General features: G+C 29.2%; 49 protein-coding genes and 2 other annotated features (2 of these 51 running past the window's edge). Of the genes, 9 read left to right on the forward strand and 40 right to left on the reverse strand.

From position 1 onward, the window contains the following. The 12 genes from C1715_RS17525 to yedE form a co-directional block, all read right to left on the reverse strand. A protein-coding gene (locus tag C1715_RS17525) for a hypothetical protein (protein ID WP_102401633.1) crosses the window boundary here: on the reverse strand, positions 1 to 466 show its 5' portion. The gene continues 140 nt to the left of window position 1, outside the view; 466 of the gene's 606 nt are visible here — the first part of the coding sequence; it begins with the start codon at positions 464 to 466; its stop codon lies off the left edge, out of view. Positions 467 to 525: 59 nt separating this feature from the next. Beyond that, positions 526 to 1899, reverse strand: a complete 1374-nt coding sequence (locus C1715_RS17530; protein ID WP_102401634.1) for a hypothetical protein — start codon at positions 1897 to 1899, stop codon at positions 526 to 528. Between the two features lie 73 nt (positions 1900 to 1972). Then, positions 1973 to 2812, reverse strand: a complete 840-nt coding sequence (gene rsmA, locus C1715_RS17535) for a 16S rRNA (adenine(1518)-N(6)/adenine(1519)-N(6))-dimethyltransferase RsmA (protein WP_102401635.1) — start codon at positions 2810 to 2812, stop codon at positions 1973 to 1975. Further along, complete coding sequence (rnmV, locus tag C1715_RS17540) at positions 2799 to 3356, reverse strand: ribonuclease M5 (protein ID WP_102401636.1); 558 nt, start codon at positions 3354 to 3356, stop codon at positions 2799 to 2801. The genes rsmA and rnmV overlap by 14 nt, the downstream gene beginning before the upstream one ends. Before the next feature lie 94 nt (positions 3357 to 3450). Continuing rightward, complete coding sequence (locus tag C1715_RS17545; protein ID WP_102401637.1) at positions 3451 to 4506, reverse strand: 3D domain-containing protein; 1056 nt, start codon at positions 4504 to 4506, stop codon at positions 3451 to 3453. A gap of 204 nt (positions 4507 to 4710) precedes the next feature. Continuing rightward, positions 4711 to 5472 (reverse strand): TatD family hydrolase, encoded by a 762-nt coding sequence (locus C1715_RS17550; RefSeq protein ID WP_102401638.1) that lies wholly within the window; start codon positions 5470 to 5472, stop codon positions 4711 to 4713. Positions 5473 to 5634: 162 nt separating this feature from the next. Beyond that, on the reverse strand, positions 5635 to 6747 hold the full coding sequence (locus C1715_RS17555; protein ID WP_102401639.1) for a DUF362 domain-containing protein: 1113 nt from the start codon (positions 6745 to 6747) through the stop codon (positions 5635 to 5637). 314 nt (positions 6748 to 7061) lie between these two features. Next, positions 7062 to 9053: a methionine--tRNA ligase gene (locus C1715_RS17560; RefSeq protein WP_102401640.1), complete on the reverse strand. Its 1992-nt coding sequence runs from the start codon at positions 9051 to 9053 to the stop codon at positions 7062 to 7064. 75 nt (positions 9054 to 9128) lie between these two features. Then, positions 9129 to 9373: a binding site (T-box leader), on the reverse strand. A 702-nt stretch (positions 9374 to 10075) separates the two neighbouring features. Beyond that, on the reverse strand, positions 10076 to 11593 hold the full coding sequence (locus tag C1715_RS17570; RefSeq protein WP_102401642.1) for a DUF445 family protein: 1518 nt from the start codon (positions 11591 to 11593) through the stop codon (positions 10076 to 10078). 544 nt (positions 11594 to 12137) lie between these two features. Then, positions 12138 to 12374 carry a putative Se/S carrier protein gene (locus C1715_RS17575; protein WP_102401643.1) on the reverse strand — a complete coding sequence of 79 codons (237 nt, stop codon included), beginning with the start codon at positions 12372 to 12374 and terminating at the stop codon, positions 12138 to 12140. A 3-nt stretch (positions 12375 to 12377) separates the two neighbouring features. Then, positions 12378 to 12581, reverse strand: a complete 204-nt coding sequence (locus C1715_RS17580) for a sulfurtransferase TusA family protein (protein ID WP_102401644.1) — start codon at positions 12579 to 12581, stop codon at positions 12378 to 12380. Beyond that, positions 12571 to 13659: a YedE family putative selenium transporter gene (gene yedE / locus C1715_RS17585; RefSeq protein ID WP_102401645.1), complete on the reverse strand. Its 1089-nt coding sequence runs from the start codon at positions 13657 to 13659 to the stop codon at positions 12571 to 12573. The genes C1715_RS17580 and yedE overlap by 11 nt, the downstream gene beginning before the upstream one ends. Positions 13660 to 13984: 325 nt before the next feature. Here yedE and C1715_RS17590 point away from each other — a divergent pair, with 325 nt between their 5' ends. Then, complete coding sequence (locus C1715_RS17590; RefSeq protein WP_102401646.1) at positions 13985 to 15139, forward strand: aminotransferase class V-fold PLP-dependent enzyme; 1155 nt, start codon at positions 13985 to 13987, stop codon at positions 15137 to 15139. Between the two features lie 387 nt (positions 15140 to 15526). Here C1715_RS17590 and metG read toward each other — a convergent pair whose 3' ends face one another. The 4 genes from metG to C1715_RS17610 form a co-directional block, all read right to left on the reverse strand. Continuing rightward, entirely contained in the window at positions 15527 to 17476 is a 1950-nt protein-coding gene (gene metG, locus C1715_RS17595) for a methionine--tRNA ligase (RefSeq protein WP_102401647.1), read from the reverse strand. 91 nt (positions 17477 to 17567) lie between these two features. Continuing rightward, positions 17568 to 17804, reverse strand: a binding site (T-box leader). Positions 17805 to 18055: 251 nt separating this feature from the next. Continuing rightward, on the reverse strand, positions 18056 to 18673 hold the full coding sequence (locus C1715_RS17600) for a hypothetical protein (protein ID WP_102401648.1): 618 nt from the start codon (positions 18671 to 18673) through the stop codon (positions 18056 to 18058). A gap of 16 nt (positions 18674 to 18689) precedes the next feature. After that, a complete protein-coding gene (locus C1715_RS17605) occupies positions 18690 to 19145 on the reverse strand; it encodes a MarR family winged helix-turn-helix transcriptional regulator (RefSeq protein ID WP_102401649.1) in 456 nt (151 codons plus the stop codon). Next, on the reverse strand, positions 19135 to 20490 hold the full coding sequence (locus C1715_RS17610) for an MATE family efflux transporter (RefSeq protein WP_102401650.1): 1356 nt from the start codon (positions 20488 to 20490) through the stop codon (positions 19135 to 19137). The genes C1715_RS17605 and C1715_RS17610 overlap by 11 nt, the downstream gene beginning before the upstream one ends. Before the next feature lie 371 nt (positions 20491 to 20861). On the opposite strand from C1715_RS17610, the gene C1715_RS17615 reads away from it, so the two are divergent. Next, positions 20862 to 22214, forward strand: a complete 1353-nt coding sequence (locus C1715_RS17615) for an MATE family efflux transporter (protein WP_278320141.1) — start codon at positions 20862 to 20864, stop codon at positions 22212 to 22214. Positions 22215 to 22292: 78 nt separating this feature from the next. Here C1715_RS17615 and C1715_RS17620 read toward each other — a convergent pair whose 3' ends face one another. Continuing rightward, a complete protein-coding gene (locus C1715_RS17620) occupies positions 22293 to 22796 on the reverse strand; it encodes an XRE family transcriptional regulator (RefSeq protein WP_102401652.1) in 504 nt (167 codons plus the stop codon). A 61-nt stretch (positions 22797 to 22857) separates the two neighbouring features. Between C1715_RS17620 and C1715_RS17625 the strand changes: the two genes are divergently transcribed. Then, complete coding sequence (locus C1715_RS17625) at positions 22858 to 24084, forward strand: IS701 family transposase (protein ID WP_102399121.1); 1227 nt, start codon at positions 22858 to 22860, stop codon at positions 24082 to 24084. An 89-nt stretch (positions 24085 to 24173) separates the two neighbouring features. On the opposite strand, the gene C1715_RS17630 is transcribed toward C1715_RS17625, so the two are convergent. The 10 genes from C1715_RS17630 to C1715_RS17670 all read right to left on the reverse strand — a co-directional run bounded on the left by C1715_RS17630 (position 24174) and on the right by C1715_RS17670 (position 34196). Next, the gene (locus tag C1715_RS17630) at positions 24174 to 24347 is read right to left on the reverse strand and encodes a helix-turn-helix domain-containing protein (protein ID WP_102401653.1); all 174 of its coding nucleotides are present in this window, start codon (positions 24345 to 24347) and stop codon (positions 24174 to 24176) included. Between the two features lie 663 nt (positions 24348 to 25010). Further along, entirely contained in the window at positions 25011 to 25658 is a 648-nt protein-coding gene (locus tag C1715_RS17635) for a lactate utilization protein (protein WP_102401654.1), read from the reverse strand. Between the two features lie 138 nt (positions 25659 to 25796). Further along, positions 25797 to 27473, reverse strand: a complete 1677-nt coding sequence (locus C1715_RS17640) for a putative ABC transporter permease subunit (protein WP_102401655.1) — start codon at positions 27471 to 27473, stop codon at positions 25797 to 25799. Then, a complete protein-coding gene (locus C1715_RS17645; RefSeq protein WP_102401656.1) occupies positions 27466 to 28191 on the reverse strand; it encodes an ABC transporter ATP-binding protein in 726 nt (241 codons plus the stop codon). The genes C1715_RS17640 and C1715_RS17645 overlap by 8 nt, the downstream gene beginning before the upstream one ends. A gap of 211 nt (positions 28192 to 28402) precedes the next feature. After that, entirely contained in the window at positions 28403 to 28921 is a 519-nt protein-coding gene (locus tag C1715_RS17650) for a spore maturation protein (protein WP_102401657.1), read from the reverse strand. A gap of 88 nt (positions 28922 to 29009) precedes the next feature. Continuing rightward, complete coding sequence (locus tag C1715_RS17655; RefSeq protein WP_102401658.1) at positions 29010 to 29585, reverse strand: nucleoside recognition domain-containing protein; 576 nt, start codon at positions 29583 to 29585, stop codon at positions 29010 to 29012. A 159-nt stretch (positions 29586 to 29744) separates the two neighbouring features. Then, positions 29745 to 30974, reverse strand: coding sequence for an ABC transporter permease subunit (locus C1715_RS17660; protein WP_102401659.1), 1230 nt, complete (start codon positions 30972 to 30974; stop codon positions 29745 to 29747). 264 nt (positions 30975 to 31238) lie between these two features. Then, complete coding sequence (locus C1715_RS19570) at positions 31239 to 31388, reverse strand: P-loop NTPase family protein (protein ID WP_180964132.1); 150 nt, start codon at positions 31386 to 31388, stop codon at positions 31239 to 31241. 84 nt (positions 31389 to 31472) lie between these two features. After that, positions 31473 to 31874, reverse strand: a complete 402-nt coding sequence (locus C1715_RS17665; protein ID WP_180964133.1) for an ABC transporter transmembrane domain-containing protein — start codon at positions 31872 to 31874, stop codon at positions 31473 to 31475. A gap of 1224 nt (positions 31875 to 33098) precedes the next feature. Beyond that, a complete protein-coding gene (locus C1715_RS17670; protein WP_102401661.1) occupies positions 33099 to 34196 on the reverse strand; it encodes an iron-containing alcohol dehydrogenase family protein in 1098 nt (365 codons plus the stop codon). A 209-nt stretch (positions 34197 to 34405) separates the two neighbouring features. On the opposite strand from C1715_RS17670, the gene C1715_RS17675 reads away from it, so the two are divergent. Beyond that, the gene (locus C1715_RS17675; protein ID WP_102401662.1) at positions 34406 to 34591 is read left to right on the forward strand and encodes an H-type small acid-soluble spore protein; all 186 of its coding nucleotides are present in this window, start codon (positions 34406 to 34408) and stop codon (positions 34589 to 34591) included. Positions 34592 to 34738: 147 nt separating this feature from the next. Here C1715_RS17675 and C1715_RS17680 read toward each other — a convergent pair whose 3' ends face one another. From C1715_RS17680 to gap, 7 genes are all read right to left on the reverse strand, one after another. Beyond that, positions 34739 to 35416, reverse strand: a complete 678-nt coding sequence (locus C1715_RS17680) for an HAD family hydrolase (protein WP_102401663.1) — start codon at positions 35414 to 35416, stop codon at positions 34739 to 34741. A gap of 298 nt (positions 35417 to 35714) precedes the next feature. Further along, entirely contained in the window at positions 35715 to 36257 is a 543-nt protein-coding gene (locus C1715_RS17685; RefSeq protein WP_102401664.1) for an NADH peroxidase, read from the reverse strand. 199 nt (positions 36258 to 36456) lie between these two features. After that, on the reverse strand, positions 36457 to 37386 hold the full coding sequence (locus tag C1715_RS17690) for an ArsA family ATPase (RefSeq protein WP_102401665.1): 930 nt from the start codon (positions 37384 to 37386) through the stop codon (positions 36457 to 36459). A gap of 353 nt (positions 37387 to 37739) precedes the next feature. Then, complete coding sequence (locus tag C1715_RS17695; RefSeq protein ID WP_102401666.1) at positions 37740 to 38033, reverse strand: DUF7990 family protein; 294 nt, start codon at positions 38031 to 38033, stop codon at positions 37740 to 37742. Between the two features lie 439 nt (positions 38034 to 38472). Beyond that, positions 38473 to 40122: a carbon starvation CstA family protein gene (locus tag C1715_RS17700; RefSeq protein ID WP_102401667.1), complete on the reverse strand. Its 1650-nt coding sequence runs from the start codon at positions 40120 to 40122 to the stop codon at positions 38473 to 38475. Between the two features lie 21 nt (positions 40123 to 40143). Further along, the gene (locus tag C1715_RS17705; protein WP_102401668.1) at positions 40144 to 40650 is read right to left on the reverse strand and encodes a DUF8052 family protein; all 507 of its coding nucleotides are present in this window, start codon (positions 40648 to 40650) and stop codon (positions 40144 to 40146) included. A gap of 326 nt (positions 40651 to 40976) precedes the next feature. Then, on the reverse strand, positions 40977 to 42029 hold the full coding sequence (gene gap / locus C1715_RS17710; protein ID WP_102401669.1) for a type I glyceraldehyde-3-phosphate dehydrogenase: 1053 nt from the start codon (positions 42027 to 42029) through the stop codon (positions 40977 to 40979). A gap of 644 nt (positions 42030 to 42673) precedes the next feature. Between gap and C1715_RS17715 the strand changes: the two genes are divergently transcribed. Further along, positions 42674 to 42922 carry a metal-binding protein gene (locus C1715_RS17715; RefSeq protein ID WP_102401670.1) on the forward strand — a complete coding sequence of 83 codons (249 nt, stop codon included), beginning with the start codon at positions 42674 to 42676 and terminating at the stop codon, positions 42920 to 42922. A gap of 6 nt (positions 42923 to 42928) precedes the next feature. Here C1715_RS17715 and C1715_RS17720 read toward each other — a convergent pair whose 3' ends face one another. Further along, entirely contained in the window at positions 42929 to 43438 is a 510-nt protein-coding gene (locus C1715_RS17720) for a hypothetical protein (protein ID WP_102401671.1), read from the reverse strand. A gap of 5 nt (positions 43439 to 43443) precedes the next feature. Next, positions 43444 to 44424 (reverse strand): LiaI-LiaF-like domain-containing protein, encoded by a 981-nt coding sequence (locus C1715_RS17725; protein WP_102401672.1) that lies wholly within the window; start codon positions 44422 to 44424, stop codon positions 43444 to 43446. 1201 nt (positions 44425 to 45625) lie between these two features. Here C1715_RS17725 and C1715_RS17730 point away from each other — a divergent pair. Further along, a complete protein-coding gene (locus tag C1715_RS17730; protein WP_102401673.1) occupies positions 45626 to 46300 on the forward strand; it encodes a response regulator transcription factor in 675 nt (224 codons plus the stop codon). Between the two features lie 60 nt (positions 46301 to 46360). Beyond that, positions 46361 to 47662: a sensor histidine kinase gene (locus tag C1715_RS17735; protein ID WP_102401674.1), complete on the forward strand. Its 1302-nt coding sequence runs from the start codon at positions 46361 to 46363 to the stop codon at positions 47660 to 47662. 299 nt (positions 47663 to 47961) lie between these two features. Here C1715_RS17735 and C1715_RS17740 read toward each other — a convergent pair whose 3' ends face one another. Then, on the reverse strand, positions 47962 to 48765 hold the full coding sequence (locus tag C1715_RS17740) for a polysaccharide deacetylase family protein (protein WP_180964134.1): 804 nt from the start codon (positions 48763 to 48765) through the stop codon (positions 47962 to 47964). A 942-nt stretch (positions 48766 to 49707) separates the two neighbouring features. On the opposite strand from C1715_RS17740, the gene ispF reads away from it, so the two are divergent. Next, the gene (ispF, locus tag C1715_RS17745) at positions 49708 to 50175 is read left to right on the forward strand and encodes a 2-C-methyl-D-erythritol 2,4-cyclodiphosphate synthase (protein ID WP_102401676.1); all 468 of its coding nucleotides are present in this window, start codon (positions 49708 to 49710) and stop codon (positions 50173 to 50175) included. 151 nt (positions 50176 to 50326) lie between these two features. On the opposite strand, the gene C1715_RS17750 is transcribed toward ispF, so the two are convergent. Then, positions 50327 to 53143 (reverse strand): VWA domain-containing protein, encoded by a 2817-nt coding sequence (locus C1715_RS17750; RefSeq protein WP_102401677.1) that lies wholly within the window; start codon positions 53141 to 53143, stop codon positions 50327 to 50329. A 386-nt stretch (positions 53144 to 53529) separates the two neighbouring features. After that, positions 53530 to 53730, reverse strand: coding sequence for a cold-shock protein (locus C1715_RS17755; protein WP_035294394.1), 201 nt, complete (start codon positions 53728 to 53730; stop codon positions 53530 to 53532). Positions 53731 to 54375: 645 nt separating this feature from the next. On the opposite strand from C1715_RS17755, the gene C1715_RS17760 reads away from it, so the two are divergent. Next, positions 54376 to 55524 carry a double-cubane-cluster-containing anaerobic reductase gene (locus C1715_RS17760; protein ID WP_102401678.1) on the forward strand — a complete coding sequence of 383 codons (1149 nt, stop codon included), beginning with the start codon at positions 54376 to 54378 and terminating at the stop codon, positions 55522 to 55524. Positions 55525 to 56337: 813 nt separating this feature from the next. Here the strand turns inward: C1715_RS17760 and C1715_RS17765 are convergent. Next, positions 56338 to 57671 carry the 3' portion of a glycosyl hydrolase family 18 protein gene (locus tag C1715_RS17765; RefSeq protein WP_102401679.1) on the reverse strand. It continues 175 nt past the right edge of the window, so the window shows 1334 of its 1509 coding nt (coding positions 176-1509); its start codon lies beyond the right edge, outside the window — the gene reads right to left on this strand; it ends in the stop codon at positions 56338 to 56340.

The following is a 57671-nucleotide window of genomic DNA, read 5'->3' on the forward strand; positions in this document are numbered from 1 at the left end:
CAAAGGACCTATATATATTCTTATCTTTATCTACTATGGAATATGTTACTTCGTATCCCTTATTTCCACCTAAATCTATAGCATTCATCTTGTAGTTTTCTATGACATTTTGTTTTAAGGATATTTTCTCACTACTTTTTAAAAATTTCTCTAAACTCATATTTATATTCCAAACTTGAACTACTCCACGTATAACATTATCTTCTGAAATAAATTCATTATGATATATTATCTCATTACCAGTAAACTCTCTTATTCTTGTACTCCAATTTGCAGGAAGTTTATAGAGATACGTATTATCAAGCATATAATATTCTTTTAATGCCTTTATATCATTATGAATTAATGCTGTAAATTTTAGTTTTCCATCTAAATTTTTTTGAAAAACTACTAGAATAAACATAAGTCCTATTAAAATTAAAGATATTCCTACTCTTTTTCTATTTATCTTTATAACTTTTATCATTAATTTACCCCCGCATATAATTCATACAATAGTACTATATGCGTATATTTTTTTCTATATTACTTATTTTTCTTTATAGGTATTAATATGTTGTAGTTTTTAAAATCATAGAACATTATCCAATATCCTTGATTCTTATCTAAATTACAGCTCTTCATCCAAGTTACAAAGCCTGTTTTTCCCTTAAATGGTTGGCAATTTGGAGATTTATTTCCTGGTATTGCATACATTATATATTTAATTTTACAATTTTCATCATACTTATATCCTACTAAATAATGCTTATATTCTTTTATATAAGGATAATATTTTATCATAGGATAATGCATAACTACATACTTTTGGTAGTTACTCATATCACACATATGCTCTATATCTTCTACATCTATTTTATACCATACGCTTTTTTGTATTTTAGGGAAAATGTCCACATATTTTTTAAATCCTTCACCTAAATTTTCAAAAAATTCCTCCATAGAATTCATATAACATTTATTTTTTCTAAATTCTTCTTTGTGCTCATATATATTTTCTTTTCTATCTTCTTTGATTTCTTCTTTATTTTCTTTCATATATTCTTTGATTTCTTCTTTATTTTTTTCCCTATCTTCCTTTATTTCTTCTTTATTTTTTTCTATAATTTCCTCTGAGACTTCAGTTTTCTCACAATTTTCATCCTTGTACTCTTCATTTCTCTCTTCCTTATTAATCTCTAATTCTTCTTTATTAACGTGTAATTCTTTCTTGGAATTTTGTTCTTTCCCGTTACTACTTTTTTCATTTTCTATCTTATCCTTTTTATCTTCATCCCTATTTATATTATCTTTAATATTTTCTCTCTCTTCTAATTCTTCTGTATCCTTGTTTACAACTACATTTTTCTCTTCTTTATTAGAATTCACTGAAACCTTGGATTCTTTAACAGCCTCTTTTACTTTTTGCTTATTTTTCTCAATTTCTTCTTCATAGGTTTCAAATATGTTCCCCAAATCCCTTTTATCATTTATATTTATAATGTTATAAGTTTTCCAGTCTTTTGGTATATCTGTAGTAATAAATCCGCTCATTAAAGATATGACGTTATTATCCATTATTCTAGCTATAGAAGCTCCTATAACCTTGTCTACTGATGTATTACTTCCTCCTATATTTTCTTCATCATATTCATAACTCACATCAGCTCTGCCCTGTTCATCTAAATTTATATTGCCTATATTTATTAAGCTCCTACATCCCTTTTTACCGCATATAAGTAACATAGAATACTTATCATCAGGCTTTAGATTTTGAACATAATAGGATATTTTGCACTTTGAATTCTTTATTTCTATTTTAGCATATCCTGTAGGAGTTTTACCTGAAGATAATCCAAAGCCTCTTTCATCTTCTTGGAGTATGATAAAATATCTACTATAACTTTTTTTAGAAGCCAAAATTAGTCCCCCCATTGATATTATTCATTATAATATATGTGAGACTTTCAAAAAAGTGAACCTACTTATAAAATTATTTACTTAACTTATATATTTCATTAGTCAAATCACCAAATTCTTCTATACTCAAAGTTTCTCCTCTTCTTTTTGGATCTATATTTGCTTTTTCAAAAGCATACTGTAATTTTTCCTTATCTAAACCTATATTTTTGAGTCCATTCCATAAAGTTTTTCTTCTCATGCTAAAAGCATCCCTAACTACCCTAAAAAATAACTTTTCATCTTCCACATGAACTTTAGGAGTTTCTGTTCTCTCTAGCCTTATTACCATAGAATCTACTTTAGGGCTTGGTATAAAACATCCTGGTGATACTTTTCTTAAAATCTTAGTATTACAAAAATATTGAACCAATAATGTAAGAGCTCCATAATCCTTACATCCGGGCTTTGCATCTATTCTTTCCGCTACTTCCTTTTGTATCATTATAGTTAGTGACTTAAATTTATATTCTCCCGTAAGTAAATTGGATATTATTGGAGTAGTTACATAATACGGTAAATTTGCTACAACCTTCACACTTTTTTCTTGGCCAATTATTTTATTAAAATCAACCTTTAGAGCATCTTCATGTATAAGTTGAAAATTTGAATATTCTTTTAGTTCTTCTGAAAGTATTGGTATAAGTCTAGAATCTAATTCTATGGAGCACACTTTTTTAGCTTTCTCTAACAAAACCCTTGTTAATGTTCCTACTCCTGGTCCTATTTCTATTACTAAATCATCCTCTCCAACTTCTGCTCCATTGACTATATCATAAAGAACCGTATCATCAATCAAAAAATTTTGGCCTAAACTCTTGCTAAATTTAAATCCATATTTCTCTACTATATTTTTAGTTTTAAAGTTCTCCATCTTTAATCTCCTTATCAATTTTTTCTATGGCTTTTACAAACTCTTCTTTAGATATACCATAGTTATTTAACCTTGATAAAAATTGGTTAGCATTACCATAACCTATCCCTAGTTCCCTTCCAACTCTATCTCTTCTATCCTTTGAATTATTATATCCACTTAATTTAAAATAAAGCATATCTTCTATAGTAAACTCCTGTGTCTTTTTCTTCTGCTCACATTTAGCCTGTTCTAATGCTTTCCTTATGATCTCTGGACATGCATTTTCAACGCCTATGTCGCCATCCCTAGTTCCATCTATTTTTGATATGTATGCATGCTTAATACCTGGTACCCTCTTAGATATTATTTTTCTAATTTTCTCTCCTGCAAAATCTGGATCTGTAAAGACTATAACTCCTTGTCTCTTTTGTGCTTCTTTTATTTTATCTATTACTTTTTTATTTATACCAAATCCACCTACTGCTATAACTTCTGCCTCCACAGCTTTTTTTACTGCTGTAATATCATCTCTACCTTCCACCACAATAATTTCTTTAATCATAAATAACTCCTCCAAAAAATTCTTTTCAAATAATATTTTCTTTCTTTTTATTACATATGTCAATGAAAAAAAGGAGCTATATAGCTCCTTTTAACTATTTTAGAATGTATACGTTGACCTGTTTTACACCCCAGTTATTTGCTTGGGAATTTGTAGTAAAAAATACATCTATTATATTTCCCTTTATAGCACCACCTACATCCTCAGCTATGGCAAGACCATAGCCTTCTACATAAACCTTTGTTCCTAAAGGTATAACTCTTGGATCTACGGCTATAGTACTATAACCACTAGGATTTCTCCTTGCTCTTGTTCCAGTAGCTGTTATTCCGTGGTATGGGTCTCCTGACCCTTTTCCTGTACAGGCTTCGTTAGCAGTGTATGCAGTAGACTTCATTCTAATGACCTTCCTAAAATTCAATTTTGAACTTCCATTTCCACTTCCACGTGATGGTCTTATAACTCCCATAGTTCCTACTGCAACCAATTTATTAACTGGTTTTTTAGTTACACTTTCACTTACTACCCTTCGAGAAACTTCCTTTCCATTTTCATATACTACTCTTGTGGCTATAACTTTTTCACCTTTTTGTCCTGCCTGAATAACTTTCTTCTTTCCTTCTTCTAGGTTACTATCCTTTTTCACCACTGTAGTAAAATCCAATGCTTTATTTTCTTTAACAACTTTAGAAGTAACTCTTGTGATAGAAATATCCATTCCATTAGTAATTTTGTTATCTATAGATGGCTGTACTCTATCTTCTTTCTCCACTTTAATGCCTTCTTGATCTAGCATATCTTCAACAGTATCTTCAGCTGTTACTATGGATAAAATTTTCCCATCTACATCAACTTTGACCTTTACTGCCTTCTTTATATTTATTTTATCTCCGTCTTTTACTTCACTGTCCAAATTCACACTAATTTTGTCCTTATTCTCTATCCGTATATTATTGTCTGCTAGAATTTTCTTTAAGTCACTTCTATAGGTAACTACTTTTTGCTCTTTTCCGTCAATTACTACTGAAACTGTCTTTTTTATGGTAGCAATCCCTAAAGTTACTCCTATAATTAACAGGATTACTACTAGCACAGCTACTGGACCCTTAGCAAAGCATTTATTAGACAGGTCCCTTGCTTTCTGTTTCATAGTAAACTACCTCCCTTTGGCATAGACAAAATTTATTATATAGACTTTCGCATATTTTGTCAAATTTCCATGCCTCTTGTCATATTAACCAATGCATCCCATGCATAAAATATATATAAAATTATTAAAATAATAATAGCTATAAGCACCAAAATAGTTACCTTTTTATTCCACATATAATATTAAATACATTCTACACTAAATTTATATTTTAAACAAGCTTTTTGTATTTTGTATTGTAATTTTCTCTATATCTTCTGTGGATATATTCTTAATCTCTGATATTTTTTTTATTATAAATTCAATATAATCAGATCTATTTCTTCTTCCTCTATAAGGAACTGGTGCCATATATGGGCAATCAGTCTCAACTAATATTCTATCCATAGGAACGGATTTTAATACCTCTATGATTTTTTTAGAATTTTTAAAAGTCACCACTCCAGTACATCCTATATAGTATCCTAACTTTAAACATTCTACTGCAAACTCCGGACTTCCTGAAAAACAGTGTACAACACCCTTCACTTCTGGAAACTTTTTAATTATTTCTAGAGTATCCCCATGTGCATCTCTGTCATGTATAACTACAGGGAAATTCAATTGTTTAGCTAATTCCATCTGCTTTACAAAGGCATCTTTTTGAACTTGTCTTTCAGGATTTTCTTCATAATAATAATCCAATCCTATTTCGCCTATAGCTTTTACTTTAGGATTTTTAGCTAGTTCGCTTAATTCATCTAAAACATTATTATCTAATTTATCAGCATATTCGGGATGAATTCCTACCGCAGCATAAAAAAAATCATATTTATCAGCTAATTTAACTGAATCTCTCGCCCCTTCTATAGATGCTCCACAATTTAAAACACCAATAATATTATTTTTTTCAAGCTCACTAATCACTTCTTCTCTGTCTTCATTAAAAGATTCGTCATCGTAATGAGCATGTGAATCAAAAATCATTACTTTCCTCCTCAGTTCATCTAATATTTATTCTATTAACTATATCTATTAACTATAGATGATAAAATTTCCTTTTATACATTCACAAAACCATGTCATGATTTTATCATCTATGGTTATGAATTTTTATAGTTTTACACTTTAATTATATTAATTTTAATTTTAATTAATTACTATTAACTCATAATTTCTATTTCCTAACCCAATATCTTCACCATGTTCTACACTACATTTCCAATCAGTATTTACATATAATCCATTAAATTTATCTTCACCTTCATGTATATGCTTTTCCTCTAATTCACTACCCTTTGCAACTGGAGAATTATTTACCATATCCACAGAAGCCATATCTAACGCTACAGGATCAAAGGATGCTGCAATACCTATATCCGGTACTATTGGTACATCATTATGGGACCAACAATCACAATTAGGTGACACATTCATTATAAAATTTATATGTAAGTTAGGTTTGTCTTTAACTACAGCAAATGCATATTCCGCTATCTTTTCATTAGCAATATCCGCAGCCTCATCCCATTTTACTAATGCCGCATTAAATTTACATACTGCAACACATTGACCACAGCCTATACATTTATCATAATTTATATCTGCACTTTTATTCTTATCAAGAGTTATTGCCTGAACTGGGCAGTGTTTTATACATGACCTACAAGCTACACATTCATCTTTCTTAATCCATGGTTTAGAAGCTGAATGCATTTCCATTTTGCCACCTCTTGAGCCAGAACCCATTCCAAGATTCTTAAGTGCTCCACCAAATCCCGTCATATCATGTCCTTTAAAGTGGTTCATAGAAATAACTATATCTGAATCTGCTATAGCTGTTCCGATTTTGGCAGTTTTACAATGTTTACCATTTATTTCTATTTCTCTATAACTACTTCCCTTTATTCCATCTGCTATTATAATATGACATCCTACAGTTAAAGGATTAAATCCATGTATATAAGCAGTTTCTAAATGATCTAATGCATTTGCCCTTTTACCAGTATAAAGTGTATTTGAATCTGTCAAAAACGGCTTTCCACCTAGCTCTTTTATTAATTTAACTACCTCAGCAGCATAATTAGGTCTTATATACGCTAGATTTCCTGGTTCACCAAAATGTATTTTTATAGCTGTAAATTTATCCCTAAAATCTATGTCTTTTATACCAGCCTGTATTAATAAGCTATTAAATTTGTCTATTAAATTTCTACCTGACTTTGTCCTCAAATCCATAAAGTAAACCTTTGACTTTTCCATACTTTATCACCCTCACCTATTAAATATTAATACAATTATACACCACTTTATAGTCATTGCAAAATAAGAATATTGTGATGTAAGTGTCATAAGAAAAATCTGTCTTTAAGGTAACAATAAATATATTTATTGTTACCTTAAAGACAGATTTTTCGTTTCATACGTACATTACTTATAAGGGAGACAGCCTACTAAAGGAGAATTTTCCTCCGCTATGCTACAGAAAATCTTTTATTGGTGACAGCCAGCCTAAATATTAAAGCTAAGATTTATACAAGCTAATGCCTTACGGAAAAATATATTAAATTTCTTAGCTATACTGAAATTTGACTTTCATGCTTTTTGAAGAAGTCCATACGAGGTTCCAAATATTTTAGTTTATGGTTCAAGGCATCTTCTATAAATGTGTATATTGGAGCAAATATATAATCCCAATTCCAAAGCTTTTCATTTACCTTTAGATATTCTCTTACCAATTCACAGCTACTTGGTACAATTGGATGAAGTAAGGTAATAGCAGTTCTTACAGCATGGAATGCATCTATTAATATTTGCTTACGTAGATTATCATCTCCATTACCATCTGCAATTTTCATGTTATTTGCCCAATACTTATTCATATTTCGAATATAGCTGTCTAAAACATAAATTACACTATGGAATTCGTGATTGTACATGTGTCTTTCATAGGTAATAATAGTTTCATTAGACTCTTCTATAATTTTGCTACTAACTTCTCCTACTGGTATGGTGCTATCATAATGTTTTTGTGCAGTGTAAAAACAAGAACGAACAAGTCTATTAAATACATTAGTCAATAAATTACCATCTTTTAAAACTGTATCTGGACCTTCTTTATCTTCTTCTGCCATAAATGCTTGCGGTGCAAAACTAACACTTTTCTTTGATAGTCCAAGGCTTAAAAAATGCATACGTAACTGTTCTGCTGTATAGTGCTCCAACAAATCTCTTGCCATAGGTGGCTTAATGGCACTACTACTGCTTGCCTTTTTATTCATAAATAATAGATGATTATTTGCAATTAAATGAGGAAGATAAATATGATGCCAATCTACTTTATCTTTACTATTAACACCTAACAATGCCATAAACATTGCCATCTCTGCAATTGCGTAAAAATAAATATTATCCTCACCTATAAATTGATACACCTTTGCCTCCTCAGAATGCCACCAGGTTTTCCATTCCTCAGAATCTCTGCCTATAGCTTCAAGATAAGTTTTAGTAAAAGAAATAGGTGCCCAAAGGGACTCTGGCCAAACCCAAAAAGTTAAATCCTTAAGATTATCTTTTTCAGGCACCTCAATACCCCATTCAACATTTCCTGATACCCTAAAAGGCACTAGTGTTTTACCTGTTCTAAAACGAATTCCCATTTTATCAAATACTTTTCTTGCCAAATCTCTATCATTAAGATTATCAAATACAAAAGTAATAGAGGGTTTCTTTGGCTCATCAATTATTGTGTGCTTGGGTAATTTCTCTTCTAAATCTGAAATACCTTCTAACTGCTTACGTTTAACATAAATAATTGGCTTCTTTAAAAATTCTTCAACAGTATTTAGTAAATACTTACGCCAATTAGAATGTGTTCTTAAATAATCTACTCTATCACTTAAAATGTCATTATACTCATCTAATTTAAAATACCAGTTGGTCACATCCCTTAATTCTGGTGTTTTACCTGATAAAATACTCTTTGGTTCTATGAGTTCACTTGGCATATATTGATGTCCTAAGGAACACTCATCAGCATAGCCATTATCTGAAGTACATCCTTCTATAGGGCATTTGCCAACTACTTGTCGTCCGTTTAAGAATACTTTAAAATCAGGATCATAAAATTGAGGGGAAGATAGCTTAACTAAATACCCACCTTCATATAGCTTGTTGAATACTTCTTCAGATATTTCCTTGTGTATTTCTCCAGCTCTATCAAGTGCAGAAGCCCCATATAGATTTAAGCTCATTTCATATTTATCTAGTACTTCTTTTTGTTTATTATGATTTTCACGAACATAATCTTCTATGGTATCCTTATAATTATTTTCATCTACAACTTTTCTATAGCTTGCTGAAATTGGTGAGCCATAGCAATCTGTTCCTGATACAAATATAACATTTTCTTCACCAATTCTATCTCGTAAAAACCTTGCGAAAACGTCTGCGTGTACAAAGACACCTCCTACATGGCCAAAATGTAATTCTTTATTACCATAGGGCATACCAGCAGTTACTACAGCTTTTTTAGGAAATATAGGTCTTTTTATTTCTCTTTTTTCCATAACAAACACTCCTTAAAATATAATTGCTGTTTTTTCAGTAAAAAACCGTAAAAAAAACACCTCCTACAATAAATTTGTAGGGGCGAATTATACCGCGTTGCCACCCTATTTCATTAATATGTCGCCATACTAACCTTATCAAGTACAAAATATACTCTAGTTCTGTAACGTGAACAAACGTCATAGCATCACTTATTTTAAAAATAAGATCCGTATGCAGCTCCGAGACTTGTTTCGTTAAATTTTCCACTGTTCCATCTCAGCACCTGAAACTCTCTGTAAGTTTACAAAATAACTACTTCTCTCTTCATTGCCTTCATTTTTTTAAAATTATAATAAATAAATATTTTTATGTCAAGTTTTAAGAAAATTGTGAAGCAATACATTGAAGAAAAATCTGATTTTAATTCCGTAATAAATGTATAATTTGGGACTGTTCACAATACGCCAAGAACTTCTAAATGTCCCACAGTTAAAGCCCCTAAAGCTTTCAAACTCACTCGTTCCTCGTTCAAACATGAAAGCTTCTTAACGGGTCTTTAACTGTGAGACATAAGAAGTTCTAGGGCTAGTTCAATAGTCCTAAATTCCACATTTATTACTACATTAAAATCAGATTTTTAGTTTAATATGTATGTGATTTGGGAGGAGAAGCCTACTAAAGGAGGATTTTCCTCCGCTATGCTATGGAAAATCTTTGATTTATAAAAAAGAGAGCGCTCATATTATTTTTTAGGCGTAACCTTTCGAAAAGTTATATGATACTTATGAAAATAAGATAATAGCTAAAATTTAATTCATTTTACCGTGAGGCATAGGGTTGTATAAATTTTAGTTTTAGTATTTTCGCTGGCTATCGCCAATAAAAGATTTAAGTTAAGCCAAAAAAGATAACATAATTTCACGTTGTGAAATTATGTTATCTTTTTTAAATTGTAAAATTTTTCGTAATGCAATGAAGAAAAATTATCCTTTACTAGCCCTCTAGCACACTGGCCATAAATTGCGTAGCAATTTATGGCTTACAGTGATGCAATTAGGGATGAAACTAATCCCATAATTCCTCCTAAAACTCCTCCTAGCCAAGTAATGGCACTAAGTTCCTTGCTAGCTATTTCTAAAATTATTTTTTCTGCAAAAACCACATCAAAGGAATTTATCCTTTCCTCAGTAATGCCAGCTATATCTAACGCTTCTATTACTGACTCTGCCTCATTTTCAATAAATCTATTATAAAGATTTTTTGTCATACCATAGGAATATTGTGTAATAGTATCTTCATGTCTCTTAAATATATTTTTAAGCGGCTTATGAAAAATAGACTTTATAAAATTTTCAATAATATTCAGAAGTTTTCCACAAAAAACTTCTCCAGATAGAATTTCATCTATTTTTTTGTGGATAAATCTGTTTAAATCTTCACTATATTCTTTATTTAATTTAATAATTATATCTCTTAAATTATTGTTATTTTTAATTTTATCTTTAAATATATTCTCTAAAGACTTTATATTTTCTTCTTTTGTAAATTTATCACTAATTAGATTTCCTATAACTCTTGCAGTTTCCTCTTTTCCTTCTTCAGAAGAATTTACAAGTACATCATTTAAATCCTTTTCTAAAATTTTATCTACTACTTCCCCTAATAACACTATAATTTCTTGTTTATTTTCTTCCTTAGCTATAAAATCATTTAAAATATTCATAGCCTTTTCATGTAGCGATTCCTTATTTAAAAACATAGCTATCATAGGATTTAAATTTTTACTTATAGCCTCTTCAATTATATCCTTTATTTTTGCTTGAGCTTTTTCACTATTTAACATTTCTTCTATTGAAGCACAAATATTATCTTTTTTATTATACATGTATACTTTTAAATTGTTTACTGCACTCTGGGGAATAACATCTTTTATCTTTTTAGAACTCTCTTCTAATTTTTTTAATTCTTTCATCAGTATATTATTTAATTTTTCTTCCATTTTCCCACTGTTTTTGTATTGTAAAGCTGCAGATAGTAATTTTTCATTTATTTTATTATAAATACCACTTTCAGTTAAAACTTCTGTACTCTTATTTAAATTTTCCTCTATGTACTCTTCTATATATTTAACCATAGCATTTTTTGATTTTTCATTTCTTATACTATTTAATATGTATTGGTTTAAATTTACACTTAGATAACTGCATATTTCATCTGATTTTCCATCTGAAAATTCTTCAACCAATTCACCTAATGTATTTTCTGAGTCTTTTAAACTTTCAACTTTATTGAAAACCCATGCTTCTAATTTCTTATTTATCTTTTCACTACATAGGGATTTAACCATAGTTTCCTTTGTAAGCAAGTGATTTCCTATAGCTTCCCCTACACTTTTAGCTATTCTGCTTTTTTCCTTAGGTATTAATCCGGGAGTAAAAGGTACTTTAAATCCTAAAAATTTCTTTTCTTCATAAGGCCTAAAAAGCATTTTTATTGCTAACCAATTAGTAATATATCCTATTATAGCTCCTGTTAACGTCGTTATTAAAACTTTCATAATTTTAATTTCTCCCCTTTACTTCTGTATATTTCTCATGTTTTTTATTATATATGTTTTTAAGTTTTCACTACAACAAATAATTTTAGTACATTTAATGATTTTAGTAAATGCCTAATTAATAATACTTTAATCCCTAAACAACTATATAATAAAAATTTAAAATTTTATATTCAAGTAGTAACAAAAATTATCAATTGCAGATAATACTACAAATTAAACATAAAGAAAACTTTCTAGTTTTTTTATACAGTATTATGGATAAATTAAGATAAAATAAATTAAGGATAAGTTTATATTTAACTTATCCTTAATCTAATATTTATTTTTATAAAGTGAAAAGCAAAATTTAATTTTTTATTTCAATTAAATATTAGGTACATGAAAATAAATAACAAGTCAAAGATGCTGGTATATTTTGTGTCAGACAAGGAAACAGGTTCCACCGCTAGTAGAACTATCGTTGGGTTCTGCTGACGCAGTATGACGCAAAATAGACTAGCATACTGACTTGTTATTTATTTGAATGTGCCTTATATTGAAGTTATTCACAGGAATATATTTCTTTATGAGTGTTATCTTTCATTAAAAATATCTTTTCAATTTCTTCACTTATTATAGAACTTATATCCCCTTCATAACTGAATTTTACACCTATCCCACAATTAGAACTTAATTTCCTTGGCACAGGCATCATCTCACTTGGTATTTCATTTTTAACTAAAAATCTATTGTATTTTACTGCTCCTGAATGAGTAAAAAATACCGCAATATATTCCATAAATTATTTCCTCGCTGTAATTACAAAATCCTCTTCTTTTTCTTTTACGTCAACGTTATATCCAGCATTTTTTAAGAATCTTTGAACATTTCCCTTGGCTGTATTATTATCCACAATTATTTCTATTCCTTTAGGACTTTGTTCTATTCCTTTTTTAGCCATTAAAACTGGTTGTGGACATGACATTCCTCTAGCATCAATCTGCATTTACACTCACATCTCCTTTTGCCTTAAAATTCATGGATTTTTCCATATTGAAATAAGACACTGTAAGAACTACTATAAATCCTATAATTACTGCAACTTTACCATTTGGAGTAGGACCCTTTCCACTGGAAGCTAATGAGAAGTTATGGCAGAAAGCTGCTCCTACTAACATTCCCAATACTGCCATTACAGAATCTATATTTCCTTCAGCAGATAAAATTAATTGTCTTAAAGGACATCCTCCTAAAAGTACTGAGCCCCATCCGGCTAATACCATTCCTAAAAAATTCCATAAAGCATCATTATGTGCTATTGGCTGTTTTAAAAATCCAATTTTAACTTGTCCAAACATTAAGTTTCCTATTAAAGTAAATACAAATATAGATAAGAATCCTGTTAATAAATAGCTATCCTTAAACATTATTAAATCTCTTATACCGCCAACCATACAAAGTCTTGTTTTCTGAGCTACAATTCCTACTATTAATCCAGCTCCTAAAGCTAACCATATTGGTGCATGCTTTGAACCTGGACCTTCTTTACTAAAAAATATAAAAGCTGGTGCTGCAAATAGTAAAGCTATTAATATAACATTTACCACTGGAAATAAGTATCCCTCAAAATTTGATAATTTATAATTTCTTTTTAAAGTAAATCCTTTATTTAAGAAGAATATACCAACTGCTATACCAACTGCAAATCCTGCTATTCCCAATAAAGCATTTAAATCTCCTCCAGCAAGTCTTAATACCATTCTTAACGGACAGCCTAAGAACATTAAAGCTCCTACCATTACTACAAATCCTAAGATAAATCTTATAAATGGAGAAGATCCACCTCTAGCGCTGAATTCCTTGCTTCCAATAGCCATTAAAAAAGCTCCTAGTACGATACCTATAACTTCTGGCCTTATATACTGTACTACTGGCGCTCTGTGTAGTCCTACAGCCCCTGCTATGTCTCTTATGAAACAAGCTATACACACTCCCATGTTACCAGGATTTCCGAACTTTACTAATATTGCTGAAAGTATTCCCACTACTGCTCCAGCAAATATTATGCCTTTTTTACCTGACATGTTATCCCTCCTTCAATTTTTTAAAATATCATATTAATCACATAATTATTGCCATCTTGATTGTAACAATTATACAAACATAAGTTAAATAGTTTATATCTATAGTAATAAAGATATCTATTACTATTTCATATAGAATTATGTACTAGAATTAATATAAAATTATATTTGTATAATTATTAAAAACATTGCTTTATGTTACACTTAATATATACTTATTTTTTCTTTAGTGTTAACTGATAAATTTTATAATTACATAATCAGCATATTGTAATATCTTAAGTTCACATAAATAGCCATAAAATATTTATTAGGAGGGTTTTAAATGGATAATTTATACTTAGATAATGCTGCCACTTCATTTCCTAAGCCAAAGCAAGTAGCCGACAGCATATATAACTACACATTAAATATAGGATGCAATGTAAATAGAGGTGCTTATTCCTCTGCTTATGCTGCAGAAAATACTCTATTTGAAACAAGAGAGCTTCTATGTGAATTATTTAATTTTTCCATAGAAGAAAACGTTATATTTACTAAAAATGTAACTGAAAGTTTAAATGTATTAATAAAAGGATTTATTAAACCTGGTGATCACATAATAGTTTCTTCTATGGAACACAATGCTGTAATGCGACCTATCACTTCTCTTTCTAAATTAGGTGTTAGTTTTTCTAGGGTTCCCTGCAATAATGATGGATTTTTAAAATTAGATGAAATAGAGAATTTAATCAAACCTAATACTAAAGCTGTAATAATGACTCATGCTTCTAACGTTTGCGGTACTATTCTTCCTTTAGAAATAGTAGGTAGCCTTTGCAAAAAACATAATTTATTTTTTATTATAGACTCTGCTCAAACTGCAGGATTCTTAGATTTAGATTTTAAAAAGCTGAATGCTGATGCCATAGCTTTTACTGGGCATAAGGGACTTATGGGTCCTCAAGGGATAGGTGGTTTTTTAATAAATGATAAGCTTAATTCCTTAACTAACCCACTTGTAGAAGGCGGCACTGGAAGCCTGTCAGAATCTGAATCTCAACCAAATTACATGCCAGACAAATTCGAAAGTGGTACCATGAACCTACCTGGAATTTTCGGTTTAAATGCAGCACTTAAATATATAAATAATGTAGGTTTAAACTCCATAAGGGAAAAAGAGCTAGCTCTCACAGAAAAATTTATAAATGAAATTAAAAATATAAAAGGAATAAACTTAGTAGGTAAGGAGAATATAGAAGGAAGAACTGCTGTAGTCTCTTTAGACTTTACTAATTTAGATAATGGAGAAGTTTCTCACCTTTTAAACAGTGATTTTCATATTATGACTAGATGCGGTCTTCACTGCGCTCCATCTGCACACAAAACTCTTGGCACTTTTCCAAGAGGTACTGTACGTTTCAGCTTTAATCATTTTAACACACTTAAAGAAATTAAATACGCTGTTGATTCTATTTATAATTTGATTAAACGACAATAGAAAAGTAGTAATCAATTATTAACTTAATCAACGGCAAAACATTTGTATGTTAGTAAGATGATATTTTTTATTTATTTCATTGAAAAAAATAAAAAACATTATAGAAAGAACCGCAATTTGCGTATATCACAAATTTACGGTTCTCATTTTTATTTTATTTAAGTCTTTCAATAATTCTACAAACGAAGTTAATTTCTCCAAATAACTAAAACACTGACACACTGGCCAACTAGCTCACTAACTTCTAGCACTCTAGCCCCCTAAAACCTTAACTCTCTCCTTGCCTCCCTCAAACATAAAGAATAAAATATCAATTAATGTAGATTTTCCATAGAAAATCCTCCTTAACTAGCACACTAGCCCTGTGACACACTAGCCCACTAATTCCTATCTTACTTGGCTTCCAGTTGGTAGTTCACCAGGAATACTTACAGTAGATAATTTGCTGTCGTCATCAGTAGATGCTGCAAGTATCATTCCTTGTGAAAGTTCTCCTCTTAATTTAACAGGTTTTAAGTTAGCAACTAATACTACATATTTTCCTACTAAATCTTCTGGTTTATAGTATTTAGCTATGCCAGATACTACCTGTCTTTCTTCTCCATCTAAATCAACTTTTAATTTTAAAAGTTTGTTAGCTTTTTTAACTGGCTCACACTCTAAAACCTTAACAACTCTTAAATCAATCTTATCGAAGTCATCTATAGTTATTTCTGGCTTTAATGGCTGCATAGGTTGAACTTTCTTTTCCTCTGCCTTTTCAAGTTGCTCTTGTCTTATTTTTTCTAACTCTTCTAATTTCTTTTCCACATCAATTCTTGGGAATAAGTTTTGTCCCTTGTCTACCTTTGTTCCGGCTTTAGTTCCATCAAAAGATGCTAGTGTATCCCAAGAAGTAAGTTCAACATTTAACTTTTCATTTATTTTTTCACTAGTTTCTGGTAAGAAAGAGGATACAAGTACCGATACAAATCTTATGGTTTCTGAAAGATTATAAAGTACTGTTCCCAATCTTTCTTTTTTATCCTCTTCTTTAGCAAGTACCCAAGGCATTGTTTCATCTATATATTTATTTGCTCTCTTTATAAGATCCCAAATGTGATCTAATGCTTCTGGTATTTTATAACTATCAATAGATTCTTCTACTTTCTTTGGAGTAGCTAATGCTAAAGAGATTATTTCATTGTCTATATCCTCTTTAGCTGTTGGTGCAGGCATTACTGAATTAAAATACTTCTGAATCATAGCTACAGTTCTTGAAACTAAATTTCCAAGATCATTAGCTAAATCTGAATTAGTCTTATTTATGAATTTTTCATTTGTAAATATTCCATCAGATCCAAATGGTATTTCATGAAGTAGATAATATCTAACTGCATCTGTTCCAAATTCATTTACAAGGATTTCTGGGTCCACTACATTTCCTTTTGATTTGGACATCTTTCCTCCATCAACCAAAAGCCATCCATGTCCAAATACTTGCTTAGGTAGTGGTAAATCTAAAGCCATTAACATAATTGGCCAATAAATTGTATGGAACCTTATAATATCCTTTCCAACAAGATGCACATCTGCAGGCCAATATTTTTCCATTAAATCTTCCCTAGAATTTTGGTATCCAAGAATAGATATATAATTTGAAAGCGCATCTATCCAAACATACACCACATGTCCTTTATCAAATTCCACAGGTATCCCCCAGTTAAATGAAGTTCTTGATACACAAAGGTCTTGAAGTCCTGGCCTTAAAAAGTTATTTAACATTTCATTTTTTCTTGACTCTGGTTGTATAAAGTGAGGATGTGTTTCTATATATTCTATAAGTCTATCTGCATATTTAGACATTTTAAAGAAATATGCTTCTTCCTTAGCCTTTTCTACTGGTCTTCCACAATCTGGGCACTTTCCATCTACAAGTTGAGTTTCTGTCCAAAAAGATTCACATGGAGTACAATACCATCCCTCATAACTATCCTTATATATATCTCCTTTTTCATAAAGCTTATTGAATATTTTCTTAACTGTTTCAATATGATAGTCATCAGTAGTTCTTATATACTCATCATAGCTTATATTCATTATGTTCCAAAGATGCTTTATAGTTTCTACTATTTCATCTACATAAGCTTTAGGTTTAACTCCTTTTTCTTCTGCTATTCTTTGAATTTTTTGTCCATGCTCATCAGAACCTGTCAAAAACATTACATCATATCCAGTAAGCCTTTTAAATCTAGCCACTGCATCTGCAGCGACAGTTGTATATGTGTTTCCTATGTGTAATTTTGCTGATGGATAATAAATTGGCGTAGTTATATAAAAAGTCTTCTTATTTTCCATTTTTCTACCTCCCTTAATTATATTATGGTTTTTAAATATACATATTAAAAATACACAATTAAAAACGCCTCTATATGAATTTTTATCTCCACATAGAGGCGTAAATATACGCGGTACCACTCTAATTTATCACTAATTTTATAAAAGTGACCTCAAACAGATGACTATCATCATCCTGCAGTATAACGTCTGCTTCCGTACTGCCCTACTAAAAATTCAAGCAGTCTGTTCAGGGGCCATGTTCATAAGTTTCTATATTGCTGGCTTTCACCTAATCCAGTTCTCTTTAAATACCTCCACTTACTACTCTTCCCATCATAACATTTAAATAAATATAATTAACAGTCCAAATTCACCCTATAGCTCAATTGTCTACATAAGCATATTAAAATTTGAATTTAAGTTAATGATATAATATACTAATTATTATGTCAATACTATATTATCTAATTTCTGCAATTGGTAATTTGCATTACTATTTTAATAATGAATTTAAAATGTAAAATATAGAATTTGTTCAATTTATTTTATTAAAAACTCCCAGGATTTTGTACTTCACTTTAAATTTTCAATTTTGTTTTATTGTTTTACATTATCATATTTAAAATATATACTTGCCCCTGCTAACCTTTCATAAGTCTTTATATCATAAACTATTTTTCTTCTTTTAAAAAATACAAAAGATATAGCTTCCCAAAGAAAAACCCATCCACCAATATTAACGCCTTGAGATAAGGTGACATAAACAATTTCATTTTTAGCAAAATTAGCCATAATATATGAAAGAGCTAAAAATATAAAAGCAACTATTATGTATCCTAAGTATTTCTTATAGGACTCTTTTAAAACCCTTCTTTCTGTATGATAATAAAAAGAATAGTAAGTTTTTAATCCAGATACTATTATCCTCTCTCTATTTTTATCTTGTATCTCCTTTGGGAGATAAAAACATATATCTATATCATACTTTAAAGGGATATCTTCAGAACAACTCTCCAAAAAAAACACTAACTCTGGATCTATATCTCTTTTTTTAAAAGATGCATGATCCCAATCGTTAAAAATATCTGTATATTTATCTAAAGAAATCTCTATAATATAATTACCTGTATTAGGATTAACTTCGTATATTTTACTTAAATAGTTTGTCTTCTTCTTATAAAACTTCTTTATATCCAGACTATTCTCTCCTTCCAAACCTTAAAATATAAAATTACTTATTGCTTAATTCATCTACTATATCTTCTATTTCTATTATACACTTATATAGTATTTCCCTTTTTTCCTTATTTAATTTATTAATAATTTTATCCAAGCCTGAAAGTTTATTTTCTAATTCATTATTTAAAACTTCAATTCCTTTTGATGTTAAACTATAAAAAGTATTTCTTCTATCATTAGGGTCTATTTCTCTATAAGCTAACTCATCATTACACAACTTATTAAGCATTATACATAAACTTGAAGTAGATACATGAGTTTTTGCGCTTAAATCTTTTAAAGCACATTTCTGTGCATTTTTTAAAACTATCATAGTTCTAAATTGTTGCATAGTAATCATAGGATTGTCACAATTCTTTTTTTGACTTTTATCTAACTCTACCCTTGCAAATTTTTTTAGTTTTATGATAAAACTCACAAATTCTTTTGATATTTCTCTAATTTCCATTAAAACTCCTTCCCTTCGTAACTACTTTATTCTTCCACTTGCCTGTTTTATAATATATAAGAGTCAATATTAATCCTACAGTCCAAGATATAGGAATTGCCCACCAAATTCCATTTGGTGATTGCATTTTATTGGATAATATGTATGCCAAAAGTACTCTTACAAACCACAATGTAAAGATAGATATTATCATAGTTGGAATTGTATCTCCTGCTCCCCTTAAAACTCCGTTTATAATACACATAACTCCCACTACAGTATAAAATGAACAAACTATTTTCAAATAATCAAATCCTATTTCAATAACCTTAGAATCATTACTAAATAACACTATAAGCCACTTTCCAAAAATGAATATAAGTATACTGGCAATTAGTGAAGCAATTACTGTCATCTTAACGGTAGCCTTGAACCCATTAATAGCTCTCTCTTCCTTGCCGGCACCTAGATTTTGTCCCACAAATGTAGATATAGCTGTTCCAAAATTCATTATGGGCATAGACGCAAACGTATCAATTCTTCCTGCAGCCGTATATGCAGCTACTGTTTCTGAACCAAAACCATTTACTAAAGATTGAAGTGCCATTATTCCCAATGAAAATAGCATTTGTTGTATTCCAGTGGGAAGTCCTATCTTTAAACTTTGTCTAAATATCTCCTTATTGAACCTCATACTTTTAATATTAAACTTTAGCACCTCATGGGTTTTATTTAAATAGTAAATTCCTATTAAAAAAGATATACCTTGTGCTATTACAGTTGCCCATGCAACTCCTGCAACTCCCATATTAAATTTTAATACAAAAAGTAAGTCTAATACTATATTTATTATTGAAGAAATTATTAAAAAATATAATGGGGTCTTAGAATCTCCTAACCCTCTCAATATAGCACTTATAGAATTGTATCCAAACATACCTATCATTCCACTAAAAATTATTTTTAAATACTTTTCCGCTTCTGGAAGAATATCGTCAGGTACATTCATCATTATAAGAATATTTCTACTAAAAATCACTCCAGCTATAGTAATTATTAAAGAGGCTACAAAAAGAAAAATATATGCTGTATCAATACTCTTTTTAACCTTATCCATATTCTTAGCACCATAATACTGAGCTATTATAATAGTAGATCCCATAGTTATTCCCATTATTAAAGATACTAAAAGAAATATAATAGGAAAACTAGTTCCTACTGCTCCTAATGCTTCTTTTCCTACAAATCTTCCTACAACTATACTATCTACAGTATTGTAAAGTTGCTGAAATATATTTCCTATAAGCATTGGAAGTGCAAAAAGTAATATAAGCTTTCCTTCCTTACCTTCAGTCAAATCTTTCATAAATTACCTCCTAGATGTTTTTCATTTGAAATTGTTTTAATATAAAATCATTTTATATTAAAACAATTTTATAGTCAATAGTTATTCTTATTAAACCATTTGTTAAAACAAATATAAATTAAATTCTGCCTTTACTCATAGAACCTGCAAACAAACTATCACTAAAATAACTAGCATCAATTTTCTACCATTATTTATAAATACTTATATAGACTAAATATAACTTATATAAATATTGTTTTATTATAAAAAATATATTAACATGATACTGTGCTTTTAATAAAAAATATTACATGATTAAACCACAAAAGGTACAATGTAGTGGAATTATATTGTAAATAAATTGCTTAGGTTAAAAGGGGGGTATTTATATTTTTAAATCACTAAATAAACAAACAATAAAAGACGTTTTAAAACTAGCCTTACCTGCCGTTGGAGAAATGACACTTTATATGATGATTTGGGTATTAGACACCATGATGGTAGGCTGGTATGGTGGAGATGTAGGGGTAAGCTCTGTAGGATTGAGTTCTGAAATACTTTACACTTTTGTAAACATATTTATTGCTGTAGGTGTATCTGTGGGTATAACATCATTAATAGCAAGAAAATATGGAGCAAAGGATCTTAAGGCAGCTGAAGAATACGCCTCCTTAGGATTTTTAACAGGTTCAATTATAGCATTATTAATATTAATACTGTGTTTTACATTTGGTGAAAATATACTAATTATAGCTGGCGCTAAAGGAGAAATTTTAAAATTAGGCGTTGATTATATGAAAATAGCTTCTATAGCACTGTTCTTCAATATGCTACTTAGCCTTTTAAATGGCATATTGCGAGGATACGGTAATACTAAAACACCGCTTTTTATTTCTGCCATAATAAATGTGATAAATTTAGTATTGGACTATATGATGATATTTGGAATAAAACCTTTTCCTGAACTAGGCGTAAGAGGTGCTGCGTTAGCTACACTTATAGCACAAGTATTTGGATTTACATATGCCTTTATATATACTATGAAAAAATCCAAAATAAAACTGCACTTTAAATACATAAAAAACATTAATTTTACCAGCTTAAAAAACTTAATAAAATTATCTATACCTTCTTCTCTTCAGGAAGGTGCATTTGATATTTCAAGATTAATAAGTACCTTTATGATAATGCACTTAGGGAGTATTCCCTTTGCTGCAAATCAAATAACCACCACTATAGAATCTCTTTCCTTTATGCCCGGCTGGGGCTTTGCCGTAGCTGCAACTACTTTAGTTGGACATAAAGTGGGAGAAAAAAACTATAAAGAAGCTAAAATTTATGCTGATACCTGTGCTATATTAGGCTCTTTAATAATGGGTTTATGCGGATTAACATTTTTATTATTTCCTAAATTCTTAATATCGCTCTTCATTCAATCCAGTGCTAAAGATGTTATAGATTTAGGTTCTATCTGCTTAATGATAGCCTCAGTAGAGCAACCTGTAATGGCATTTTCTATGATTTACGGTGGAGCTCTAAAAGGTATGGGAGATACCAAAACTCCATTTATGGTAGCTTTTATGTCCAGCTGGTTTATAAGACTTCCTTTAATGTACTACATAGTTTATGTTTTAAAGTTACCTGTAACATACGTATGGTGGATTACAGCCATACAGTGGACTTTTGACGGAATTCTAATAATAATCTTGTTTAGAAAGAAATTTAAAAAAAGACCTAAATAAGAACTTTGCAAAGCAAAGTTCTTATTTTATTTGAGAATTGAAAGTTGCAAGTATTCTGTTCATACGTACATTACTTAGTTAAAACAATACATAAAATACACAGTACAAAATCACTCCAACTACAAAAGTAATTAGAGCTGCTCCCATTGCTAGTAAGAACTTTTGATAGTGTCTCTTTCCAATTTCTTGATTTTTTTCATTTTCCCCCATATCTTTTCCCTCAACAAAGTTAAGAATTTCTTTATATGTTTGGATATCAAAATTCTTTTTCATCTTTTCAACTTTAATTCCATAATATATTGCACCTATAGCGATCAATACCCAAATTGCCACACCAATATTCCCAATGAACATTTTAAGTGGAATAGGTAACAAAATCATAGCTAATAAAAATATTGCAAAAATATTACTTAACTTTTTAAAACTAGCAATGTCTTCTTCTTTGATTTCCTCTTTCATTTTTTCAAGGTCTCCTTTAACTAAAATGTCAAGGGATACATTAAAAAGAGAGGTTAATAGTAACTTAACTTCTGCAAAATAAAAAGTTAAATTGGTAGTATTACCAAAAAATAAATATGGCACACTGACCTTATCCGTGATATATAAAAGTTACTACTCAATTAAAACACGGGAGGTTGTCAGTATGCCAAGTAAATTTACTAATCATATTGTATCCATTAATGATGAACTTTACAATTACTTAAATGATGTAAATTATGGAATGAGTAAACCTCAATTTCATCATATATCCACTATTATTAATGGATTAATAAATTTAGATGGCACTAAATCTTTATTAAAGATTTCAGAATATATACTAGCTGCTAAAAGCAGCAGTTCCATATATAGATTTTTGAGTAACTCTAAATGGGACGATAGTCTCATAGATAGAAATCGTATTAATTATTTAAAACTACATTTTAATAAACTCATAAAGCCTAAATCCGTAGGATTCTTAGTTATAGATGATACTGTTAATCCAAAAACTCAAGCAAAGAAGATGCAAGGATTAAGCTATAATCATTGCCATACAGAAGGTAAAAATCTTTGGTCCCACTGTGTAGTTACTTCTAATTTTGTAGCAGAGGATATGTCTATTCCGCTAAACTATAAGTCTTATTTTAACGAAGAAAACTGCAAAAATCATAATAAAAAATTTATGAGTAAACCAGATATAGCTTTAGGTTTTATTAATTCTTTTGAAAAACCTTCTAACTGCGATAAAATATATTGTCTTACTGATAGTTGGTACACTAGCGAAAAGTTAATTAATGGTTGTATTTTAAAAGGTTTTAACTTTATTGGGGCTTTAAAATCTAATAGAAAAATCTCTCCATTAGGAATTTCAATGCAAATTAAGGAATTTGCTAAATATATAAATCCATCTACCTTAGATGTAGTTACCGTCGAAGGTAAGGATTATAGAGTATATAAATACGAAGGCAAAGTTTCAAAGATTGAAAATGCATTAGCCTTAATTTGCTATGAAGTTGATGGGGACAGCTTTAAAGAACCAGTATATCTAATGTCTACAGACATAGAACTTAGTAATAAAGCTATAATAAAATACTATCTATATAGATGGAACATTGAAACTAATTACAAATATCTTAAAACACACTTAGGTTTTGACGAATATAAAGTTCAATGTATACTCTCTATCGAGAGGTATTTTCTACTTACATTTTTAGCAATCAATTTTTTAGAGATTTATAGATTATATAATCCTAAAAAACTTGAAACCATTGGTGATACTATAAAGTCTATAAAAAGCCTATCGGCTAAAGAATTGGTGCGTTTTGTTTATGAGGAAGCTAAAAATGATATACCTTTAGACACAATACTTGCTGAATTAAAATTAGTTTCTTAAAAAATTTTGTAAGTTACTTATAGGGAAAGTATAGAATTAAATGCTGTAACTATATTCCTATTAAAGAACTTACATCTATATTTGGGTTTTTAGCTTTTAAAATTAAAGAAGTTAAGTAGTAATAAACTTTTTATGTCAGGATAATTTTTATTATTTTCCCAATTAGATATAGTTTGACGAGATACAAATATCTTTTGGGCTAATTCATCCTGTGAAAGCTTCATTTCATTTCTATATTTCTTTATCTGGTTACCAATCTCCATATAATGTCCTCCTGCACCATCAGTCTATAACCTTGAACACTTTTTCACTATCAAAAGTATTTGATACTTCATATTTTCTGCATGTCAAAAGTATTTGACAGTGTATAATTTCTATTTTTTTATATTATAAACTTGTATTTATTATAACATAATCTCTTTTTCACCATCTAAATATTTATCTAAACTATAAATTAAGATTTATACAAACAACTGCCTTACGGCAAAATGAATTGAATTTGGGTTATTATTTTATTTTGATAAGTATCATATAACTTTTCGAAAGGCTACGCCTAAAAAAATATTATAAGCACTTTTTTTACATTTAAAGATTTTCCGTAACGTAGTGGAGGAAAATCCCCCTTTAGTAGGCTCTCCCCCCACAAAGTAAGTACTCTGTAACTGAAAAAACTGACTTTAATGGAGTGATAAAATTGAAATTTAGGACTATTGAACTAGCTTTAGAACTTCTTTGTTTTGAAATTTAAAGTCCCGTTAAGAAGCCTTCATTGCTTGAGCGAGGAACGAGTGAGTTTGAAGGCTTTAGGGGCTTTAAATTTCAAAACATTTAGAAGTTCTTAGCGTATTGTTCACAGTCCAAAATTTCAATTTTATCACGGAATTAAAGTCAGTTTTTTCCCACGGTACTTACTTCACAATATATGCTTAATATCCTAGTTCTTTGTTTACAATAATAACTTTAACTCTTCCTTTATTTCCAAGATTCTGTTTTCCCATAACCACATAATGGCTGCAAATTCTTCCTGGTGCACTACAGTCTACACAATGTCCAACCTTTGTGCATGGGTTATCCTTATTAAGTCTTTTAGCATTTATAGGAGCCGCATAATTTTTAACTCTCTCCTCTGCTTCCCTTAAATCTTTAACTATTTTGTTTATACCTACTATAACTATTACCTGATCCGGTCCATAAATCATAGCAGCTACTCTATTTCCATTTCCATCTATGTTAAATAGTTCTCCTGATTCAGTTAAAGCATTAGTAGAAGAAAAATATGAATCTGCAAAAAAGCTTTCTCTATAAATTTTTTTTATATCCTCTCCATTTAATCCTTCTTCATATCTATCTAGAAATTTATATTTACCATTTCTTAAGAATTCTATAATTCCTGTTTCAAATAATGTCATGGAACCGCCCACTGATACTGTAGAACCCTCATGTACAATTCCTTTTATCTTTTCTATAAGCTCTTTTTCATCTTGAACAAAATAACCTTCCATATTATTTTTTTCTAGATTTTCTATAGTCTTTGCTACCCTTTGTTCCATAAACCACTTAACATTTTTATCCATAATATCATACCTCCTACAATTCATATACTATAAGATACCTAACTTTATGTAAAATAAATTACACTATAATATAAAGAACTGCTACTGAAATAATTTTGAAAATTTCAGTAGCAGATCATTTATATAATTTTTAATAGACTACTCACCTAATTTAGCAAATCTCTTTACACCTTTTGAACTTATTATAACATATAGAACTAAATCTATTATGCCAAAAAGTCCTACTATTAATAATATAGTATATAATAAATCTAATTCAAATTTTATTACTAAAAACATTAAGGCTCCTATAGTTACCCAGGAAATTATCATTTCAAATAATGCATTTAAGTTTTGCTTTACTGCTTGCTGTTCATTTTCCCAATTTAACTTAGGATGGTATAAATCAATTAATATACCAAGCATATTCACATAAGCTATAGCTAGAAATGATAAAATTATTATTATTATGATGAGTTTTGCAGGTACTTTAATTATAATTCCTGCAATTATGAGCATTATAAGTTCTGCAACAAACCCCATAATAGATCCTGATAAAATTTTAGCCATTATTTGAGTTTTAAAAGATACTGGTATATACTTGCAAACATATATATCTTTTCCTTCCCTAGATATTGCTGTAGATGTTATACCATTGGTTCCTGCAACAAAAATTACTATTGAAAAAGCTACTGCTATTACCAATCCACCAATAGCTGGATTATTAAGACGCTGCCCAAAAGTTGAAAGCTCTTTAATTTGTAAATTTGAATTTACTGCCATTGGAATTATAAAAAACACTGGCCATAAAAAATTCATTAATATACAGTTATAAAAATATATTGGAGTTCTAAATAATAATTTTAATTCTTTTTTGGTGTAAGACATTAAAGTTGATTGTTTTATTGTAGTTTTACTAAACTCCTTAGAACTTAATTTTTTTCTCTTTGAAGAGGTTTCTGAAATACCAATAGCTCCCTTAAAGTATAATTTCTCTGCTATAATATTAAATATAAACATTGAAAGTATACTTATACAAAGGAATATAAGTAAATTTAAAATCCCACTTACATTATCACTATTTATAGCGCTAAAAGCTGCAAATTTAGTCGAAGGGAATATTTTGGTTACTATATTTACAAACCCATTATTCCTTTCCATTATCATTTGATTTAACTTTTCAGGCTCTAATGAATTTTGACTAATTTTTTGCATATATGAATTCATGAACAATATTAAAATTAATCCCAAAATCCCACCTATTTTTCTAAACCTATCCTTATTTTTTGCCAAACCAGTAAAACTCATAATTAACATTACTATTATTGATGAAATAACTAATGGTACTATAGGTAATGTTAAAAATACAATTGTACTATATAAGTAATATAAAACTGATGCCCCACTCTTTACTCCGTATACTACTATTATTGGAACCATAAATATAGCTTCTGTTAAATATTCATATATTAAAATTGTTACAAATTTTGCTGTTACAATTTCCCAAGGTTTAAAAGGTAATGGTAAAATATTCTCTACATCCCTAGCAAAATACATGGTATTTATACAATAAAATATTCCAAAGAAAAATATTAATAAACTAGCTATTGCAAAGCCTATGCCTAGTATAATACCTTGCTGATTGATAACTTGTAATCCCTCATAGAAATTAGATACCATATCTCCTATCATAAAGGCTAAAGGTAAAAATGCTATTATAAGAATTAAATACATAAGTTTTTCATTAAGTTTAAATTTGCTTTTTTTCTTATTCTGCTGAAATCCTTCTTTATTAGTTTTTAAAAATAACTTTATTAAAAGCCAACATTTACTCATTTTCAGTCATCTCCAAGAACATTTTTTCAAGAGATTCATTTTCTTTAAAATGTTCTCTCATTTCTTCTAATGTGCCGCAGAATAAGATTTTACCCTTGTTTATTATAGCAACTCTATCACATATTTTTTCTGCTACCTCTAAAACGTGAGTAGAGAAAAATACTGTTTTGCCTGAATTAGCATGTTCCCTCATCATTTCTTTTAATAAATAAGAAGATTTTGGGTCTAATCCTGTCATAGGTTCGTCTAATATCCACACTTCTGGATTATGTATTAGAACACCCATTATAACAATCTTCTGTCTCATACCATGTGAGTAACTTTGAATTTGGTCATTTAAGGCGGCTTCCATTTGGAATCTTTCACTTAAACTTTTTATTCTCTCTTTTCTATCCTCTGCAGAAACATCATAAGCATCTGCCATAAAATTAAGATATTCTATTCCTTTTAATCTTAAAAACATATCTGGGCTATCTGGTACAAATCCAAATATTTTTTTAGCTTTTAGTGGTTCATTTCCTATATCTATACCATTTATTTTTATGTTTCCATCAGTAGATGACAATATACCTGTTATCATCTTAATTGTAGTGGTTTTTCCTGCACCATTAGGTCCTAAAAATCCGAATATCTCACCATCTTTTATATTCAAATTTAGGTCTTTTACAGCATAAGCACTGCCATTATAAGTTTTACTTACCCCCATTAATTCTATCATTTTTAAAACGCCTCCTTTTATTTAAATTATTACTTTGTTAAGAATTTATAAACATTATATTAAAAATCTACCATAAAATCAAGTGCATTTTACATTTAAAAGAGTTATATAATACCCTTTTAAATGTTTAGTGTTATTCTTTCTTGTGATTTCTTCGTTTTTCTCCATGGCTCAAGTATATTTAAAAACCCTATTAACACTATAGAATCTATCAAAACATCAATCTTGCTAAAGTCACTGCCATAATTATTGCTGTTAAATCTGCAAAAATAGCTGCCCATAGTGTATGCCTTATTTTTTTTATTTTTACTGCGCCATAATAAACTGTAAGTGTATAAAATATGGTTTCCGTAGAACCCATAACTATGGATGCTACTAATCCTATATAACTATCTGCTCCATATCTCTTTAAAATGTCTGTAAACACTCCTAAAGCTCCACTACCAGAAAGAGGCTTAACCATTACTAGTGGTACCACCTCTGGTGGAAGACCTATTATTTTAACTACTGGCCTTACAATACTAATAAAAGCCTCCAAAAGCCTTGAGTCTGTAAAAACTCCCACTGCTATTAACATTGCCAACAAATATGGAAATATCTTCACACATATACTTATACCATCTTTAGCTCCCTCAACAAAACATTCATAAACCTTAACCCCATTTTTCATACCATATATAACTATAAGACCTATAACTATAGGTATTATTGATTTTATAACATAATCCACTTTCACACCTCCAAGTATAGAGGGCTAGTATTATTGCTCCCTATCCACTATAATTGCGCCCTAGTCCCTTATTTTCAGTTTTAAATTTCTAAAAATATCTTTGAAGTACTTTGCAGCAAATACACCCCACCACTGCGGCAGTACCTGTGGCTATTATGGCTGGTATCATTATGCTAGCAGGATTTTGAGAATTAGCTGCAGCTCTTATGGAGATTACTGAGGTGGGGACTATTTGAATACATGCTGCATTTAGTACTAAAAAGAGAGCCATATCATCACTAGCTCTGTGTTTGTCTGGATTTAACCTTTGCATATCTTCCATAGCTTTAATTCCAAAAGGAGTAGCTGCATTGGAAAGTCCCATCATATTTGCAGTTAAATTCATAATTATATTTCCTAAAGCTTTTTCATCTCTTCCTGCACTTTTAAATAATTTTTTAAGTATAGGCCTTAATCCTTTTGCCAGCTTATCCGTAAGCCCGCTTTCTTGAGCTATTCTCATAACTCCACACCAAAGACACATCATACCTACTAGTCTAATCATAAGCTCTACTGTGGAATATGTAGTTTTTACAATGGATTTTGATATAACTTCCCCATTTCCCGTGACTATTCCAAACACTATACTAGAAACTAAAATAATAAACCAAATTATATTTATCAAAACTTACACTCCCTATATATTCTTTGCATAATAATGTATATTCCAGTTCCTATGATTTGAGAATTGAAATTAAATGATTTTAACAAAGTATACAAATAAAGAAACTTAGTGATAAAACCACTAAGTTTCTTTATTTCAAACTAATATAATTTTCATTTGCTACACTACTATATCTTTTCTCACAAACACCAAATGACTTATGCCATAGCAAACTACAATCCATACTAAAAGAAGTATAATTGAAAATTTAAATGTTATAAAGTCCACTGATAAATAATCATTCATTTTACCCGTTATAATATCTAAGCTATCATGATATGTTGGAAATAAAAATATCAGTAGCTTATCTAATACTGTAGCTGGTTTTAAGCGTTCTATAGTATATGTTTTTAAATTTATAATAGCGTGAGTAAATCCTATAAAAATTAACGATAAAGTTAAGGAAACACTGGTATTTTCAATAATTGTAGACAAAAGAAAACAAAACGCTATACTAGCAGTTACCCCTAAAGTTTGTATGATTAACATTCTAACTATTAAGCTTCCTGTAGAAATCAAAGTGCCACTGCCTACATAAGGTACTACTGCACCTCTAACTTCTGCAATATGTGCTGCATCCACAATTCTGTATTTTACGTCTACTAAAACTGGTATTGAAGGATCTCCAAAACTAAATAATACTCCTATTAAAAGAAAGTTAATAAACTCTATTATTAAAATCACTACATTTACAGTTACTACAACTACTATAAACTTAGATAATATTACTTTCCATCTCTTCACTGGTTTTGTAAGTAAAAACTTTATAGTTGGAGGTTTATTTTCTCCTGAGACCACATGGGAAACCATTATTCCAACCATAATTAAAAGCCCAAATACTCCCAAAAGTCTAAGTTCATCAGGGAACGTACTAAAACTAGTTATATTTTCATCATAATCGTAGGGTATATTATTCTCTAAATAGTACCTCTTTATCCTAATATTGGATAGTTCTGAATGTTTGGCACTGGGATGTAAGTATGGATTTCTCTTAAGGTTATCTTGAGAAAATTTTATATCCTCATGAAGTTTTTGCTGCCAAGGTATGCTTTTATCTGCATGCATTTCCATAACTTTTAAAAATGCTTTCTCTTCTCGTAAAATTTTTTCATAAGCACTATTAACAGAGGAAGATGCCCCTTTATATTTTTTAAGATTTCCCTGTTCTTCTAATTTATTAATATATTTCTTTCTTGCCTTTATTCCATTTTGTACTCCAACTCTCTTAGGCATTAAAAATGCAGTAAGCATAAGGCATAACGTACAGTTTGCAATCATGAGCCCCATTGCCACAAGAAACTTCTTACTTCTTATAAATTTTTTAAATTCAATCCCCATAATTGTAAACATTTAATCCCCCCTTGTACAATATTCTTTTCTCAAAATACATATGTATAAGCTTTTAAGGTACCATATAATGTACCCAAATAACGTTATTTGTACAACTTAACTTTCTACTGTGACTTTTCTATAATATACTCAAATCACAATATGCTTTTTCTTAAGTAAATAGAGGTTATGACCAAAAAACTACCCCCTATAAAATACAAATACCAATTCCTAAATAAGGACTTATATTTGTATATATTCAATAACTAAGACTATTAAGAAACTTTATCCTATACAAACTACATTATCAGCTATTTTTTCAAATTCTTCATCATGGGTAATCAAAACTATTATTTTATTTTCTTTAATTTTCAAGAGTATTTCCTTTAATTTTTCTTTAGATTTTACATCTAAAGCAGAAGTAGGTTCATCCATAATAATTAGTTGTCCCTCTTTCCCCAGTGCTCTACTTATTACAATCTTTTGTCTCTCTCCCCTGATAAATTGCTGTTATTGGAATTAAATATTAATGGATGCATCAGATATAATCTTTAAAGTAAAATCCCCCAAATTAAAACTATCACTATTTACTCTATTACTTAAATACATTACTTCTTGTTCTTTAAAAAAATTTGTAGGTAACTTTATTATATGAGAGGTTAAGTTCTTTATCATATCCAAAGTTATTCTATTAGCAATCTTATTTCTAAGATATCTACTTAGATAAGAAGATATAGTTTCCACTACTGCTATTACTATAAAAGCATAAAATATATTCATCCATATATCTTTATAACTAACCAAACTATCAATATAATCCCCCCAAATTTTAGGTACAAAAAAAGATGATAAAGTTGCTAGAATTAAAAATATCCCAAATAACAGTAAATTAACCTTATATTTTTTTAGATACCTTGACATTGTTTTAAACAAATGCACCACCCCATTAATAAATTCAATTATACAATTAATTCAAACAGTAAATTAAAGCAACATATAAAATATCCCATTGCTGTATACAATATATTAATATTTACAATTAATAGTATATCACACTTTCACTCAGTGAAGTGTGATAATATTCATAATATTCAAGCTCATTTCTGAAGAAAATCACATTTTAAGAACATTGTGATGTAAGTGTCATAAGAAAAATCTGTCTTTAAGTCCACAATAAATATATTTTTTAAGACTGTTCGCAATACGCCAAGAAATTCTAATGTTTTCAAATTTTAATACCCTAAAACTTTCAAACTCGCTTCTAACGGCGCTCAAACATGAAAGTTTCTTAACGGGTATTGAAATTTGAAAACAAAGAATTTCTAAGGCTAGCTCAATAGTCTAAAAAAATATATTTATTGTTACCTTAAAGACAGATTTTTCGGTTCATGCATAAGCTATCAAAGGAGGGAGACAGCTAACTATAAGGATGATTTTCCTCCGCTATGCTACAGAAAATCTTTAATTAAATAAAAAATATATAAATACAATAATTTGATAATAAAAACTATAATTACACTATTAATCGAATAATTATAGCTTTTTCTTTTAAGCCTTTACAATTTTTTATTGGCGGCAGCCAGTCTAAATATTAAAGCTAAGACTTATACAAGCCAGTGCCTTATAGCAAAATATATTAAATTTTATTCAATATTTTATTTTAATAATTAGTGGTTCATTAGTTTTTAATCAAAGTAACTAATTATATCTCCCAATTAGTCAAAGTATTATTAATAACTGGAATTTAAGTCCTAAACGAAAGGCTACGCCTAAAAAGATTATGGGAGCATTTTTATTTGTTTTATAAATTAAAGATTTTCCGTAACGTAGTGGAGGAAAATCATCCTTTAGTAGGCTTCTCCTCTGAAACCACATACATATTAAGCTAAAAATCTGATTTTAATGTAGTAATAAATGTGGAATTGGGGACTATTGAACTAGCCTTAGAACTTCTTATGTCTCACAGTTAAAGACCCGTTAAGAAGCTTTCATGTTTGAACGAGGAACGAGTGAGTTTGAAAGCTTTAGGGTCTTTAACTGTGAGACATTTAGAAGTTCTTGGCGTATTGTGAACAGTCCCAAATTACACATTTATTACGGAATTAAAATCAGATTTTTCTTCAATATATTATGTCACAATTTATGCTATATAAAACTATTTTTATAAATTTTATATACGTCTTCTCTCTTAACTTCATAAGGGTGATTTTTAAGCTTAGCTTTATTGCTTATCATGCTGTCTGTATAATTATTTATTTCCTCATCACCTATAGAAATTTCACAATATAAAAGAGTTCTTAAATAATCTCCAAATTCATTTAAATCTCTCATGCCCATTAAATTAAGTATAATGTCAACTTTTTCTTTATCTTCACAGAAACCTAAGTACTCTTTAAGTAAAAGTCCATTAGCCCTGCCATGAGGTATATTGTGGAAATATGTAAGTGCATATCCCATACCATGAGGAAGAGATGTACCAGATTGAGCTATAACCATTCCCCCTAAAGTAGACATTAACATAAGTTTTTCTCTTATTTCATAAGAAAACTCTTTTTTGTATAATGCATCTTTGCAAGCTTTAAATAATGTAAGCCCCTGCTTTGCTAAAGCATCACTTATTATATTGGCATTGGCAGATAAATACCCTTCTATTATGTGAGATAAAGCATCTATTCCAGTATTTATAGTAATGTTATCTGGTGTTTCCATGAGATACTTAGCATCTAAAAGGGCAATTTTAGGGAATACCCTATGAGAAAAACCTTTCTTAGTCTTCTCCTTATGATTTGTAAAAATAGCATATTGAGTAACTTCTGAACCTGTACCCGCAGTGGTTGGTATGGCTATTACAGGAATGGATTCCATTGGTGTTTTTGAGTATAAATCTTCCTTTTTAGCTTGTGGATTGTTTATTAAAACGCCAATACCCTTAGCTGAATCTAATGGAGAACCCCCTCCTATACCTATTATAAAATCTACATTTTCCTCTTTTCCTATTTTGGCTCCTTCCTCAGCTAATTCCATAGGTGGATTTTCTTCTATCTTATCAAAAATAAAGTATTCTATATTTTCTTCTTTTAAAACCTTAGTTAAGTCATCTAAAGAACCATTTTTCTTTGCAGAATTTTTTCCTGTAACAATAAGAGCTTTTTCACCAAATCCCTTAAATATATCCTTCTTTTTTTCTACTATATTTTCTCCATAAAAAATCTTTGTAGGCATGAAATAATTAAAATCCTTCATAATTTTAACCCCCTTCGTAATAATTAATTTAATCTGTATGAAAATTATAACATTTGCAAATCTCTACTACCACATATTTTCATTTTAAATTAAAAGTAAATTCCACCTCAATTGAGCATCGTAATCAACAATTTTTAATTTTAATAAACAGGTATAAAATAATTATTTTTGTTAAAAATAGTATTGAAATAACTTGGGAGGTGGAATATTTGGATTACTCTAGAGCAAAACAAATTATAAATGCCAAAAACAATATACCTGTATATTATAAAAATACCCCTATATGGATAGAGGAATTAGATAAAGATAAAGGTACAGCAGAAGTTAAGAACTTAAATACAGATAATTACATGGTAGTTCCTGTAAAAACTCTAAATGAATTAAATTTAAAGTAATTTGTCCTTCCAGAGATGTAGGGTTAATTTTCTCTATATTTCTATAATATTAATATATAACATTTTATAAATAAAAAAGGTATTGAAATCTTAAATTCTCAATACCCTTTTTATTTATTAATATAAACTATCTAAATTCATCCTAATTTATTCTAGACTAATTTTTCTTTTAACACAAATATTTTGTAAATCTTCAAAACATAAACTTCGTAAATCCTCTACTTGCACATCCGCTAAACTCAAATCTTGATTTCCAGAATTTTTATTTATAAAACCTACACAATTTATATTTGCCCTTTTAGCAGCTATAACCCCTTTATTTGAATCCTCTATAATAACAGCTTCCTCTGGTTTTACCTTAAAATAATCTAACGCTACTAGGAATATTTGTGGGTCTGGTTTACTCTTAGTAAAATTTTCTCCACTTAATACCAAATCAAAGTATTCTTTAATTTGAAGTTTATCTAAAATTAAATTTATAAAACTCATTGGTGAAGACGATGCTAATGCCGTTTTTATTCCATTTTCCTTTAACTCTTTTAATAACTCCACTACTCCTTTTATAGGTTCCGCTCCATTTTCATTATAATATTTCACATTTTGCAGTAATTGTTGTTTGGTTAAATCCTCCACTGTATCTTTTAAATTATATTTTTCTTTTAAATCACTCCAAATATCCTTATTGCTTTTTCCGATTAAGTCCATGCATTCTTCATCAGTTAAATTTATTCCATATTTCTTGTATGTAGCTAAAGATATTTTATGATGTACAGGTTCACTATCTATTATAACGCCATCCATATCCCATATAACTAATTTAATCAAAAATATACCCCCTTATTTAGCTATTCTTCTCGAGTACATTAATATATTCTTCAACTCTCCCAGTTATAAAATTATTATTTATATTTCATTTATTCATCTAATGTAGAACTTAAAAATTATGTGCGAAAGTTGAGTATATTATTTTAATCCCATGTTTATTAATGATTATAATACATCTATACTCATTATACCATAATTTTACCCAACAAAAAAGCCGGCCTAAAGGCCAGCTCTTTTATTAAAAAATTGAGGAAGATTATTGGGATGTGTTCTTATATATTAATTTTGGGGATTACTATTATTTAAAATATCTGTTCAATAAACCTTTGAATGCACAACCGTGACGAGCTTCATCTTTGCACATTTCATGAACTGTATCATGTATTGCATCATAATTTAACTTTTTAGCAAGTGTTGCTAAGTCTTTCTTACCTTGACATGCTCCATGCTCTGCATCTACTCTCATTTGTAAGTTTTCCTTAGTACTATTTGTTACAACTTCTCCAAGTAATTCAGCAAATTTAGCAGCATGTTCAGCTTCTTCAAAAGCTATTCTCTTATATGCTTCTGCTACTTCTGGGAAACCCTCTCTATCAGCTTGTCTACTCATTGCAAGGTACATACCAACTTCTGTACATTCTCCAGTAAAGTTTGCTCTCAATCCTTCTATCACTTCTGGATCTACATCTTTAGCTACTCCTATTACATGTTCATCTGCCCAAGACATTTCATCCTTTTTCTCTACAAATTTATCTTTTGCTGCTCCACATATAGGGCATTTTTCTGGGGCTTCTTCTCCTTCATAAACATATCCACATACTGTACAAACAAATTTTTTCATAACTAAATTCCTCCTATCAAATTCCATTTATATTTAATATTTATTTGGTTTTAATTTTTTCTTTGTTTATTACCAACCTTATGACCTTATTATATAATCTTTAATATTGTTTGTCAACTACTTTTTAATATTTATTAATAATAATTATTATTTATTTTAAATACTTATTTTTACTATTTATTATTTTTATCTTCTTCAGCTATATATCTATTCTAGTTGCCATTTCATTTATATTATCACATCTCATATCCTTAGATAACATTGATAATTTTATAATCTTTTTATCACTAAAAATAGTTTCTATTTCTTCTAAATACTTTAATTCCATATTTTTTTTATTAAGCCAAAACTCTTCCTTTATATTTGTCGGAAGCAGCCTATTCACTATAAGAGTATCCACAGTTATGCCATATTTTTTCAATATATTTACTGCTTTCTTAGTTTCCTCTATAGGAAGTCTCTCTGCATTTAGTACATATATAAAGTTTAATTTATTACCCTCTAATAATATATCCTTAGCCCTATCTATACTTTCCTTTCTCCTATTTAATACATTTAATATAGGATCACTGCTAAAACTTTTTTTATTTATCTTTCCATTACTTTCAGCCATGCTGGAAAGTTTTAATATCTTTTCTCTTTTGCCAATTAATAACTTTATCCAATCACCTAATAACTCTGGAAGTGATAAAAGCCTAATAGTATGACCTGTAGGTGCTGTATCAAATACTATATAATCATACTCCTTTGATTTTTCATTTATTATATTTATCATTTTATCAAATATAGCTGATTCCTGAGTGCCCGGTGAAATATATGCAGCATCTAATTGGCTATTTATTTCCTTTAATATAACAGGACTTACTATATTCTTAAGATTCACCTTTATACTATTTATGTATTTTTCACTTTCATAATCCCCATCTATTTCTAAAGCATCTAAATTGTCCTGCAAATTTACAATTTCTTTTCCTATACTCTTTCCAAATATATCTGAAATAGAATGTGCTGGATCTGTAGATACCAATAAGGTCCTTTTTCCTTGAGTAGCTAAGCGCAATGCATAAGCTGAAGAGCAAGTGGTTTTACCTACCCCTCCCTTTCCTGCGAAAAAAAATAATTTATCCATTATAACACCTACCTTAATTACTAAATTAATTAATACTTAACTGAACTTTCTCATATAAAATTCAATCTATTCATTATTTTTAATTTAAAATTTAAAATAAAAATTGAAATTACTGGAAAATTTCTTAAGTTTATATTTAAAAACTCCTAAAGAAGTTTTATCCTTTAATTTTCAATTAACTTAGGCACATTCAAATAAATAATAAGTCAGTATGCTAGTCTATTTTGCATCATACTGCGTCATCAGAACCCACCGATACTCCTACTAGCGGCGGAACCTATTTCCTTGTCTAACACAAAATATACCAGCATCTTTGACTTGTTATTTATTTTCATGTACCTTATACATGTTCACTAAGCATCTAAATCATAATTTCCCCACTTTTCTGCCCATATACTTTTTCTATCATTCATTCTTCTCTGCCAATTTTCCATATCTTCTGCAATATAGGGAAGAAGTTCTAATGTATAATAATTTATAGAAAGAGGCACTCCTAAAAGATCACTAAAACACAATAATATGAAATTATCCATCTCTTCACTAGCTTCTTTTTGAAGTATAGCCCTAGACTTTCTATTAAAATCTGTGGCACCTTGAAAAAACAACTTTAAATTTTGCATAAACTCTTTTAATTTTTCTTCTTTCATTATAACTACCTCCATTCTATAAATTATATTTTTGAATACTATACTCAACTTTCGCACATAAAGTTCAAGCTCTACATTAGATTAATAAGGGTTTTTAATTCAAAATTTAGAATGTAAAATAAGCTATATAAAAAATTTTTATATATGAATAAATGAGGCTGTCGCATTAAAGAATTCACATACAATATATTGTTTTGCAAGTTTAAATTTAGCACAATATATAGTAGGATTTATTCTTAGTGCGACAGCTCCACTTAAGTTAGGCACATTCAAATAAATAACAAGTCAGTATGCTAGTCTATTTTGCATCATACTACGTCAGCAGAACCCGCCAATAGTACTACCAAAGGCGGAACCTGTTTCCTTGTCTGGTACAAAATATACCAGCATCTTTAACTTGTTATTTCTTTTCATGTACCTTAAGCTTTAAAAATTATTATTACCCTTTAAAATTTTCCTCTACAGAAGCATTCTTATTATTTAAGGATTTTATAGCCTCTACTATTAATACTATAGATAAAATAGTTAATAGTACTGAGAATATTAATAAAACACCATACTTACTAAATTGACCCGCTACTACCAATTTTAAATTATCTTTTATCATTAACCCCAATGCAGCTAAAGTTACCGCAAACATAAATATCATTGGTATAGTAGCCATTTTGTGCTCCTTGCCGCATTTCTTTAACCATACTGCTAGTGATAATAAGGCAAGTGCTGCCAATAATTGATTTGCTGAACCAAATAGTGGCCATATTGCTTCCCAGCCCTTAAATGTCAATACACCACCAAGTACCACAGTTACTGCAGTAGAAACAAATCTATTAGTTAAAGGATTAGCTTTTCCATCAGAAGTTTTATAAGACTCGAAGAATTCTTGGAATATAAATCTTCCAAGTCTTGTAGCTGTATCTAAACTAGTTAATGCAAAAGCTGAAATTGCAAGAGCAGTAAAGCTTTTTCCTGCCTTAAGTGGTATTCCAAAACTAGACATGAAAGTTCCGAGGCCTGTGGAGAATACATTTACAGGACCACCATCTTTAAGAAGCACTGAAAGCTCTCCCTTAGAGATATATGCTGCTGTTATAATTGCAACTACTGCTAAAACTCCTTCAATAAGCATGGACCCATAACCTATAAGTTTTACATCATGTTCATTATCCAGTTGTTTAGAAGATGTTCCTGAGCCAACCAAAGAGTGAAATCCTGATATAGCACCACAGGCAACTGTTACAAATAGCATAGGGAATAAATATTGCCCCCCAACATTAAAAGATGTTACAGGTGCTAATTTAATATCTGGATGCATTATTACTATTCCAATAAATCCGCCAATCATCATGGCATATAGTAAAAATGAGTTTAAGTAATCTCTAGGTTGTAATAATATCCATACTGGTGTTACAGATGCAATAAATATATAAATTAATAGTATTATAAGCCATGTAGACTTTGATAGGCTAAGAGGAAATTTCATTCCAAGCCATATACATGCAAATAACAAGATAACTCCTATTACAGTACTTACTCCAAGCCCAAATCCTCTTCTATAAACACACACTCCAAATACAATTGCTAAAACCATAAATAATAAAGAAGAACTTGCTGCTGATGGAACTGATACAAATGTATTTGCACATATATTAGTAAATGCTGCTACTACCAACAATAGTGTAAGCCACGCAAAAATAGCAAACAACCTTTTACCTCTTTTTCCCATAGTATGTTCTATAACTTCACCTACAGATTTACCTTCATATCTTACAGAAGTAAACAATGAACCCATATCATGAACGCCACCAAAAAATATACTACCAATAACTATCCATAAAAACACAGGTACCCAGCCAAATATAGATGCAGCAATAGGTCCTACTATAGGTCCTGCACCTGCTATAGATGCAAAATGATGACCTAACAATATCGGAGCCTTAGCTGGCACATAGTCAACACCATCATTTCTTGTGTGAGCTGGTGTAGGTCTATTAGAATCCACTCCCCACTTCTTTAAGAGCCATCCACCATAAGACTTATAAGCTAGTAAAAATATTATTATTGCACTTACAATTAAAACAATAGAATTCATTAAATAAGCCCCCTCTTCTATTTAATTTTTAAATACAAAATAAAACTTCTTTCTATCCTCCTCCCCATATTTATTAGTGTATATATCCCAAGTTTCAGGATTAACAAAAATAAGTTTAGTATTGACCCATCCTTTTATACCCCAAAAGAAACTTTTGTAATATCTAAACTTTTGTATAGCTTTTATGGTTTCTTTATCTAATATAATATTTCCACACAATATAAAAGTTATAGTGCTACTCATATGTTCTTCATGTACCTTAACTATATCTTCTATGTTTTTCTGAATAAAATCTCTTATTTTGAGTAAATCTTCCTTATTTAAATTTTCTACATTTTTATAAAAAATATATTCATTATTTTCAAAAGCATAAATTTCACTTTTTTTCATCAATATATATTTGGAGGTCCTATTATTGAATTTAGCCAACATTTCGAATTTTCTGTCATTTAATATTATATTAAAACTTACATCATAATATGTTTTAAGCCTTTCACTTAGCTTCCTCATATATTCTACATTATTCATTTTAATACACCCCATTATGTATACATCTATATAATTATTATACCACTATTACATTTTATTACAATATACTTATAAGAGCTTATGAATAAGTAATTTAAAATCTTACTTTAATGTGAGACACTTTTTCATATAAAATTTAAATTTTCGGTGGAAAAATGGTGGAAGAATGGTGGAAAAACGATATATTTTTATTTTCTTTTCCCTAAAAAAAATCCCCATGCGTATCACGCACAGGGTACACCACAAGGGATGCATCAAGATAACCTCAAATAAAAAAAGTTGCAATTAAAAGTTCTTTCTCTATATTAATTCAATATAGACTAATATTATCCTGCCATTTGTTCATTTTTTGCTTCTGACTTTTTAATTTCATTTGCAACATAGTTTGTCAAATCAACTACTCTTGCTGAATATCCCCATTCATTGTCATACCATGCTGCTACTTTTACCATGTTCTCTCCGATTACCATAGTAGATAAAGCATCTACTATAGTAGATCTGTCATCGCCTTTATAATCAACTGAAACAAGTGGCTCGTCTGAGAAACCAAGAATTCCTTTTAATTCTTTTTGAGAAGCTTCTTTAAATGCTGCATTTATCTCCTCAGCTGTTGCATTTTTCTTAATTTCACAAACTAAATCTGTAATTGAAACTGTTGGAGTTGGTACTCTTAAAGCAAAACCATTTAGTTTACCTTTTAATTGTGGTAAAACTTTTGCCACAGCTTTTGCTGCTCCTGTAGTTGTAGGTATAATAGATTCTGAAGCTGCTCTAGCTCTTCTTAAATCTTTATGAGTTTTATCTAATATTCTTTGATCGTTAGTATATGAGTGTATAGTTGTCATTAAACCCTTTACAATGCCAAACTTCTCATCAAGTATTTTTGCTACTGGTGCCAAACAGTTAGTTGTACAAGAAGCATTTGATATTATATGATGTAAATCATTTTCATAAGATTTTTCATTAACTCCCATTACTATAGTTACATCTTCTGCTCCATCCTTAGCTGGTGCTGTTAATATAACCTTTTTAGCTCCTGCTTCTATATGTCCATTAAGTTGTTCTCTTGTTTTAAACTTTCCAGTAGACTCTATAACAATATCTACATTTAACTTTTCCCATGGTAAATCCTTTGGTTCATCTTCGTGTAATATTTTAATTTCTCTTCCATTTATTATTATTGAATTTTCTTTTGCCTCCACATCCCCATTAAATCTTCCAAAGCATGAATCATATTTAAATAAGTGAGCTAATGTCTCTGTATTAGCTCTGGCATTTACAGCTACTATTTCTATATCATTATTTAATTTTTCTTCAGCAATTCTTAGCACTGTTCTTCCTATTCTTCCAAATCCGTTAATACCTACTCTTATTTTCATTTATATGTCCCCCCATACTTTTATATGTAATATACAATATTCTTTTACGCTCTAAATGTTGTATACTTTTAACTAAATGTTATATATTATTTATATTAATTTTCTAATTATTTGTCAATGATTATATTTATATATATATCCTTATCTAATTAATTTACATGGACCTATATCTTTATATCTTCTTTTTACTATAAAAATTGTATACTACTTAAAATTAGTCGTCATATATTCAATCACATATATGCATTAGAGTACCACAATTAGGCTTATAATTTCTAAAATTGATAATTCACCTCTACTTTAATATGCAATACTATTTAATGTAAAATTTAAAATTCAGAATACAAAATGAATGTATAAATTTTAAATCCTACATTTTCAAATTTAACAGTGTAGTTGTATATTATAAATTACAGTTTATTGCTTATTATTTATTGCAAGCAAATACATATAGTGTTATTATTATTTTTGTGCATTTATACACGGCTATATATGGTAATGTACTCCATATTCTATTAAAAGTGAAAATACTACTAATTAAACTTTTTTATATAAATTTTTAAGTTTTGATTAGAATAAAAATCGCTATTTTAAATGAAGAACTTTATTTATATATGCTATAAAATCGAATTGGAGGGTCATTTATGACTATAAGAGAAATGATGAAGTATATTGAAAGTGAATATCAGATAATAAACTCCACTCCTTGTGAAATATGTGGTGGAAATTTCATTACAGATTCCATAGGATTAAATATAATAAATTCTTTCCCTTTCGATGTTTGCCAATGTGTATGCGAAGATTGTGGACATAAAAAAACATTTAAATTCTCTTCACCCTTTGCTTTTTCTGATGAAGAAAATTTAAATGCATTTAAAAAAGATATGAATTAGTAGCTACTAATTTTTCTTTATTAATATATATATACCAATTATTATCAAAGCAGCTGGTAAAAAATATGCACTTATAGCGGATTTTATTAAATGATGTATTTCTGTTCCTTCAAAAGCTTTATTTAATACAGCTATAGTTCCAAATAATATGAGCACCCAACCTAATATATTAAATTTATTTTTTGTAACTGCTGCTTTATTTCCGCTATTATAGTTTTCATTATTCATATTAAAAGCACTCTCTTTAAATCCTTTACTGAATACAAAACCATCCTGAACATACTCCCCCCTATTAATTTTACCTGCAATTTTATAGGTATCACTAAAGGTGTATATCCAAAATATAAGCTTTACTATTCCTGCTAAAAATCCTATGCCTACAAATCTAAATACTGGATCTATTAATAAAAATATAGCTAGCGCTTCAATACCTTTCTCCATTAAACCCAAATACATATACCCAACTCCAGGTATTAATGCACATATAAAAGTTACTAAATCATTTTTCCTCTCCACTTATATCACTCCTCATTTTTAACATTTATTATTCCATTATTTATATCAATCTTCAAAAGTCCATCACCATTTCCTAATACCTTAGATATACCTGAGTTTACCTTCTTTTCATCGTTAAACTTGCAAACTCCATTATTTATATCCGTATCCATTTTAAAATTTTCATCCTCAGTTTTCATTGTAATGGTTGCATTAGATGCATCTATCTTTATATTATTGCACTTTTTATTTTTCAAATTTACCTTTCCATTGGAAATATCAATTACACTTTTTTTAATATCTCCTTCTAAGTCTATATTACAATTGGAGCCATCTATATCAATATCACCATTAAAGTCATCGCCCTCAATGTCTAAATTGGTTCCATTTACTTTCACATACATGCCCTCTGGCACATATATGGTCCCTTCTACTCCATTTACAAATGCCTCTGGAAAATTTATCTTATACCCATCACTTTCTTTATCCGCATGTATGTCATACTTTTTAATGGCTTTGTACCTATCTACATACACCTCTAGATCTAAAAGCACTTCCTTTGCCTTAGAATTTTTAACCTTAAGTTTAGAGTTAGGTAAATCAAGTTTTAACTCTTTACCATAGTCTTCTAAAGATTTATTTACCTTAATTCTTTTATACTTATTTTTATCCATACTAAATTTATCTACATTCATAACTATATCATTTTTAAAATATTCCTTAAATCTTTCTCCAATACTTCCACTACCATACCTTAAATAATTAAAACCATTTGTGGCTATAAAAAGTATTATTATAGGTATTATTAAATAGTTAAATCCTGTTTTTTTATTTTCTTTGACTTCTTTCCTCCCTACATACAACACTTCTAATCCCAATAGTATAAACAATAGTGGCCACCATTTAAATATCTCTATAGCTAAAGAGTAATTCACATTACTTATAGCTAACCATACACCATAAAATATAAGTGCTAGTGCAATAGTTATTGTCCCTGTTCTCTTCATACCTTCTTACCTCCACTTTAATATTTATCAAAATAATTTCTATACTAATTTCTATTAATATTAATATTAATATGCTAAATTCTTAAGCTTATTATTTTTAACATGTATTTCATATTATTATTCTATATTATTAACTTTTTTCCTCCAAAATGAATAATTATAAATAAATGTGTCAATACTATCTATGAAGTCAAAATTTAAACCAAATGCCCCCATTATATTTTAAGGATAATTAGCCCCCACTAATTATCCTTTTTTTATTATCTTTAGATACATGAAAATAAATAACAACTCAAAGATGCCGGTATATTTTGTTTCAGACAAGGAAGCAGGTTCCGCCGCTAGTAGAACTATCGGTGGGTTCTACTGACGCAGTATGACGCAAAATAGACTAGCATACTGAATTGTTATTTATTTGAATGTGCCTCAAATAGAAATCACCTACTATGTAGATATGTTTAAAAATATTAAATATAAAAAATACTTCGCTTTGATAAAATAGATATGTTTTCGTCATCCAATCTAAAATCAAAGGAAGTATAGTCCAAAACGTACAACGATAGTTTAACATATATTAAGTAAAAATGTAAATATTATATATTAATGATTAACCCACAATAAGGTACAATGTGGTGGAATTATGAAATTTCTCCTCCATGACTTGCATAAAAGCTCGGAACAATAAATTTAATTTAAGAAATTCTAATCTTTTAGCCATATAAAATTATCTAACGCTCACATTCAGCGTCCTGCCTCAGGTTCGCTAGCCTGGCGTCCTTGCCAGACTTACGATAATTTTATCTGTCTAAAAAAAGAATTTCTAAAATTAAATTTAAACAGTTCCTTCGCTTCTTATGCAAGTCATTCCAGAGAAATTTCATAATTCAAGTAATATAATGCTTTTTGTGGGTTAATCATATTAATTTATTATAAAAAGTATTTTAATTATCACTTTAGATATCCCTAAAATAAAACTTTTATTGATAAAAATTAATATAAATATTAAAATTATAAATAACAAAGATTAATAAAGTAATTCTTAGCTTCAGCCAACTTTTACTTTTTAAAAAATATCTCACAATATCCCTGAAGCTTAGAATGATTTTTATCTAAAGTTGTGTCTACTCTTATCCTCAACTTATATAGGATGGCATGTTAGAATTACTAGACATGATTCAAATTAATAGCAAGGAGATTTTTTATGGGTAATAAAATTCTTATAATAGAAGATGAAAAAAAGTTATCGAATATAATGGGATTATACCTTCAGAAAGAAGGCTACTCTGTAGATTTCGCTTACGATGGGTATGAAGGTGAAACAAAAATTCAAGAAGGAAACTACAATTTAATAATATTAGATATAATGATGCCCAAAAAAGATGGATGGTCTCTACTGCGAAAAGCTAAAAGTAAAGAAAATCCACCTTCAGTTATATTAACAACTGCTAGAGGTGAGGAAGAAGATAGAATATTTGGTTTTGAACTAGGAGCTGATGACTACATGGTAAAACCACTCAGCATGAGAGAACTTGTACTTAGAGTAAATCTTAGGATAAAATCTCCTAAAAACTCTTCATCAAACTTATCCACAATAACTTTAGATAATTTATCCATAGAAGTAGAAAATAGAACTGTATATCAAAATAATAAAGTAATACCTCTAACCCCTAAAGAATTTGATCTTCTCTTATTTTTAATAAATAATCCAAATCAAGTATTTAAAAGGGACCAGCTTTTAGATAAAGTATGGGGATATGATTTTATGGGTGACACAAGAACTGTAGATACCCATGTTAAAAAATTAAGAGAAAAATTAGTATTTTGTGATAAAAAACTAAAAACAGTTTGGGGTGTAGGTTATAAATTGGATTCATAGTTTATTATCATATTTACGAAAGGAGATTATATAGAAGCTTCTCAGTTTCTAGCATGAAAAATGAAAAATAGTAAAATAACTAAAAAATTAATAAAATATTTCTTATTTACTATAACCTTAGTAGTATTTGTATGCTTTTTAATCAGCAGCTCTTTTATATCAAAGCTCTATAGAAAGCAGCAATATAAAAGCCTAAAAACCAGCGGTGAAGAAATATATGAAAGTTTAAAAAACAATACTCCTATTGAAGAACTTCAAAGTAATGCTGTTCTAATTACCAATTCTTCAATTATTCCTCTTACTAAATCTAAAATGGGCGTAGTAAATATGATTAAATTCATGGATATTGAAAACATTCATGGTGAAGGCATACTTAATACCAAAAGTGGTGAATCCTTTTTAATGTATAAATTAGAGACACCTCTAGGTGATATAATAACCTTTCAAAATGCCGCTCCCTATTCGGAATTTTTAAAAATAATATACATAGTACTTATCTCAGTATTTATTATAGCCATTATAATTTCTATACCAATTTTTTATTTCTTAGGAAGAAAATTTACCAAACCCATATTACAATTAAAAAATATTTCTAATGAAATTGCAAAAGGCAATTTTGAAATAATGGAACCCATAAATACTGGCGATGAAATTGAAGAATTATATTCTAGTATTAATAATATGTCTAATAGACTAAAAGAAAAACATTCTTTTCAGAAGAAATTTATAGCAAATATTTCACATGACTTTAGAACACCCCTAAGCATAATAAGAAACTATAGTGAAGCTATTTCTGACGGGATACTCTCAGAAAATGAAGTGACTAACTATTCAAAGGAAATAATAAATGAAGTAGATAAATTAAATACTATGGTAATAGATTTATTAGAAATATCTAAACTTCAAGAAGGTAAACTTAAATTAACCCTAAATAAAATAGATATTAGAGTTTTCTTAAAACACTGTGTAGAAAGTTTTATGACTATAAGTAAAGAAAAGAACATTGACCTTGTTTTAACTTCTCATCCTATAGAAGTAGTAATGGATGAAAAATATATGTACCGAGTAATGTATAATTTTATAAATAACGCTATTAAGTTTTCAAATAAAAATTCATCAATAGAAATTTCTTCTATAAAAATGTCTGAAGGTGTTAAAGTTTCCGTAAAAGATTACGGCATTGGAATACCTCAAAATATTATAAGTGATATTTGGTATAGATATTATAAGGATTCCCAAAGTGGTGGAATAGGCTTAGGACTACCTATATGTAAAGAAATACTAGAGCAGCATAACTTTAAATATGGTGTTGAAAGTAAAGAAAATGAAGGCACCACATTTTATTTCATAATCCCAAACTAACATATATTGGGACGGAATACATTGAAAAAAAATCTGTCTTTAAGGTAACAACAAATATATTTTTTTAGACTATTGAGCTAGCCTTAGAAATTTTTTGTTTTCAAATTTCAATACCCGTTAAGAAGCTTTCATGTTTGAGCGCCGTTAGAAGCGAGTTTGAAAGCTTTAAGGGATTGAAATTTGAAAACATTAGAATTTCTTGGCGTATTGCAAGCAGTCTTAAAAAATATATTTATTGCGGACTTAAAGACAGATTTTTCTTATTGTACTTACCTGACAATTTTCCTATCTTGTTAATTTTAATATAGCATTCTCTTAAAAATATTCATACCTGTAAAGCCTGGAACACAAATTCTTCTAACTTTAAAACACTCATTATCTGTATTGCAATAACCCATATGAGTTGTAACAGCCATTTCATAACCACACTTTTTAGCTGCTTTTATTGTATCATTATTATATCTTCCATAAGGATAAGCTAAAAATTTTACATTATTGTTAATAAGTTTTTCTATCTTTGCCTTTGATAAACTCAAATCTTGTAATTGTTCATCATAGGATAACTTGTCTAACTTTCTATGTTTAGATGTATGGCACTGAATGTCTATGCCATTTTCCTGCATCTCTCTAAGTTCCTTTAAACTAGAATAAATTGTACTACTACCTTTTGTTATATAATCAGCCACAACAAATATTGTAGCCTTTAAATCTAATTCTTTTAATATAGGATATGCATTAACATAGTTGTCCTTATATCCATCATCAAAAGTTATGACTACTGCCTTATCTGGAAATTGTTTATCTTTAGAAATATAATAGTACACTTGATCCAAAGTTAAAGTTTCATAACCATTATCTTTTATGTATTGCATTTGTTTTCTAAATTTATTCTTGTCCACTTTAAAAAATCCATTTTTATTATCAGATATAGAATGATACATTAATATCGGTATTGAATATTTATAGGCTTCATCAGCCTTTTTTTTACTTGTCTTACCTATTATTCTTAAAAAAGGTTCTGCTATCCTTCCATTTAATAACATAATAAATAGTAAGCCAAACACTGTTATCTTAAATATAACACTCTTATTTTTAAATTTCATAATATTTACTCCTAGCATTTATGTATTTATTTTTAGACAAGCATATAATATATTATAACACATTAAAAAATACGCTTAAAAATTTTAAGCAACTATATATTTATAACATTAATATCTAAAAAAAATGCTTTGTTTATCCGATAGCTATCTCCCGTAATACTCCTCTCTTTTATTAAAGTGAGAATTAACGATAGCTATGGTTATGATTAACAGTTTCTAATCCTAAAATGAATTAGAATAAACTCTATTTTAAACTAGTAAATTTATTTATACACAGTACTAAACTATATATATGTTAATAAACTGTTATTAATTACTTTCCATTTAAATACATGAAAATAAAACAAAGGCTTGAATCCATAAAGTTATTAACATTATCCACATTTACCCTGTGGATAAGTTGTTGATTTCATGTTAGTTTCATGTTAATAAACTAAAATCTTAATATTATTATCCTAAAAATTACTTTATATTTACTGTATTTTTATTCATATCTGTATATTTTATGAAAGAGTTAAAGAGTAGTTAAAATTTTCTTAATATTTCAATAATTATATGCTATAATATATATAAGGGGTATTTATCTATGAAAGGTTGGGTTGCTTATGCAAAACAATAATGTTATCTTTGTAAATTTTAAGAATAAGAATCGCTATAAAAGAAAAAAACGTATACTATTCTTTCTTAGAAATTTAAAAAAACATTTCGATAAGTTGTTCAATAGAAAAGGAAATTACAATTACTCTAAAAAGATAACAAATATAAATTAGCAATTAATTTCCTTATTTAAATTAACGTTTGCTCCCTGTTAAGGGAGTTTATATTTTTTTGCATATGCATGTACAGCCTTTGTTTACATTATCATTTATGCTAAAATATAATAGTTAAATATTATATTTTCTAAGAGAGGAGGAAAAGGGACTTCTTCCCTTTTAAATAATTATGAGAATAGGCATGGGTTATGATGTGCATAAACTAGTTGAAAATAGAAAACTTATACTGGGTGGCGTAGAAATTGCCTATGAAAAAGGTTTATTAGGCCACTCCGATGCAGACGTATTAATTCACGCCATAATGGATAGCTTGCTTGGCGCTGCTGCTCTTGGTGACATAGGAAAACATTTTCCAGACACTGATAAATCTTTCAAAGATATATCAAGTATATTATTACTACAAAAGGTTGGTGAACTTATAAAACATAAAGGATACACCATAGTAAATATAGATGCTACTATAATAGCTCAAAAACCTAAAATGGCACCTCACATAGAGTCTATGAGAATAAATATATCAAATGCTTTAAACATATCCATAGATCAAATAAATGTAAAAGCTACTACAGAAGAAGGACTTGGCTTCACTGGACGCCAAGAAGGCATATCTTCTCAAAGCATTTGTTTAATACAGTAAAAGTGTAATGTTTACAATAATCCAAATCTTATATAGTTTCAAATTGAAAGTTAAAAATTGAGAGTTTATAGTTATATAACAAATTCTACTTAATTGAACTTCTTATATAACTGCGAACTCTCATATCTTTATTCATAACTAAAAAATTTTATTATGATTTGCGCTTGTTTTTTTTGATTTTTAAAAGTTCCGATGTATTTAACGAATCATTTTCTTTAGTTTCTTCTTGTGATAAACCTTTAGCTTTTTTATCTATAGGAATATTATTTTTATATAATGTTTCTTTAGTTTTTTTACTAGTATTTTGTTCTAACTTTTTCTCTTCGGTTTCTTCATTAAAAATTTCTTTTACCTTTTCTTTCTTATTTTTATTCTGAACTATTTTTTTGTTAGGATTTAAAAATAAGTTTATACGAGATAAAATACTTTTTACCTTATTTTCTAATTTTATATATGGAAATTCTAACTTTCTTATGGCTATATCAAATACAAATAATATTATAGCTAAAGCAATAAAAAAACTAGAAAGCTCCCTCTTAGTATATACATCTTCTAAGTTTCCTTGAAAAACCTCATTAGGGCTATTTATATACTTTCCTTCTACACCCTTAACCAACTCTTCTAAAGAGCCTTTACCACCATCAATTCTGTATTCTGGTGAATAATCCATACTCATAGCACCCATTGCTGAATTTACTATTTGTCCATTCTTTATATCCTTAGCTTTTACAATATATACTCCATTCTCATCTACTGTAAATTCACCAGAAAATTTATTTATTTCCTTTGGGTACAATTTAATCTTCTTATTTTTCATAGATGGGGTTATTATCTGAGCTTCAAGTACAGAAGATGAACCCAAATTAGTTCCCTGTACTTCTATAACTCCCTTTTCTCCATCTAACTTAGTATTTACGTGCATAGAATCATTATTATAATTTTCTATACTCCAATTTATTAAGTTTTGCCATATTTTTAAGTTTTTATCCCATGAAATAAAGTTTTTACTCCATTTTCCATTCATATCTGAATTCCATGCTGCTGTTTTACCTAATCCATATTGCCACACCGTAAGTATTGGATCATCCTCTGGTGTTTTAAGTACTACTTTGGAAGTTTTTTTAGGCGTAGCCCCTATATATCCTAAAAGATCTGGGAAACCATTTTCATATACTCCTGAAAGTACAGCATGAGAGGATTGAACCACAGGAGTAAATTTCTTATTATTTAAATAGGTCCTAGCAGCCATAAATGTTTCCTTTGCAAATATCCTTGGTATGCTGCCTGAATTATCTGTATAATAAAATCTTCCTCTTGCACCCTTCGCTATATTTTTTAGAAGTATTCTATCGGAATCTGAACCTACAGCTACTGTAGATACAGTTATATTTTTATTTTTAAAATCCCTTATTAGAGTATCATACCCTTCTCTTTCAGCTTGGCCATCAGTTAATAAAATCATATGTTTTATTTCAGCCTTACTACCTTTTAATGAATTGTATCCCTCATATAATGCAGGCAATATACTAGTTCCTCCACCAGACCTTATAGTTCCTATGGAGTCTCTTATGGTCTTTCTATCCTTTACATTTTGTCTTTTAACCACCCAATATTGTGCATCATCAAAGGCAATTACTCCAATTTCATCTTTCTCTCTTAAAAATTCTGAAGTCCTTGCTGCAGCTTCCTTAGCAAGCTCCATTTTTTCCCCACTCATGCTGCCAGATCTATCTATTACCAGCATCATAGCTATAGATGGTATCTCTTTCTTTCCTCGCATATCCATGTATACGGGTAAAACATCTTCTAGGGGTGTTTTAGCATATCCTCCTAGTGCAAAGGAGTTATCTCCTCCTACCGCTATAAAACCTCCACCTAAATCTCTTACGTATGTGTTCAATGAATTTAAAAATCCGCTACTTAAATTTTCAGAAGATACATTACAAGTTATTATGCTCTTATATTTAGACAAAGTTTTTATATCAGAGGGCTCTGCCCCTGCTTTTACCAATTGAAAATCAACATTAGATGCTCTTAATATGTTAATCATTTCTGAAGAATCTTTTTTATTATCTTCAATCACTAAAATTTTAACCTTATGCTTTACATTAGTAAAAGCTGATGCTTCATTATTCCTTAACTCCTGATCCCCTTCTGGCTCTATAACCACTTTATAGGTTTTAAAGCCTCCCTCTTTAGCTTTATCTTTAAAAATAAATCTATTGTCACCCTTAGTTATCTTAACTGTAGACTCACCTTTTTTTGCATTATCACTAAAAAAATTAACTTTACAGTTAGTATTTATATTGCTTTTTATATTAACTATAACATTAAATTCTTCTCCCACTCTAACGTTTTCTGGCACTTCAACCTTATGTATCGCCGCATCTTTTTTTTCATCATTTCCTATTTCATAAACCTTGAAATCCACCTTTTGTTCTTTTAATGTGGATATTAGTTTAGAACTTTCCCCTTGATTTTCCTTTCCATCGGTTATAAGAACAATTCTTTTTTTATTTCCTTCTCCAATATTTAAAAGACCACTCACTATAGCATTTTCTATATTAGTATAGCTCTTTACTGGCTCCGTTTGAATTCCTGAAAAAATAGTTTTTTTAGAAACAAAATTTTCTATAATGGCATTTTGCCCAAAAGTCATTATCCCCACCAAGTCATCTCTTTTTTTATTCTCTATAGACTTTTTTACAAACTCCTCTATTTTTTCTTTATTATTGCTGATACTATCTGAAGAATCTACTAAAAATATAGTACTTGTATCCTTAGCCTTCCACACTAGACTTAATCCGCTTAAAGAAAAAATTAAGACTATAATAAGTAAACTCCTAACTAGAAGCAATAATCTCTTTTTCATTTTATTTATTTCTAATTTTCTCCCTGTATACCAAAAAAATATCAATAACACAGGTAACAAAAGTAGTATGAACTGTTTTTCAAAATGAAATTTCAAACTTAGCCCTCCTTTTTTATCCAGTCTTTATATCTATTTTGGCAGAAGAACATTTTTTTGTAAAGAATATTTAAATAATTAGGTACATGAAAATAAATAACAAGTTAAAGATGCTGATATATTTTGTGTCAGACAAGGAAGCAGGTTCCGCCCCTAATAGAACTATCGGTGGAACCTGCTGACGCAGTATGACGCAAAATAGATTAGCATACTGACTTGTTATTTATTTGAATGCACCTTACTCTACTAAGATATGATTATTACCATAGATAATCATGAAATAAGATTTCAATAGATTTTTTAACATTATTAGCGCATAATATAAAAAGCGATATGATTAAAATCATATCGCCTTATATATCAACTTATCGTTAATTCGCTATCTACTATAGTTTAACTACGTTAGAAGCTTGAGGTCCTTTTTGTCCTTCAACTACTTCGAATTCAACTTCTTGACCTTCTTCTAAAGATTTGAATCCGTCTCCTTGGATAGCTGAGAAATGTACGAATACGTCATTTTCTCCTTCTACAGATAAAAATCCGAATCCTTTTTCTTTGTTAAACCATTTTACTGTACCTTTTTTCATTTTAAATTCCTCCATATTCCTTAAATAAATTAAATATATTTATAGATAAAGGGTGTTCACATATAACCTTAATACTGAATTAATGCCATATGGAGAAACTGAGTCAATTTAATATAATAGAAAACACATCCATTAAATACTAAATAGGAACTAATTTCTTAATCTTCATCTATAAATTTGTTCTTATTAATTCTACACCTTTAAGAAAGAAATTTCAAGTAAAAAAATAAAATTATTAATTTTTTTAATTTATTTAGTTCTTATTGACTTATTTCTACCAAATAGTATTATTTTCCCTGTCTAGCCCTTATATTTATTTATACTCAAATCCCTAAAAAATATACTGTTTTTCATAATTTAAATAGCTAATTTTCAATAAAAATTACTTCATATATTCACAATTACTTTTTATATAAAACTATCACTCTAAAATTATTTTTTATTAATCCTTATTTACTACTCCCTACCCTAATATATTAATATAACATCACCAATAGTGAGAGTGGATTACGAATTGTAAATTGACATTTTAAAATATTATTTAAAAAATAAATATATTTTATCGTATCTATAGATTTTACATATATACATAACTTAAATCAAAAAAATCAAATACAATTATTAAAGAAGGGAGTGTACATATATATGAACGATTTACCTAAAATGTTTAATGAATTTAGCGAAGCGAGAAGAGAAGGATTTATAAAGATTAAAAATTTAAAAGAAGAAGGGAAAAAAATAGTAGGCACCTTCTGTGCTTTTACTCCTTGTGAAATTATGATGGCTGCAGACGCCATTCCTGTTTCCCTTTGTGGAATGAGTGAAGAACCTGTTTCTGATGCTGAAAGAGATTTACCTAGAAATTTATGTCCTTTAATAAAATCTAGTTATGGTTTTGCTATAACACAAAAATGCCCTTACTTCTATTTCTCAGATATCATAGTTGGCGAAACTACCTGTGATGGCAAAAAGAAAATGTATGAATACTTAAGCCAAATAAAACCTATGCACGTAATGCAACTTCCTCAAACTGTAAACCATGAAAGATCTATGGAAATCTGGCGGGGAGAAATGATCGCTCTAAAAAAAGCATTAGAAAATCAATTCCAAATAGAAATCTCTGAAGAAAAAATTAAAGAGAGCATAAAACTAAAAAATAAAGAAAGAAAAATCTTAAGAGAATTCTATGAGTTAGGAAAACTTTGTCCACCACCTATGACTGGTCTTGAGATGCTTCAAGTACTATATGGAACAGACTTTAGCATGGACAAAAATAAACAAAATAATGACATAAAATCTTTAATAGAAGAAATCAAAAAGAAATACAATGAAGGTGAAAGAAAGGTATCAGAAAAAGCTCCTAGAATACTTATAACTGGATGTCCTATGGGTGGAGCTACAGAAAAAATAATAAAAATAATTGAAGAAAGTGGTGGAGTTGTAGTTTGCTTTGAAAACTGCAGTGGAATAAAATCCAAATACTCTCTTGTAGATGAAGACAAAAACGTATACGATGCTTTAGCAGAAAGATATCTAAACATAGGATGTTCTTGCATGGCTCCTAATGACAACAGAATTGATTTGCTTTCTAATTTAATAGATGAGTATAAAATAGATGGAGTACTAGATATGATTTTACAAGCATGTCATACTTTCAACGTAGAAACTAAACGTATAAGGGATTTTGTAACAAAGGAAAAAGGTATTCCTTATACAAGTATAGAAACAGATTACTCTCAATCTGATATTGGACAACTTAAAACTAGAATATCCGCATTTATTGAAATGCTTTAACAACACTAAAAAAATATATTGTGAGATAATACATTGAATAAAAATCTGATTTTAATTCCGTAATAAATGTGGAATTTGGGACTGTTCACAATACGCCAAGAACTTCTAAATGTCTCACAGTTAAAACCCCTAAAGCTTTCAAACTCACTCGTTCCTCGTTCAAACATGAAAGCTTCTTAACGGGTCTTTAACTGTGAGACATAAGAAGTTCTAAGGCTAATTCAATAGTCCCCAATTCCACATTTATTACTACATTAAAATCAGATTTTTAGTTTAATATGTATATGGTTTGAGAGGAGGAACCTGCTAAAGGAGGATTTTCCTCCTCTACGTTACAGAAAATCTTTAATTTATAAATAGAAAAACGCTCATAATATTTTTTAGGCGTAACCTTTGGGTAAAATTTATACTACACGTAAAAATAAGGAAATAACTAAAATTTAATACATTTTGCAGTAAAGTAACATTTTTATATGGGTTTTAGCTATATTATTTACGTTGGCTATCCGCCATCAGAAGCGAGTTTGAAAGCTTTAGGTACATGAAAACAAATAACAAGTCAAAGATGCTGGTATATTTTGTGTCAGACAAGGAAGCAGGTTCCACCGCTAGTAGAACTATCGGTGGAACCTGCTGACGCAGTATGACGCAAAATAGACTAGCATACTGACTTGTTATTTATTTGAATGTGCCTTAGGGTATTGAAATTTGAAAACATTAGAATTTCTTGGCGTATTGCGAACAGTCTTAAAAAATATATTTATTGTGGACTTAAAGACAGATTTTTCTTATTGCACTTACATCACAATATTCTTAACTTCCAAATCTAACTACTACCTGATTTTTTAGCATATTCCAAATTCCTTTGTCTTCCATACCCAATCTCCAAAGTGCTATACCCTTAATACCCATTTGGTAAGCTTTATCAATTTTAGCCTTGATACTCCTAGTATCTTCAAACCATACTTCGTGTTTTTCTCCCTTTTCATCTGTATATGCAAAGGTTGGAGTTTGGGTCTTTTCATCAAATATTATATCTTTGTTATATTTTTTAGCTAAATCTACTGCCATATTATAAGTAACATAAGTATTTTTTCCAGTAGTTAAATTAAAATCGAATCCAAATACAGAAACTGCTGCAACTACATTTTCCCTAGGCATTTTGGTTATAGTGTATCCTATTACTCTTTCCATCCATCCTATAGAAACCACAGGTCCTGGACCACTTCCTGGCCATCCATGTTCATTATAAAGCATTATAACTGCTTCATCTAAAACACTACCTATCCTTCCATAGTCAAAAGGGTCTGAGAAAGGATTAAAAGGCTCATCACTTACTCTAGCTGGAAGAGCTGCAGACACATAGTATCCTTGTTCTTTAAGCTTTCTGGAAAGTTCCTCATAAAATAATGATAACTTATCCTTATCCTTTAAATACACATCTTCTATATCAATATTGACACCATCAAAATTATACTTCCTTAATAATGTCAATATATTTTCTATAAAGGCTCCTCTAGTTTCAGCCGTTGAAACCATTTTATTTACTAATTCCTTAGCTAAAGTAGTTCCTCCATCTTTATATAATAAATTATGAACTGTAGCCAATACCTTAATATTACTTCTATGTGCTATTAATACTATATTCTTTACATACTCATCTGTAAATTCTCCAAATTTTTCTATACTAGTAGCCTCCTTAGGATCTATTCTAAACAAAAATAAACCCAGTTCCGGAATACTATTCTTATTATCTATAAAAGACTGATAGGAACTTGGAAGAGCCGGCCCTTCCTCCCTAGTATAATAGCCCAATATAGTGCTTATAGGTTTTTCTACCCAATATACATTAAAGTTCACTTGTTCTTTAGGTACCCATCCAAATTTATCATTATGAAGTTTTACTTTGTACCAATTATCTCTGGAACCCACCATAGACATTTTAGAATTTACAGCCAACTTTTGTAACTCTCTATAAGAAATACTTGGTCCCACTCTTATACTTACATTATCTATATTTGTCACTACCTCACTATAAAAAGGTATCTTCAGTGATTGGCCAATATAAAGATTTACACTCTTTAATGCATTTAATTTAATAATACTTTCAACAGTAGTATTTAAAGTTCTAGCTATAGAATATAGCG

The sequence above is a fragment of the Haloimpatiens massiliensis genome (genome assembly GCF_900184255.1).
Lineage (GTDB): Bacteria > Bacillota > Clostridia > Clostridiales > Clostridiaceae > Haloimpatiens > Haloimpatiens massiliensis.

Excerpts from the sequence above, each read along its gene's own strand:
- rsmA (WP_102401635.1), bottom strand. The coding sequence starts at position 2,812 with ATGGAGAACTTTAAAACTAAAAATATAGTAGAGAAATATGGATTTAAA.
- rnmV (WP_102401636.1), bottom strand. The coding sequence starts at position 3,356 with ATGATTAAAGAAATTATTGTGGTGGAAGGTAGAGATGATATTACAGCA.
- C1715_RS17545 (WP_102401637.1), bottom strand. The coding sequence starts at position 4,506 with ATGAAACAGAAAGCAAGGGACCTGTCTAATAAATGCTTTGCTAAGGGT.
- C1715_RS17550 (WP_102401638.1), bottom strand. The coding sequence starts at position 5,472 with ATGATTTTTGATTCACATGCTCATTACGATGACGAATCTTTTAATGAA.
- C1715_RS17555 (WP_102401639.1), bottom strand. The coding sequence starts at position 6,747 with ATGGAAAAGTCAAAGGTTTACTTTATGGATTTGAGGACAAAGTCAGGT.
- C1715_RS17560 (WP_102401640.1), bottom strand. The coding sequence starts at position 9,053 with ATGGAAAAAAGAGAAATAAAAAGACCTATATTTCCTAAAAAAGCTGTA.
- C1715_RS17570 (WP_102401642.1), bottom strand. The coding sequence starts at position 11,593 with ATGAAAGTTTTAATAACGACGTTAACAGGAGCTATAATAGGATATATT.
- C1715_RS17575 (WP_102401643.1), bottom strand. The coding sequence starts at position 12,374 with ATGGAATATATTGCGGTATTTTTTACTCATTCAGGAGCAGTAAAATAC.
- C1715_RS17580 (WP_102401644.1), bottom strand. The coding sequence starts at position 12,581 with ATGCAGATTGATGCTAGAGGAATGTCATGTCCACAACCAGTTTTAATG.
- yedE (WP_102401645.1), bottom strand. The coding sequence starts at position 13,659 with ATGTCAGGTAAAAAAGGCATAATATTTGCTGGAGCAGTAGTGGGAATA.
- C1715_RS17590 (WP_102401646.1), top strand. The coding sequence starts at position 13,985 with ATGGATAATTTATACTTAGATAATGCTGCCACTTCATTTCCTAAGCCA.
- metG (WP_102401647.1), bottom strand. The coding sequence starts at position 17,476 with ATGGAAAATAAGAAGACTTTTTATATAACTACGCCAATTTATTATCCA.
- C1715_RS17605 (WP_102401649.1), bottom strand. The coding sequence starts at position 19,145 with ATGGAAATTAGAGAAATATCAAAAGAATTTGTGAGTTTTATCATAAAA.
- C1715_RS17610 (WP_102401650.1), bottom strand. The coding sequence starts at position 20,490 with ATGAAAGATTTGACTGAAGGTAAGGAAGGAAAGCTTATATTACTTTTT.
- C1715_RS17625 (WP_102399121.1), top strand. The coding sequence starts at position 22,858 with ATGCCAAGTAAATTTACTAATCATATTGTATCCATTAATGATGAACTT.
- C1715_RS17630 (WP_102401653.1), bottom strand. The coding sequence starts at position 24,347 with ATGGAGATTGGTAACCAGATAAAGAAATATAGAAATGAAATGAAGCTT.
- C1715_RS17635 (WP_102401654.1), bottom strand. The coding sequence starts at position 25,658 with ATGGATAAAAATGTTAAGTGGTTTATGGAACAAAGGGTAGCAAAGACT.
- C1715_RS17640 (WP_102401655.1), bottom strand. The coding sequence starts at position 27,473 with ATGAGTAAATGTTGGCTTTTAATAAAGTTATTTTTAAAAACTAATAAA.
- C1715_RS17645 (WP_102401656.1), bottom strand. The coding sequence starts at position 28,191 with ATGATAGAATTAATGGGGGTAAGTAAAACTTATAATGGCAGTGCTTAT.
- C1715_RS17660 (WP_102401659.1), bottom strand. The coding sequence starts at position 30,974 with ATGTTTACAATTATGGGGATTGAATTTAAAAAATTTATAAGAAGTAAG.
- C1715_RS19570 (WP_180964132.1), bottom strand. The coding sequence starts at position 31,388 with ATGGATGAACCTACTTCTGCTTTAGATGTAAAATCTAAAGAAAAATTA.
- C1715_RS17665 (WP_180964133.1), bottom strand. The coding sequence starts at position 31,874 with ATGTCAAGGTATCTAAAAAAATATAAGGTTAATTTACTGTTATTTGGG.
- C1715_RS17670 (WP_102401661.1), bottom strand. The coding sequence starts at position 34,196 with ATGAAGGATTTTAATTATTTCATGCCTACAAAGATTTTTTATGGAGAA.
- C1715_RS17685 (WP_102401664.1), bottom strand. The coding sequence starts at position 36,257 with ATGAAAAAATTTGTTTGTACAGTATGTGGATATGTTTATGAAGGAGAA.
- C1715_RS17690 (WP_102401665.1), bottom strand. The coding sequence starts at position 37,386 with ATGGATAAATTATTTTTTTTCGCAGGAAAGGGAGGGGTAGGTAAAACC.
- C1715_RS17695 (WP_102401666.1), bottom strand. The coding sequence starts at position 38,033 with ATGAAAGAAGAAAAATTAAAAGAGTTTATGCAAAATTTAAAGTTGTTT.
- C1715_RS17700 (WP_102401667.1), bottom strand. The coding sequence starts at position 40,122 with ATGAATTCTATTGTTTTAATTGTAAGTGCAATAATAATATTTTTACTA.
- C1715_RS17705 (WP_102401668.1), bottom strand. The coding sequence starts at position 40,650 with ATGAATAATGTAGAATATATGAGGAAGCTAAGTGAAAGGCTTAAAACA.
- gap (WP_102401669.1), bottom strand. The coding sequence starts at position 42,029 with ATGAAAATAAGAGTAGGTATTAACGGATTTGGAAGAATAGGAAGAACA.
- C1715_RS17715 (WP_102401670.1), top strand. The coding sequence starts at position 42,674 with ATGACTATAAGAGAAATGATGAAGTATATTGAAAGTGAATATCAGATA.
- C1715_RS17725 (WP_102401672.1), bottom strand. The coding sequence starts at position 44,424 with ATGAAGAGAACAGGGACAATAACTATTGCACTAGCACTTATATTTTAT.
- C1715_RS17730 (WP_102401673.1), top strand. The coding sequence starts at position 45,626 with ATGGGTAATAAAATTCTTATAATAGAAGATGAAAAAAAGTTATCGAAT.
- C1715_RS17735 (WP_102401674.1), top strand. The coding sequence starts at position 46,361 with ATGAAAAATAGTAAAATAACTAAAAAATTAATAAAATATTTCTTATTT.
- C1715_RS17740 (WP_180964134.1), bottom strand. The coding sequence starts at position 48,765 with ATGAAATTTAAAAATAAGAGTGTTATATTTAAGATAACAGTGTTTGGC.
- ispF (WP_102401676.1), top strand. The coding sequence starts at position 49,708 with ATGAGAATAGGCATGGGTTATGATGTGCATAAACTAGTTGAAAATAGA.
- C1715_RS17755 (WP_035294394.1), bottom strand. The coding sequence starts at position 53,730 with ATGAAAAAAGGTACAGTAAAATGGTTTAACAAAGAAAAAGGATTCGGA.
- C1715_RS17760 (WP_102401678.1), top strand. The coding sequence starts at position 54,376 with ATGAACGATTTACCTAAAATGTTTAATGAATTTAGCGAAGCGAGAAGA.